This window comes from Azospirillum aestuarii, assembly GCF_016632405.1.
GTDB classification, from domain to species: Bacteria; Pseudomonadota; Alphaproteobacteria; order Azospirillales; family Azospirillaceae; genus Azospirillum; species Azospirillum aestuarii.
In genome coordinates this window covers 1-57671 of the sequence record NZ_JAEPIV010000024.1, presented here as the reverse complement: position 1 = coordinate 57671, position 57671 = coordinate 1, and the positions used below count along the sequence as shown (strand labels likewise).

At 71.2% G+C, this 57671-nt stretch carries 30 protein-coding genes (1 of these 30 running past the window's edge); 17 read left to right on the top strand and 13 right to left on the bottom strand.

Translation table 11 applies throughout. The features are described from left to right. On the top strand, window positions 1-242 hold the 3' portion of the coding sequence (locus JJL56_RS26390; protein ID WP_247891271.1) for an OmpA family protein. The gene continues 232 nt to the left of window position 1, outside the view; the window shows 242 of its 474 coding nt (coding positions 233-474); the start codon falls outside the window, past its left edge; it ends in the stop codon at window positions 240-242. 5 nt (window positions 243-247) lie between these two features. Here the strand turns inward: JJL56_RS26390 and JJL56_RS26385 are convergent, their stop codons facing one another. Genes JJL56_RS26385 through JJL56_RS26370 form a run of 4 tightly spaced genes read right to left on the bottom strand, consistent with a single transcriptional unit; the run spans window position 248 to window position 2937 of the window. Then, window positions 248-1564: a type IV secretion system protein gene (locus tag JJL56_RS26385; RefSeq protein ID WP_200486895.1), complete on the bottom strand. Its 1317-nt coding sequence runs from the start codon at window positions 1562-1564 to the stop codon at window positions 248-250. After that, window positions 1561-1809, bottom strand: coding sequence for a hypothetical protein (locus tag JJL56_RS26380; protein ID WP_137118969.1), 249 nt, complete (start codon window positions 1807-1809; stop codon window positions 1561-1563). Before JJL56_RS26380 ends, JJL56_RS26385 begins: the two co-directional genes overlap by 4 nt. 7 nt (window positions 1810-1816) lie before the next feature. Beyond that, entirely contained in the window at window positions 1817-2389 is a 573-nt protein-coding gene (locus tag JJL56_RS26375; RefSeq protein WP_162801211.1) for a hypothetical protein, read from the bottom strand. After that, window positions 2368-2937 carry a hypothetical protein gene (locus JJL56_RS26370; RefSeq protein WP_200486894.1) on the bottom strand — a complete coding sequence of 190 codons (570 nt, stop codon included), beginning with the start codon at window positions 2935-2937 and terminating at the stop codon, window positions 2368-2370. Before JJL56_RS26370 ends, JJL56_RS26375 begins: the two co-directional genes overlap by 22 nt. 872 nt (window positions 2938-3809) lie before the next feature. Between JJL56_RS26370 and JJL56_RS26365 the strand changes: the two genes are divergently transcribed. From JJL56_RS26365 to JJL56_RS26310, 12 genes are all read left to right on the top strand, one after another. Continuing rightward, window positions 3810-5690: a MobA/MobL family protein gene (locus JJL56_RS26365; RefSeq protein WP_200486893.1), complete on the top strand. Its 1881-nt coding sequence runs from the start codon at window positions 3810-3812 to the stop codon at window positions 5688-5690. Between the two features lie 94 nt (window positions 5691-5784). Continuing rightward, the gene (locus JJL56_RS26360; protein WP_247877194.1) at window positions 5785-6138 is read left to right on the top strand and encodes a hypothetical protein; all 354 of its coding nucleotides are present in this window, start codon (window positions 5785-5787) and stop codon (window positions 6136-6138) included. A 5-nt stretch (window positions 6139-6143) separates the two neighbouring features. Continuing rightward, on the top strand, window positions 6144-6479 hold the full coding sequence (locus tag JJL56_RS26355; protein WP_114859513.1) for a hypothetical protein: 336 nt from the start codon (window positions 6144-6146) through the stop codon (window positions 6477-6479). Next, entirely contained in the window at window positions 6476-9001 is a 2526-nt protein-coding gene (locus JJL56_RS26350; protein ID WP_200486892.1) for a VirB4 family type IV secretion system protein, read from the top strand. Before JJL56_RS26355 ends, JJL56_RS26350 begins: the two co-directional genes overlap by 4 nt. Further along, complete coding sequence (locus tag JJL56_RS26345; protein WP_200486891.1) at window positions 8998-9903, top strand: hypothetical protein; 906 nt, start codon at window positions 8998-9000, stop codon at window positions 9901-9903. Before JJL56_RS26350 ends, JJL56_RS26345 begins: the two co-directional genes overlap by 4 nt. Then, a complete protein-coding gene (locus tag JJL56_RS26340; RefSeq protein ID WP_200486890.1) occupies window positions 9904-10092 on the top strand; it encodes a hypothetical protein in 189 nt (62 codons plus the stop codon). Window positions 10093-10106: 14 nt separating this feature from the next. After that, window positions 10107-10829: a VirB8/TrbF family protein gene (locus JJL56_RS26335; protein ID WP_211111982.1), complete on the top strand. Its 723-nt coding sequence runs from the start codon at window positions 10107-10109 to the stop codon at window positions 10827-10829. A gap of 7 nt (window positions 10830-10836) precedes the next feature. Further along, window positions 10837-12159: a TrbG/VirB9 family P-type conjugative transfer protein gene (locus tag JJL56_RS26330; protein ID WP_247891270.1), complete on the top strand. Its 1323-nt coding sequence runs from the start codon at window positions 10837-10839 to the stop codon at window positions 12157-12159. Beyond that, a complete protein-coding gene (locus tag JJL56_RS33390; RefSeq protein ID WP_247891269.1) occupies window positions 12156-13601 on the top strand; it encodes a TraB/TrbI/VirB10 family type IV secretion system protein in 1446 nt (481 codons plus the stop codon). Before JJL56_RS26330 ends, JJL56_RS33390 begins: the two co-directional genes overlap by 4 nt. 10 nt (window positions 13602-13611) lie before the next feature. After that, entirely contained in the window at window positions 13612-14748 is a 1137-nt protein-coding gene (locus JJL56_RS33385; RefSeq protein WP_247891268.1) for a hypothetical protein, read from the top strand. Further along, window positions 14745-15758 carry an ATPase, T2SS/T4P/T4SS family gene (locus JJL56_RS26315; protein ID WP_200486888.1) on the top strand — a complete coding sequence of 338 codons (1014 nt, stop codon included), beginning with the start codon at window positions 14745-14747 and terminating at the stop codon, window positions 15756-15758. Before JJL56_RS33385 ends, JJL56_RS26315 begins: the two co-directional genes overlap by 4 nt. A gap of 50 nt (window positions 15759-15808) precedes the next feature. Continuing rightward, window positions 15809-16462 (top strand): class I SAM-dependent methyltransferase, encoded by a 654-nt coding sequence (locus JJL56_RS26310; RefSeq protein ID WP_200486887.1) that lies wholly within the window; start codon window positions 15809-15811, stop codon window positions 16460-16462. A 75-nt stretch (window positions 16463-16537) separates the two neighbouring features. Here the strand turns inward: JJL56_RS26310 and JJL56_RS26305 are convergent, their stop codons facing one another. Next, on the bottom strand, window positions 16538-17866 hold the full coding sequence (locus JJL56_RS26305; protein WP_200486886.1) for a replication initiation protein: 1329 nt from the start codon (window positions 17864-17866) through the stop codon (window positions 16538-16540). A 1223-nt stretch (window positions 17867-19089) separates the two neighbouring features. Here JJL56_RS26305 and JJL56_RS26300 point away from each other — a divergent pair. From JJL56_RS26300 to JJL56_RS26290, 3 genes are all read left to right on the top strand, one after another. Next, complete coding sequence (locus JJL56_RS26300; protein ID WP_425599150.1) at window positions 19090-19476, top strand: HU family DNA-binding protein; 387 nt, start codon at window positions 19090-19092, stop codon at window positions 19474-19476. Between the two features lie 179 nt (window positions 19477-19655). Then, window positions 19656-20531 (top strand): Ntn hydrolase family protein, encoded by an 876-nt coding sequence (locus tag JJL56_RS26295; protein ID WP_200486885.1) that lies wholly within the window; start codon window positions 19656-19658, stop codon window positions 20529-20531. A 373-nt stretch (window positions 20532-20904) separates the two neighbouring features. Further along, window positions 20905-21225 (top strand): hypothetical protein, encoded by a 321-nt coding sequence (locus JJL56_RS26290; protein ID WP_247891267.1) that lies wholly within the window; start codon window positions 20905-20907, stop codon window positions 21223-21225. A 139-nt stretch (window positions 21226-21364) separates the two neighbouring features. Here JJL56_RS26290 and JJL56_RS26285 read toward each other — a convergent pair whose 3' ends face one another. The 7 genes from JJL56_RS26285 to JJL56_RS26255 all read right to left on the bottom strand — a co-directional run bounded on the left by JJL56_RS26285 (window position 21365) and on the right by JJL56_RS26255 (window position 55628). Next, entirely contained in the window at window positions 21365-21598 is a 234-nt protein-coding gene (locus JJL56_RS26285; RefSeq protein ID WP_137118929.1) for a hypothetical protein, read from the bottom strand. A gap of 144 nt (window positions 21599-21742) precedes the next feature. Next, window positions 21743-23023, bottom strand: coding sequence for a hypothetical protein (locus JJL56_RS26280; protein WP_200486884.1), 1281 nt, complete (start codon window positions 23021-23023; stop codon window positions 21743-21745). Window positions 23024-23078: 55 nt separating this feature from the next. After that, complete coding sequence (locus JJL56_RS26275) at window positions 23079-25589, bottom strand: type IV secretory system conjugative DNA transfer family protein (RefSeq protein WP_200486883.1); 2511 nt, start codon at window positions 25587-25589, stop codon at window positions 23079-23081. 48 nt (window positions 25590-25637) lie between these two features. Continuing rightward, on the bottom strand, window positions 25638-26120 hold the full coding sequence (locus tag JJL56_RS26270; protein WP_114858943.1) for a hypothetical protein: 483 nt from the start codon (window positions 26118-26120) through the stop codon (window positions 25638-25640). Between the two features lie 6 nt (window positions 26121-26126). Beyond that, on the bottom strand, window positions 26127-31907 hold the full coding sequence (locus tag JJL56_RS33380; protein ID WP_247891266.1) for a hypothetical protein: 5781 nt from the start codon (window positions 31905-31907) through the stop codon (window positions 26127-26129). A gap of 1 nt (window position 31908) precedes the next feature. Beyond that, window positions 31909-55368 carry an AAA family ATPase gene (locus tag JJL56_RS26260; protein WP_200486882.1) on the bottom strand — a complete coding sequence of 7820 codons (23460 nt, stop codon included), beginning with the start codon at window positions 55366-55368 and terminating at the stop codon, window positions 31909-31911. Continuing rightward, a complete protein-coding gene (locus tag JJL56_RS26255) occupies window positions 55365-55628 on the bottom strand; it encodes a hypothetical protein (protein ID WP_247891265.1) in 264 nt (87 codons plus the stop codon). Before JJL56_RS26255 ends, JJL56_RS26260 begins: the two co-directional genes overlap by 4 nt. A gap of 80 nt (window positions 55629-55708) precedes the next feature. Between JJL56_RS26255 and JJL56_RS26250 the strand changes: the two genes are divergently transcribed. After that, window positions 55709-56143: a hypothetical protein gene (locus tag JJL56_RS26250; RefSeq protein ID WP_114858941.1), complete on the top strand. Its 435-nt coding sequence runs from the start codon at window positions 55709-55711 to the stop codon at window positions 56141-56143. 5 nt (window positions 56144-56148) lie between these two features. On the opposite strand, the gene JJL56_RS26245 is transcribed toward JJL56_RS26250, so the two are convergent. Then, window positions 56149-57671, bottom strand: a 1523-nt coding sequence (locus JJL56_RS26245; RefSeq protein WP_247891264.1) for a DNA topoisomerase, incomplete at its 5' end; no start/stop codon positions are given.

The following is a 57671-nucleotide window of genomic DNA, read 5'->3' as shown; positions in this document are numbered from 1 at the left end:
ACGCCGTGCACGGAACGACGCTCGATCTCGTCGTGCAGGCCTGGGCCATACCCGTCCCGGACGCTCCGGAATACGCCGCCGGCCTCGCCGCTTCGCGGGCCGACGCGGTGAGGCGGTGGCTCACCAGCCACCGCGTGCCTCCGGCGCGCGTGACGGTCCGCGGGGAGGTCGGCGGCGTTCACCTCGCGCAGATCCGTTTGCGGCTGCCCGATCTGGACCGTGGGCGCCCCGGCCGCCGTTAGTTCTTTCATGCTCCCGGCGCTCCATTCCCGCGGGTGCCGTGGTACGCCGCTCTGAGACCCGCCGCGATTCCGCGCGCACCGGCCGCCGCGCCGGCGCCGGCCAGCCCGACGAGACCACGCTGCGCGACGACGTCGGCCATCTGCTGACCGCCTTTGGGCAGAGCGTTCAGAATGGCGCCGCTCAAACCGCCCGTCGCGACATTGCCGGCGCTGTCGAAAATCGAATTGCGCGCGCCGCCGCCGAACAATTTCCCGTGGGCCATCCCCCCCGCTTTCGCCGCACCGGCCTGTCCCGCGGCGGTCACCATGGCGGCGCTGGTGGCGGAGTCCGTAACGCCCGCGATGTTGCTCGCGATGCGCGGAGCCGCGAGGTGCAGCAGGACGGACACCAGCCCGACGATGAAGGTGTACCAATATTCCGGATTGGTGACGTCGAGCAGCTTCTGCAACGCCTCGGGCGAAGGATCGCCGAGCGACACATTTTGAAACTGCGACTGCAGCATGGCCGATGTCGTGCCCATGGCCACCGCGGCGAACACGAGCGTAAAGCCGCCGCCCAACATGAACTTCAACGCTCCCCAAAGGTAGGACCGCGTTGTTCCCCAGGGAAGCCCGACGACGAGCAGCGGTCCGATCGCCGTCACGGCGGCCGTGTAGAAGATGACCTGCACCATGAAGGCCATGAAGATGCCGAGGACGAAGCCGAACGGCGCGACGATCAGAAGCGTGAGGATGAGCCGAGGAAGTGCCGCGATGTCGTACCAGGCGCCCGGAGCCCCCGCCCGTATCAGCTTCAGCACGAGCGGAAAGACCGTGCCCTCGACCTCGCGCCACAGAGCCGTGTACCAGGCGCTGTCACCAACCGGCGGCACGCTCGCCGTTCCGCCGAAGGCCGACTGCGCGGTGCCCAGCACGTAGGCGGCCACACCCATGAAGGTCTGCTCACCCGCCGTCACGATGTTGTCGAGTATCCACTGCGGCGCCGAGAGGATGCCGACCATCGCCAGCAGCCAGCCGACGCGGCCGAGAAAAGTTTCCAGGAAGCGCGGGATCTGGCTCGGCTGGAGAAAGATCTGAACGGCGAACAGGTAAATCCACAGGAGGCCGAGCATGCGTCCGAAGCTGGACGCCGGGCCGACGAGGTTCTTGAAGCTCGCCTCACGGAACGTCCGGCTTGCCTTTTCGATGCGCTCGGTCAGGCCGCAGGCCATGCAGGACACGTCGGAACTCTGCGCCTGCGCGGTGTCGGGAAGCAGGATCACCAGCGCCACGAAAAAGGAGCAGGCGATGGCTGTGGCGAGGACCCGGTCATCGCTTTTCATGTCTGGCTTCCTTCGTCCGGCGGAGACGGGCGTGGATCGCGAATGCGGCGCACGGGCCGAATGATCCAGCGTTCGATGAAGGGCACGCGCAGCATGCCGCGGTCGACCGCGATGACGATGATGGTCAGCACCAGCAGCACGGCGAGCGTGATCGACACCACGTCGAAGATCCACTGCGCCATCCGGGTCAGACGGAGAAAACCGTCGGCGGGATCGAAAGGCCGGGGAATGGTGGTCGCGTCCATGGCGCCGTCATCCCACCAGTTGCCGGGTGAGATCCGCCACCAGCTGCGCATCGCCGGCCCTTTTGGCCGCCGCGAGGCGGAGCAGCAGATCCGCGCTGATCCCGACATCCTCGCAGAGGGCCGCGGCCTGCAGGCGATGCGCGTCGCGCCGGCGGTCACGTTCGGCCTGCAGCTCGTCCATGGCCTTGCGCTGATCGTCGCGGGCCTGGCGCAACGTGTCGCGGAACTGCGCCAGCTCATCCGCGAGTTTCCGAACGCGGCGGCTGGTGCGGTAAACGGCACGCTCGCGCCCGTCGGCCGGTTCGTCGCCGTCGAGATCGATTCCCATCACCTCCTTGTCTGCGTCTTCCTCACGGTTCTTCGGTGGCCGGCCACGCCCCTGACGCGGCCGGTCCATGAGCGTGCCGCCGCTCGGACGATCGTCCTCCTGGCCCGTCTCGTCGCCGTTGTTCCGGATGTCCATATCGCGGATGTCTCCTTGGTGCTGACCGATGCCCGGCCAGCCTACGGAGGTGTGCCCGGTGTTTTCGAGCACCGGCGGAACGCTGCGGCGGCGCATCATCGGTTGGCGTTGATCCATGCGCTCATTTCCGCCCGGTCGAGACCATCCGGCACGGACAGGCCGCGACGCTCTGCAATCCTGCGCGCAAAGTTCATCTGATCGGTGCTGGGCGGCTGCCCCGCCGCCGCCCCTTCCACCGAACCGCGCCGCCGCTCAACCGCGCCCCTTCGCTCCATCGCGTCGCCTTCATGCCGGCCCTCGGTGTGACGCCCGTTGCGCAGGGATTCCCCGCCATCGCCGCCGTCCAACGGTGTTGCCGAAAACCTCGCGGGAACTCCGGCGTGATCGGCACGAGTGTTCTCGTCCCCGAAGCCGGCGCCCAGCATGCGGCGCAGGCGGTCACGAAGCTCATGATCGTCCGGAGCGTTGCGCAGGCGCCCGATCAGATCCGCAAGCAAGGCTCGATCGTCCGGCCAAACCGCTCCTTCAAAACGCACAAGCCCTCCGGCTTTCGACCGTGCACGGTACCGCCGAACACGCGCGGCGTTCTTGGACAGAAACCGGTCGCCCATCACGCATCCCCGTTCCGCCAAGTACGCCACCACTGCATACCACTCCTCGGCCATCTCAAGATCCCGGCCTGCGCGTCGCGATCCCCGTCCATCGTCGGTGCCGATAGACTCGCCGCCGCCGCTTCCCCTCGGCCGGCTTCACCGGCGCAATCGCTTTCGTTTCCGAAGCCGGCGCCCAGCATGCGGCGCAGGCGGTCACGAAACTCATGATCGTCCGGAGCGTTGCGCAGGCGCCCGATCAGATCCGCAAGCAAGGCTCGATCGTCCGGCCAAACCGCTCCTTCAAAACGCACAAGCCCTCCGGCTTTCATCCGTGTGCGGCATCGCTCGATGCGTGCGGCGTTCTTGGTCCGCGGCCGGTCGCCCATTACGCACCATGCCGGTCGGTTTTAGGCCGACACGGTCCGCGGACCGCGCCTTTCCGGGGCGTCCACCGCACTACGGCAGTCATCGGCGCCGACCGTGTATTACATGTCATACGGAAGCAAAATGGTGGCATGGGTGTCCTCCACGGTGAAACTTGGCCAGCCTACGGACATGCGACCTCCGTATTCGAGCACCGGCGGTTTCGAACCGCATGCCGTATGTCGACGCCAAACCTGTGGTCACACCCGACGCCCGGCGGAACACGCCGTGATTTGCCTGTCATGACAGAGCCCAAAGCATTACCGGTAATGACATGATCGCCCCTTGAAGGGCCGTCATGTGTAATGTCAGGGAAGAGGTGTTTGCGCAATTAGCCATTGTCATACAAAGGCGCATTACCGGTAATGGCTTATCACATTACCGGTAACATTACCGGTGATGGTTGGAAAGTTCGTGGGCGCCCACTTGGCTTCTGTTAGGCGCCCAACTCGTTTTTAGTGCCGTGGGCGGCGTGTCGAGCAGCCACGGCACCAAGATGGCGAAGGGTAAGGACGACAGGCATGGTGACGTTCGCGAAGGCGTTGGCATTGATCGGCGAAGCCGAATGGGACGACCGGCACCGGTCCGGGCGGCTGGACGAAGGCGACGCGGTGGAGCGCGGGCTGGCGACGGGACGCTACTTCAAAGTCGGTCTGCGATCCCTCCTGCTGCCGGCTCCCCGCGGCCGGAGCGGACCGCCACCGCGCGTCGAACCGCTCCACATCCGGGTGTCGTCGGTGTCGAAGCGGCCGCCGTCGGGAAGCGGTGGCCTCTCGCCGAAGGAGACGGAGGCACGCCGCGGACGGGTCTATGTGAAGGCGAAGCGCGGACGGGTCCGTGACCTGCAGGCGGCGGGCGGCGCCTACGACCGCAAGGCGCGGAGCTGGTACGTTCCCGAGGCCCAGTTCGCCGCGGCGGCGCGGGCGCTGGGCCCGGCGATCCAGCGCAAGAGCGGCGGAGCGGCGCGAACCAGCCGCGGTCGGGTGCGCGCCGGAGCGGCGGCGTCGTTCCAGCGCTACGTCGAGCGCGCCGACCTGCCGCAAGATGAGCGTGTTGCGGAATTGATGGCCGACGGCGACGGCGTGCTGATCAGCTTCGGCACCATCGGCGACGACGCCGACGAACGCGCCGCCTTCTGGGACGCGGTGGAGGCGCGGGAGCGCGTGGACGGCTGCGTTCAGAACCGCGCCATCATCGCCTTGCCCCACGAGCTGGACGGCGACGAGCTGGCGGCGCTCGCCCGCGACCTGATGCGGCCCCTCGCCGAGCGGGGGCTGCCCCATCACGCCGCGGTTCACCGTCCGGACGCCGAGGCCGGGTCCGATCCGCGCAACATTCATCTGCACGCGCTGTGGAGCGAACGCCCGGCGGAACGCACAGCCTCCCACGCCTGGACCTTCGCCGCGCGCAAGGACCGGACGGCGCGCGGACCGTCCTGGGTCCGCGAATTGCGCGAGCGGTCGGCGGCGACGATCAACCGCCATCTCGACGCCGCCGACGAGCGGCGGCGGGCGGACGGCCGGCCGCTTGTCGGCCGGCGGTTCGACGCCCGCTCCTACGCCGAGCGCGGCGAGGCGACCCTGCCCGGCGTGCATCTCGGACCGGGACGCTCGGCCCTGGAGCGGGCCGGCGTGCCGACGGCGGCCGGCGTGGTCAACGCGCTGCGCGCCGCGGTGAACGAGCGTGTCGAGACGGCGAGCCGCGCCAACGGGCGGCGCGGCCGGGCGGCGATCCTGTCCGGGTCCCCCGGCGTGCCGGCGGAGGCGGCGGAACGTCTCGTCCGTGCCCTCGACCGTCTGGACGAGATCGAACGCCGCCCCGATCCGGCGCTTCGCGCGCGGCGGCGCGCGGCGTGGGCGCGCGCTGCCGCCACGCTCGCCGACGGCCGCCAGGAGCTGGCCGCTTCCGCATTTTCCGAAGCGTCGCGGTTGCTCGGCCTTCTCGGGGACGACGCCCGCGTGCCCGACGCGGCGGAAGCTGCCGCGGCGGTGAGGGCCGCGGGCTGGGCAGCGGCGCGCGCGGCAGCCGACCATGCCCGCCGGCGGGTCGAAGCGCACCACAACGAACGCGCCGCCGACGCGGATGCCCTTCGCGCCGGGCGGATGTCGCCGGCCGAGGCCATCGCCCGCGAAGGCGAGCGGCGCGGCGACGAGCGGGAGGCGGCGCGGGGGCGCGTGATGCTGTTGGAGATGATGGAGCCGGACGCCGACACCGCCCGCCGCCGGCGCGCGCGGCGCGATCTCGATCGGGCGGAGGAGCGGTGTGCCGTGGTGGCGCGGATCTCCGGGCCGGCACCGCTTGAGCCCGCTGCCGTGCTGCGGGAGCTTGGCGCAACCCCTGCCGGTCCGGATGCGATGCCGGAACCGATCCGGCGCCGTCGGTCCCGCGACGTGGAGCGATGAGCGGAAAAAAACGCATCGCCGGTGCTCGAAACCCGGCGACGCACCTCCGTAGGCTCTGGGGCACCTTCCATTCTTCTGCACAGGTGTCCCTCTCATGAACGAGCGTTTTCCCGATCGCCATGCGTCCATGGCCGCTCTGGTGATCCTGATCACCGTGGCTTTGCCGTCCGCGGCGTTCGCAGTGACCGCGGACCCGTTCGCACCGACGGTCAGCGCGGGCAATGCGGTCACAAACTTCGCGATCTGGGTGGTGCGGATGCTCGGGTTCGGCGGGCTCGTGGTCGCCGCGGTGAAGGCCTACTTCAAGAAATTCGACTTCGTTTTCCTGGCAAGCGTGGTGGCCGGAATCATGCTGGTCGCGTCGGCTCCGCTGCTGATCAACTATGTCTTCGGATTGGGCGGCTTGTCCGACGCGTCGTCGGTCGGCACCTACACGCCGATCAAGTAAGCGCGATGGCCGCGGCCCGGCGCCTGACGACCCCGGTGTACACGGCGGTCGCCTATCCGCTCCACATGCTCTGGGTGCCCCTCCAGCTGTGGTGCCTGAACATCGTCGCCGGCACGGTCGCCGGGGTTGCCGTCGGCCTGGCCGACGGCACGCTGGTGCGGACCGAGCTGACGGCGGTGCTGTGCATCGGCATGCACCTCTATTTCGCGCGCTGCTTCCGACGCGACCGCCACATCGTCGCGGTGTGGCGCGCCCGCTTCGATCCCCGCGCGCCGATGTCTCCGGCCTCGCGCCCCCGCATGATCCTGATGCGGCGCGGACTCATAGGAGCCGATCCATGAGCGTCTCGCTGGCCGCCCTGGACGACCTGCTCCGCGGAGGGAGTTCCTGGTGGGAAGTAGCGGCGACCTGGGTGTCGGTCGTCGGCATCGCCGTCGGGTTGGGCATCGCCCTGGTGCCGCCTCTCGGGCGGCTGGCCGTGCCGCCGCTCCGGCGGACGAAGCTCAGCGAGTATGTGCTGTTCGACAAGATCCTGTCCGACGGCCGGACGCTGCGCAGCCGCAACGGCACGCTCAGCGTCGCGATCGAGCTCGCCGGCCTCGACTATTCCGGCGCCAACGAAGAGGTCCGCTACGAGCGGCGCGACCGGCGCCGGCAGATGTTCCAGCTCCTGTCCGAGATCGACGTGCATGTCCGCGTCTTCGACCTGCGGCAGCGCGTCCCGGCATCGCCGCCGCAGCGTAGGCCCGCCCGCGGCAATGCGGCGGGGCTGGCTCTGCGCAGCCGGGTGGTTGGGCGGTGGGAGGCGCAGTTCAAACGCGCCTACCGCAACCGCCACGTCGTCGTGCTCAGCGTGCGCGGCAACGGCGACGACGCGCGCGCCCGGCTCGAGCGCGCGCGGGCCCAAGTGTGGAAGGCGCTGGAGGATTTCCAGCCCATGGATCTGGGCGAGGTGGGCCTGGAGGAGGGAAGCCATCCGGCCAGCACCCTGCTCGAATTCTGGGGGCATCTGGTCAGCCGGGTGACGCGGCCGTCCCCGGTCGGGCGCCTGGACGTGGCGCGGCTGGTCGCGGTGGATTCGGTCGACCTGAATCCCGACAGCGGCCTGATGATCCATTCCCATGGCCAGAGCAAGGCTTACGCGCAGGTGATCACCCTCAGCAGCTGGGGCGGGGCGACGCCCGAGGAGCTGGTCGCTCGGCTGCAGGCGTTGGACGGCGAGCTGCTGGTGCTCAACGCCGCCTATGTGCATTCGGAGATGGGCGGGACGTTCACGCTGGACCAGCTCGAACGCGGCGCCGCCTCGACCTGGGTGTCCCAGCAGGCGGCGGCCGAGTTCCTGGAGGTCAAGGAAATGATCGCGCCGAATTCCCGGGAACGGGAGCGGCTGGTCCGCCATGCCCTGACCGTTTTCGCCTTCGGCGACAGCCCGGACGAGGCGGCCCGCGTCCAGAAGCAGGTTGAGGCGGTGTTCCAGACCTTCCATGCGGAAACCGTGGTCGAGCGGGACCTCGCCGGTGTGCTGTGGTGGTCGATGCTGCCCGGATGGGAAGACTGGAGCTTCATCCGCGAGGTTCGCGCCGTTTGCCAGAACGTCGCCGACCTCGTGGTCTTCGAAACGCCGAAGGCCGGGCTTCCCCGCTCGGGGTGGGGGAGCGGCGCCGGCGACAGCTGGATCTTGCGCGCTCTGACCGCGTCCGGAACGCCCTATTACGTCAACCTTCACGAGACGGCCAAGCGCGACGCGCTTGCCCACACCATCATCTTCGGGCGCACGGGGTCGGGCAAGACGACGGTGGCCGATCTTCTGGTGATCGGCGCCCTGGAGCACTTCCCGGGACTGATCGCCACCCTGTTCGATTCGCGGTTCGGCCAGTATGTCGCCACGACGATGTGCGGCGGGCGCTACGTCAGCTTGCTGTCGGATCGCCCGGGCGGGGAAACGGACGCGCAGCTTCAGCCGCTGCAGCGTCCGCCGACCACCGCGGTGCGCGCCCATCTGGCGAAGCTGTTCCGGCTGCTCACCGGCCTGTCGGACCCCGACAGCGAGCGGATGTACCAGAAGGCGGTCAACGCGCTCGTGCGCATGGAAAGCGCCGGCACGCCGATGGACGAACGGACTCTGGCCACGGTGGTGGAGGCGGGGTTCGATCCCGGCTCGCCGGCCTTCACCCAGATGCAGCGTTGGCTTCCCGGCGGGACCTACGGATCGGTGTTCTCGGGCACCGAGCGCGTGCCGATCGGTGAGAGCGACCTGCTCGCCTTCGACTTCACCACTGTCCTGAAGGACCCGGTGCTGGCGCCCCCGCTGGTCGAGGATGTGGCCTATCTGGTGACGGAGCGCGTGCGCCGGGAAGGCCGCGGCGGAATCATCCTGATCGACGAGACCGCGGCGCTGTGGAGCAGCGACGAATTCCTGAAGAACGGCATCGACTGGATGCAGCAGGTGCGAAAGGACTTCATCGCGGTGATGACGCTCTGGCAGCGGCCGTCGTCCCTGTCGGAGATCCACCCCAACCTGCCGAAGATCATGCGGTCGCAGACGGCAACGTGGATCTTCCATCCCGACCGCGGGGCGAAGTACGCGGACTACGAGGAGTGGCTGACGCCGGAGGAGTTCGCCTTCGTGGACGGGTCGGACCGCAGCTACGACCACATGGAGCACCCGGTCCTTCTCAAGAAACCGAACGCCGGGGAGTCGGCGGTGCTCGAATTCTCGACGGCCGCTCTGGGAGACTTGGCCTGCTGCTTCGCCTCCGACGTCGGGTGCGTCGAGCGGGCGCGGCATCTGATGGACTGGGACCCGGTCGATTGGCGCGACGCGTATCTGGACGAATTCGGAACGGAGAGGGCGGCCTCATGACGGCGTGGTGGCGTAGAGCGGTCGGCGGCGCGGGCCGCCTGTTGATGCGGGCGGCCGGCGAGCCGCGGGACGAGGTGGCGAAAGACCATCCCGGCGGGCCGCCCCAAGGCGGCATGGCAGGGGTCGGTCGGCGGGCCGTGCCGGCTCTGCTGCTCGGCGTCGGGGCAACGGCGCTTTTTGCGAAGCCGGCGCAGGCGGTGTGCTGCCCGCCGACCGTCTACGACCCGATGGTCGATGCGTCGGTCCAGGGCGTCAACGCGACGTTGAAGGGCGTGCTCGACAAGCTGGCGGAAACCCGCGCCCTGCAGTCGCAGATGCTTGATGGCCAGGGGCGCGGCTCCAGCGTCGCCGACCTCGCGCCCGAGGTTCAGAGCATGTTGAAGAGCGTCCTGGGCGGGGCGGGCGCGGTGAGCCTGGGCGCGTTGGGTGGAACGGCGCGGACCGCGTCGGGCGCATCGATGCCGCTCAACCTGCAGCGTGGGCTGACGGCGTTTCAAGGCGAGCCTTCCACCGTCTTCAAGACTCCGGCGGATGGAGCCGTCCGCTCCCGCCAATGCTTCGCCCCGCCCGCCGGCTCCGACTTGGCTGGAATCGAACGGGTGCAGCGCCGACGGGTGGCCGAAGGGAGAAACGCGGCGTTCGACGGTCTGGGCACCGCCTATCACGGCATCGCCAGCAGTCAGGCTGGAAACGAGCGCCTGGCCCAGCTCAGCGACGGGATGAACAACGCGGCGAGCGAACGGGCGCAGAACGCGGCCATCGGAGCGGCGCTGATCGGGCTGGTGGAGGAAACCCAGGCGACGAACCGCCTGCTGGCGGCCCTGCTGCGGGTCCACGCGGCAGAGGCTCTGCGCCGGGAGGACATCGGGCCGGGCTACAAGCCCCTGCTGGAGGATGCGTGAATGCGACGCGCGCTGCTGGCGCTGTGCGCCCTGATCCTGGCGGGCTGCTCGTCCGGCGGGTCCGTCGACCTTCCCCGCCAGAGGATCGGCGGCGGCATGGACGACCGGCAACGCAGCCCCTGCGCCTGCGCCGAACTGCCATTGTCGCGGTCGCCGGCCGGGCTCCTGCCCCCGGCTTCCGCCGTCTGACGTCTGGGGTTCTCATGTTCGGCGCCGGTTCACGAAGCACCGAAAGCAACCTCGTCGCGGTCGAGCGGGTGTGGGACAAGCACGACAGCGGCGACGGGATCGGCGTGGTCGGCTGGGTCGCCCGCCTTCTCGGCATCCTGCTGTGCCTGTCGATGGCCCTGAACATCACGCTCGGCCAGGCGCTTGTCCGGCTCACGCCGCTGAAGGAGAAGATCCCCTACGCGATCACCGTCGCCCCGGCGATGGATGCGGTGGTCGAGGCGGCGCCCCTGCGGCGGCAGACCACCAGCTTCGCGGTCACCGAACGGGCGTGGGTCGCCCAGTATGTCCGCATCCGCGAGGGCGTGGTGGCCGACGAGGGGCTGATGAAGGTGCGGATGCGGCCGACGGACGGCTGGGTCGCCCGGCGGTCGACGACGGAGGTCTACGAGGGCTTCCGGGCGCGCAACCAGAAACTGGTGATCCAGGCCTTGGCGCGCGGGGCCGAACGCGCCGTCAAGATCGAGTCCATCAACCTGGCGTCTCCGGGGCTGTACTACGTCGACTTCACGGTGCGCGACACCGAGAAGGGCATGGAGCTGGGCACGCAGTCCCTGCGGGTGCTGCTCCGGATCGGCTATCCGGAGCTGGTGGAGCTGGACGGGACCATCGTGGAAGGCGAGGGGCTTCTGCCACAGGACAGCGACCTCGCCTTCGGATTTCGGGTGATTCAATATGACCTTTCGCGCCGTTCCTGACCGAGGGATGCCGGCAAGGCTCCGGCATGGCTTCGCCGCCGTCCTGCTGGCCACCTGCGCGCTTGCACGCTTGGCCAACGCGCAGGCGGTGCCGCCGGGACTGGCCACGCCGGACGGGGCGCCGCTTCCCGGGTTGATCGACAGCGTCGCGGAGCCGGGAATAGCGCTGCCCAAGCCGAAGGCCGAACCCGCCGGATCGCCGGACGGCGGTCTCACCCTGCCGCGGCCCGCCGAACGCTCCGGAGGGGGTGCGACGGCGGCGGTGGCCCCCTCGACACGGCAGCCGCGCGGCCTCGACGCCGACGCGCAGAACCGGGGCGACTATCCGGTGCTGCAGCGGTCGGGCGAGGCCGGAGCGGCGCCCGAGGGCACCGGGCCTTACCAGGAGGCGATCCTGCGGGGTATCTCGCTCGGCCGCATCCAGCCGGCCTGGGACGACGCGGTGCCGGCACCGGGGCAGATCGAGCCGGGCACCGTCCGCTTCGCTCACCGGGTCAACCGGGTCATGCCGCTGCGCCTGCGGCTGGGCATGACGACCTCCGTGGTGCTCCCGCCGTGCGAAACGATCAGCCGTGTCTCCCTTGCCGACGAGGAGAGCTTCCCGTGGGAGATCCCGGACGGGCATCCGAACCTGCTCCTCGTCCGGCCCGATCGGGCCGGCGTGGACACCGCGATGCAGGTGATCGCCCGCAGCGGCCGGCTCTACACCTTCTACCTGCGGTCGGAGACCGTGAAGGCCGCGCAGGTCACCGACCTGACGGCCTTCATCGACGACGACGTCTACTGCGCCCGCTCGGGCCGCACGGCGCGCAGCCCGCTGAGCGTCGAGGTCGGACTCAACGGTGCAATGGGGGGAGGCTCCGTCCCGTCGCGCGGCGGCTACGACCGCGCCAGCCTGCGGCGGGAGGAGCGGGTCGAGGAGGGCGCTCCCGACGGCGGGGCCGGCGGGGGCGACTTCGCCACGGTGCATCCGTTCCGGGTCGAGGATCTGTCCTTCGACGACATCCGGGTGTTCGCTCCGGACGAGGCCTCGCGCGTGCTGGGTCCGCTGCGCGCCTTCCACGACGGTCGGCGGACCTTCCTCGACTACGGCGAGCGCCTGGGATCGACCCGCCTGCCGGCCGCCTTCCTGCTGGTCGGCGGCGTCGACCAGCCGGTGGCCGTGCGCTGGGGCGGTTCGAAAGGCCAGATCCTGATCATCGACGCGGTCGGCGACCTGACGCTGAAATCCGGCGACCTCTATCTGTGCGTCCGCAACCGCTTCAAGCCGGCGGCGTCGCCCGCCGCCACCGTGGACGCGGCCCTCGGCCGCGGGGGGAGCGCGCCATGAACGCCCCGGCGCCGTCCTGGCGCGCCCTCCTGGCCAGAACCTCCCCGCGGCGGCTCGGGCTGGCCGCCGGGTTGCTCGGGGCCCTGGCGGCCCTTGCCCTGTCGCTGGGCGGCGAGGGCGAGAAGCCCGCTCCGCCACCACCGCCGACGCCGCCACGGGCGGCGCCCGAACCGCTCGAGCTGTCCGCTCCGCCGGTCGCAGCCGCTCCGGCACCTCCGCCGGCGCAGGAACCGGCGCCCGCACCGGGGCGTCTGGTCTCCATCCCGTCGTCGGTCGAGGCGATGCCGGGAATGGCCGCACCCATCGTCGTGCGCAACGTCGGCGGGACCGCGGTGGTGCTCGGCGAACTCGTCGTGACCGGCGGCGTGGCGGCGGCGTCGGGATGCGGCGGCGCGCTCGAGCCCGGGGCCTCCTGCCGGATCGAGCTGGCCGCGACGGCCGCCGGCGCCGGCGAGGTGATCGGGGTGGGCGGTTCCGGCGTCGTGCTGCGCGTGCCCTACCGGGTCGCGGCCCCGCCGGCCGAAGCGGCGCCGCCGCGCGACCGCTACGCCGAGCTGGTGGAAGCGGCGCGCGCCGACCATCTCGCCGGGCTGGGGCGGAGCCGCATCGTGGACACGGCGGCGCCTCGGAGCGACGGCCGTCTGTCGCGCGGTCCGTCCATGTCGACCTCCGGGAAACCCGCAGGTGCGGCGTCGGAGGCGGCAAACTACGGGGAGGACTATCCACGGGTGGTGTCCAGCCAACCGGTGGACCTCTCCCGGACGGTGCTCCAGGACACCCCGATCCCGCTCGTCCTCACACGGTCGGTGAATTCCCAGATCGGCGGGCCGGTCACCGCCATGGTCGAGCGCGACGTCTACGGCGCCGACGGAAAGACCGTGGTCATTCCCGCCGGCAGCACGATGCACGGGCGCTACGAGGGCATGCGTCGGGGCGAGACGCGGCTGCGCACGGAGTTCACCCGGCTGGTGCGGGCAGTCGACCACGCGCAGTTCGACCTGCGCGCCAGCCCGGGCGTCGGCGCCGACCTGATGGGCCGGGCCGGCCTCGTGGACGATCTCAACCAGCGCGTCGCCGAGCGGTACGGCGGGGCCGTGATCGCCGGGGCGATCGAGATCGCCGGCAGCGTCATCGAGCAGCGGTTGGCACGCCAGGGCGAGGGCACGGCCGACGGCCAGACGGTGGTGGTGGCGGGTGGCCAGGCCAACCGGAACGCCCAGTCGATCGCCCGCCTGCTGCTGGAGCGGAATCTCGACCTGACCGACGTCCACATCGTTCATGGGGGCTATCAGTTCCTGGTGTCGCCGTCGGTCGATCTGTGGCTGGCCCGCCCCGGCGAACGGTCGGCGGACCAGGCTGTGCGCACCGCCGGGGCGGGAACCGCGACGGGCGCGGGCGCCGCTGCGACGACCAGGCCGGTCGCGCTGCCGCCGCCCCAGTGAGGAGAAGATCATGTCACAGCTCGTCCTGTTGCTCGCCGCCGTCACCGCCGCCACGCTCGTCCCATCCGCCTCCCAGGCCCAACAGCGGACGTGGTTCGGGTGCGGTGACCAGATCGTCTACGAGAGCGGCGTGGCGCTCGGGCAGTCGCGGATCGTCGAGGCCGGGGCCGGCCACACGGTGTGGAGGACGGCGTGCCAGGCCGACGGCCGACGGTTCGAGATCCGCCGGACGAAGGCGGGCTGTTCCTGGGTTCCCGACCCGGCGCAGGGCGTCGCCCGGCGCGAGGAGCGCGAGGTGTACCGCGACGCCGCCGGCGAGGAGATCGAGGTGAAGCCCTGTTCGTTGCGTGACGGGGCCGAGACGGTGCCGCTGCGGCTCACGGTGTCCGGTTGCCGGATGCGCAACGACTTCGAAGCCGGCGTCACCATGGGGGAATCGCGGGCGGTCTTCAGCCCTCCGGAGGACGGCGGCGGCGCGGTCCCCCGTCTGGCGCAGGCCTGCGCCGAACGTCGCGACGCCCCGCTGCTCTGGAAGCACCGTATGGAGACGTGCACCCCGCCGAAGGAGAGTGTCGTGGCCGGCGCTCCGGCGCAGAGCTGGACGCAGGTGACCGTCGAGTCCGATCCGCCGCGGGTCATCCGGTCCTGCCAGCCGCAGGGCGGCGGAACGCTGCGCACCACGACGGAGGGATGCGCGGGGGTGTATGTTCACGATCTGGCGAGCGCCACCTCCTACGGCACCCGCCGCTGGTATCAGGTGACGGTGTCCGGGGAGGCCGGGGAATCCTTCGCCGGTTGGGTCACCCGCTGCGTCCAGAATCCGGACGAGGCCTACCAGCACCTGACCGTCAACACCGGCTGGCGCCATGACGACGCCGCGCGCACCAGCCTGCAGCTGTCGGACACGGTCGTCGACACCCCGACCGGCCGGACCGTGCTGGAGACGGGCGTGGCGCGGGAGCGGGCCCGTCCTTACGCGCTTGAGGAGGACCCGGCGCCGCGGGCGGCAGGGGCGCCGGTGGCGATCGGCTGCGAGCGGTGGCAGGCGTGGCGCCGCATCGGCCTGGTCACCCGCGGCGACGGTTCGCGGATCGAGATCGACCGCGGGCCGTTGCCGGCCACCCGCGTCGCGGCCTGCGCCCCATGAGCGCCGTCCCGCCGATGAACGCCGCCCTGCGGGCCACGCTGGACCCGCTGGTGCCGTTGATCTACGGTCGCGACGACGTGGTGGAGGTCTCGCTGAACGGCCCCGGCGACCTCTGGGTCGAGATCGCCGGGCGCGGCTACGAGAAGATGGATGGAGCCGGCCTGGATCTCTCCTGGAGCCGCGACCTCTGCGATCAGCTCAAGAACCTGTTCAAGCGGCCCTACGACCCGAACCGCTTCCCTCTGCTGGCTTCACCGCTTCCCGGCGGGCACCGCCTGCAGGCCGTGCTGGGGGCGAACACGCGCAGCGGCATGGTGCTGAGCATCCGCGTTCAGCGCCACAAGAGTTTCGATTTCAGCGACTTCGGTTTGCTGCCGGGCCGACTGGTGGAGGGCGGGGCCGCCTACCGGGCGGCGCGGTTCGACAGCGGTCATCCGATCGGGACCGTCGAGGATCTGGAGGCGGTGGTGGCGGCCGAACTGCCCGTGCTGGTGTCGGGTGGAACGAACAGCGGCAAGACCAACTTCCTGAAGCGACTGCTGCGGTGCGTCCGCTCCGACCGGCGCGTGGTGACGGTGGAGGATGTGGAGGAGCTGGTGGTGGCGCAGCCGAACCAAGCCGGGCTCCTGGCGGAGGAGTCGCAGACCGGGACCGCCGTCGAGCCGATGCATCTCCTGAAGGCGGTGCTCCGCCTCAACCCCAGTGTGGCGGTGCCCGGCGAACAGCAGCTCGAGAACACGCTGCCGAGCTACCGGCTGCTCAACACCGGCCACAGCGGCTGGATGTCGACCATCCACGCCGACAGCCCGCTGGACGCGCTGGAAGCGTGGCGCACGAACATGACCATGGCTCTGAAGTCGGCCGCCGCCGCCGATGCCGCGCTTCCCGTCCTGGTGCGCAAGATCGCCCGCATCGTACAGCTTTCGGAGCAACGCAAGGTGGTCGAGATCGTCCGGCCCGCCGATCTGCCCTGGCGGGAGCTGATCGGAAGAACCGGAGGAGCGGGATGAACTGCTGTACGCCTTCTTACATCCTGTCGGACAAGTAATGGAACAAGCAAATGGCAATATATGAAAAATCATACATTTCGATCGATGAATCGATTGCCCAACAAGTAGGTTACCCGTATCCCACCCCAAAGCTCACGTTCGACTTCCCGCCACACCTCATCGAAACCTGCATGGTCCACGGTCGCCCTTGGGTACATAGGGGTGAAACGCTGGCTCGCTTCGCGAATGAGTTTGATCTTCGCGTCATTGTGGAGCTTGGTGTGTGGCGGGGGGAAACCTTCGAACGTCTCTTGGAGCAATGCCCGGCGGCCAAGGTTTATGGTATCGACCGCTGGGCACCCGCGCCGGAAGCAGCGGCCGGCGCGCCTGAGGATTGGGCCGAATGGCCGCACGAAGATCACTTGGCCAAGGTGCAAGCCATTGCGTCCGGTCACCCCGGCCGAGCGCATGTGTTTCGCATGGAAACGGTCACCGCCGCCGCACTCTTCAACACCTGCAGTGTGGACATGGTGTTCGTCGATGCCGACCACAGCTATAACGGAGTAATCTCGGATATAGACGCTTGGCTACCAAAGATCAGATCTGGCGGGTGGATTTTCGGACACGACATCGACTGGACCACGGTTAGGGCGGCCGTACACGATCGACTTGGTTACGATCTCGAGTACGGCATGGATGCCCTGTGGGCGTGGAAAGTACCTTAATTTTAAGCCCATGTCTCTTGGAAACAGGAAAACGTGTGCGGCAAGTCTTCGGCGCCCTGACAGCATCCCCGATCCTTACTTGCCGCGGCGTGCCGCTGCCTCGAACGCCACATCCGCAATCAGCCCCATCGTCAAGGATGACAGGGCCGATTTGATGGTCGGCCAGTGATTCATGCCCGCCGCGTCTGCCGTCGCGGCAGTGCGCGTCTGGAGGACCAGACGGCGGACGCCATGCGCGACGTCCTCAACCCGCAACGGCGTCAGCTCGTTGAGCAGCGGCGCCGGCACCTTTCCCTTCAGCGCGTGCAGGGCGGCGGCCCACAAGGCGTTCACATCGTCCGCATCGGGGAGCGGCCCCGGCTCGATCGTTGCCGGGATGGCCAGACGTTCGACGGTTCCACTTCGGCGGGCGCGCCGACCGGCGCTGTGCCGCTCACGCTCCAGGAAGGTTTCCACCACCTCCTCTTCGTCCTTGGCGGCAAAGTCCAACGTCACGGCTTCGATTTTTCGCCCGCGCCGTTTGATCTTGTCCTCGGGCATGCTGACCCGGAAGGGAGCGAGATGGTCGACCTCCGCGATGGCGCGGTCGATGGTGCGTGTACGCAGAATGCCAAAATCTTTGTAGGCGCCGTCCGGTACGTTCAGAAGTTTACGCAGAGTGTCGATGTCCAACTCCAGCGACGGGTAGTCCATCTGGTAGCGCTGCATTCCGATTTCGTAGAGCTTCAGCGCATAGGTGCTGGTCACCTTGACCATCGCCGGACCGGACAACTTGGCCCACAGTTGCGAGGTGCGCTGGATCTCCAGGAAGGCGTCGGTGAATTGAAAATGGATGTCAGCGGCGTCGGTGTCGTCCTCCTCTTCCGGACGGACGTAGCTGCTCAGTATCCGCAACTCCGCACGGGATCGGCGCCCACGAAATGGACCGATGACAACAAGGCTTGAGTCGAAAATTTCCTTCAACGCATCGAAGATCCGCTCATTGCCCTTGTGGTTGCCACGGACCACCCGTTTGGGCAGTCGGTACAGTCTGTTCGCGAAATTCTGGCTTCCTGCCAGATGAATCATGAAGTTCAGCATCTTCTGCGCCGGCAGCGACAATCGCGCGCCGTTTGCGGGATAGCTGTAAACGGCTTCCGCCGCCTTGATCAGATGCTTGTAGCCATCGCGCTCGAAGGTGGCGCTTGCGACACGCGCCGTCAGTCCCACCTCGGTCGGAACAGACGCTTCGCCCGAAACGGCAAGAGCGGAATGTGCGGAGCCGGACCCAGGCTCGGGGATTGCATCGATGATCGTTTTGCCGTCAAGGCTGCCAGGTTCGACGATCAACATGGACGGACCGCCGGACTCCGTCCGAGGGGCTTCCGGCGTGTGCAGGTCCTTGGTGCGTCGCGCTTTCGGCATGCCCGTCCTTCCTGTCGGTCGGGCAATGGTAGGTCAATCCTTACGTCGATAACAAGTAAGGAAAGGATTTCCGGATCAAGAATTCGCCATCCTTACGTCTTGGGGGCATTCCCTTACGCCCCGGGGGGTGTGGCAACCGCCCCCGCCAAGTAAGCGATGTGCCCCCGATCCGTAAGGATCACAGCGCGCGACTCGCCAGAATCCGTGGGGTTTCAGGGTTACGAATCTCTTTTGAATCCGAACAGATCAAAAATGACGTTTGTCGAGACGGGATGTGGGAGGTGCTCCGACATCATTCTGAGGCTCTGATCGGCACACAGGCCTTACCGACAGCGACTCAGCCCCAAGATCCTTACCAGCTGGGGGACCATGGCCTGCCGTGCTTCTTTGGCCGGATGGTTCTACCCTTACGTCTTGGGGGCCGTATGACAAAGCAATGCCCCCAAGACGTAAGGATGGCGCTTTAAGCGCCTCGTCGGAAGCCCAAGTCCTGACAGGTCAATGCGCGCCGCGCAGCCCCTCGCCCCCAAGCGGTAAGGATCGCGTCGACCTGGCTGGCCCTTTGCCCCCCCGAGCGGTAAGGATAGGAGAGGCTGGCCCCCAAGCGGTAAGGATCAAAGCGCCTCCCAGCGGGAGCTGCTTTGGGAAACCAGCCCATTGCTTGTTCTATTTCTGTTCCCATTGTAGCCTTGCGAACCCAGGTCGAGCGCGGGGCGGAGGAGCAGGATGGGTTTGATACCGTTTCCGACCATGCGGATTCGCGACACGTTGCGGATCACGGCCTCTGTCGACCTTTTCTGCCTATCCTGCGACTGGAGCGGGCCGCTGGACGTCGTCGCGCTCATGTGCCGATACGGCCCGAACTGTTCCGTCATGCGGGCCATGGCGGAAAGCGCCTGTCCGCTGCATGGCGCTGAGAGCATCCGCTACCGGACCATCGGAGCGCCTCCTGCGCCTTATTACCACCTTCACCTCGGTGCCGTTGGCGAACCGGCATGCACCGTCGTCGCCCACTGCCGGGCTTGTCACCGGCAGCGTGCGATCGACGTCGTGGAATTGTGCCGGCGCGGGCTTGCCGGGCCGGACGATCCGCTGACCACCCTGCCAGACCGCATGCGTTGTCAAGGTTGCGGTCAGTCGGGGTGGGGGCAGATCAGGCTCGGTCGGTAGCGGCGGACCAAGCCTCCACAGCCCAAGCCGGCTGAAAGCAGCCACGCGGCCCTGTGATAGGTCCCTGTTGCGCGGACGGTGCCGGTCGCGTTAACTCATTTTCGAAAAGCCGGAGGGGATCACACCGGCTTCTTTCGCACATTAAGGGGCAAGAAATGACGAAGGCCGACCTCATCGACGCGATCGCCGGCAAGCTGGGCGGCACGAAGGCCGACGCCGGCAAGGCGCTGGACGCGGTTCTGGAGAGCCTGCAGGACGCGCTGGTCAAGGGGGAGACGGTCAAGCTGCCGGGCTTCGGCCAGTTCGAGATCGCCGAGCGCGGCGAGCGCACGGGCCGCAACCCGCAGACCGGTGCGGAGATCAAGATCGCCGCTTCCAAGGCACCGAAGTTCTCCGCCGGCAAAGCCCTCAAGGACGCCGTCAACGCCGAAGCTGTCTGATCCTGGGACGCTACTTCTTCACTCCGCCTTGACAAAGTTCCGGTAGCTCTCACGTAGGCAGCATAAACGTTATACAAGGCCGTGAACGTATCTACTATGGGCTGCCCCAGCATAATGTGCGCAAAATTGAAGAATCACTGACGCTAATATCAGTGTGAATATTTTTCTAGGAGGTCAAAATGACGGTAGTTTGCCTTTGGATGAGAGATGACTTAACGGATGGCGAAGATCGGGGGGCAGATGGATTGCATTTGTGCGTTGCCTCCGACTCACGGATAACGAGTGGGGAAAAGGTTTCAACTGACCAAGCCCCAAAAATTTTACCTCTACACGTAGTGTGCTGGCACCGCCGCCCAGACGGCACCCCTCCGACTTCCTATTTTTTCCATACATTTGGTTATGCTTTTGCTGGTCATGTGAATATTTGCTACGCTGTCTACTCGCGGCTATCAGCTATGCTGTATCAGCTGCATGCCACTACCCAAGCCTTACCAAGTCTCGATGGTATAGCGGAAATCGCTCTGAAATTCATGAAGGCTTATTTCGAAGACTACTTAAAAGTTGATAACGATCCTGGACAGACAAGTATCATTTTGTTTGGTTACGACCGCGGCACTGAGCGCAAGCATGTCTTTGAACTGCAGTGCTGGTTCGATCAGCCTTACGGTCCTGCGTCAGTTAAAACGGTAAAGTCAAAACGCATAGAGCACTTGTTCGATGTTCCAAAGAAAATTGTCGTCATCGGTTCTGGGAAAGATAGCTTTTTAAATAAACTGAAAAGCGCGACAAACGACAGTAATAATGAGAATGATTATTATGGAATTGTTCCGAGTCATATTATGGATAATGAGCTGAATCCTTTTGGCAGCGATGATCCAGCCGTGGGTGGTGAGCTTCAGGTCGGCTACTGTGGGAATGGGCCCTTCCGAGTCTGCAGCGTGGCTAGTTCTGATCCTAAAAAGGCGTTCGCTTATCTCGGCCTTAGCAATATTACTCATGGCCGGATTAATGCGCTACAAGTTGCAATGGAGGCGATGGTTGTGCGGCTTTATTAGAAATAAGGCCGACAACCCCCATATGTAGGTTTTATATGGCGACCAAGGGGTGCTTTGAGCACCTTGCTTTGTCGAAAGCCTCGCGGTCTGACGGTGTGATGCCCAAATGATGGACATCATCCCTCGTGGCGGCGACAGGGCACCTTTTGAGCCCAGTCGGGAGAAACTGCCATGTACCAGATCCATCCAATGCCCACATCGCACCCGCCGTGCGCGTCGCCATCGCTGCCGTTTGCCGGCCTTTATGGGTGCTCACGGCCACCGCGACGAAGCCGGGCCCGCCGGTGCGCGAAATCGGTTCCAGCCTTCCCGTAGAATGATCGGAGTGAAGCCGCGCTGCAGCGCGCAGCCAGACCGGAGCGGAGACAGGCCAATGCATGGACGCGTGAGTTCCCGGCTTCCCGAAGGGCTGGCGGCATTCGTGCGCGTCGCTCCCATAGACTGTTGGACGCTGGAAGCCGTCAGGCTGCTGAACATGAACGATCATGATCGGCATCACGCGATCTCATGCTGGAGCATACCGTATCGCGGCGTGTTCACGACCGAGCTGGAACGGATGGCCAAGGCGTTGCCACAGGATGGACTGGCAATGGCGACCTTGCGCACACTGCGGAACTCCATTCGGTCGGCAACCCCGGCGGATGGCTCTCCTGGTTTGCTGTGCGATTCCGGCTCGGGAAGCGGTTGGTGCTGAACCTTCCTCCAGACCATAGCAATTAGTCCGGCGCTGGAGAACTCCTCGCGGCGTCGGACACACGACTGCGGGCTTGGCGTCCTCAGCAGGCTAACCGTCGGCTCCGATCGTTCAAGGTCGGCGGCGGCAGGAAGTTTGCCTACGGCTGGGGCTTCTGAAGCTTATCAGGCCCGAAGAAACGATGCGTGACGTCCACCGGCTTGAAGTTCCGCACCATCTCCGGCGTCACCTTTACAATCTTCGCCACATTGATGGATGGCCGTCTCCTCGGCTCGGCCATGCGGGCAAGGGGCGTATCGGCCGCGGCCGTGCCGTTGTCGAACGGGGGTGCCGACGAAGCTTCGGTCTCAGAATTCCCGGCGATCGGCTGCATGGTATCCTACTCCCTGAAGTATGCGCTTTGAGCGACAACGGGCAAACCAGACTGCGGAGGCCATCACCAAACAGCGATACCTGGTGCATCGCAACGGAAATCGAACCGAGCCGGCGACGAACATTCGATCGGCCGAAGCTATGGTCAGAGTTCGAGGCCGCCGGTTCGAAGACCTGGCCCCATCCGCTGGACATTGTCACGCGACGCGGGAGGGAGAACAGGGACATCGAGGCCACGGCCGCGGGCAACCTGGCGCAGTATGTCCAACCCGCCGTCGAGTGCGGCGATCTGATCGATGGGCCGGGCGTTTCCGGACATCAACTCTCGGCGGGTCGCCTGCGTGACAAGCGCTCGCTGGGTCAGCACGGCGTCCGAACTGACGCTGAGTTCGGCGGCAAGACGACGGCGCTCGTCCGCCGATGCGGCGGCGACCGGAAGGCGGGCGACCTCGGGCAACCCTATCCCGGGAAGCTCGGTGTAGCTGCGTGAAGGCTGGGGCGGTGCGGGTGTGTACGACTCTGGGACGGGCCCGCCGCCGATTGGGCTGCGGCCGCCGGAAGGCTGGGCATAGTTGGTCTGCGGTGTGAAGCTGACCGACGTGACGCCGACGGGGGCATCGTTCATGGATTGCGCGCCGATCGCCGCGCAACGGGTTTGGGCGCCTTCCCACTGAACGCGCGCGAACTCGGAATAAGCTCCGCTGAAATGCGGGTCGGCAGCGATGCGGTCGGCCGTCACTTCGCGCGCCCTCTCCGGATCGCGACTCCTGGCCATCTCCGTCTTGTAGGTATCGACCGCTTCAGCCCACAGCGGACGGGAACCGTCCGCGCCGTTCCGGACCAGACCGGCGAGAGGGGCGGGGCGGCCACGCTCGGCCAGCTCGACGAGCAGAGCAACCTGGCGGGCGTGCACCTGAGACTCCTCGCGGACCATTTCCGCGGCGAAACGCTCGCGAGGCATGCCGACGACGACGCGATCTTCTGTCGGGAACGCCGCCAACCGTGGGTCGGTTGCCGGCCCACGGCGGCGCGCGTGATCGAATTCATGGCCGAGATAATGCACCGCGTCGTCCGGCGGGGTCTGGGGGTCCAGCAGCACCGCGTTTACCGACGGTACATAGGCGGCTGCGACACCAGCGGCTTTGAGCATGGCAAAGCGATCGATGTAGACGGCGGTCCCTGTACGGTCGGCGCCGGCCACGACCTCGGCTCCGGACGGCAATTGCGCAAGGCGCCTCTTGATGTGGGTGGTGCTCGCCCGGTCGGCGTCGCTCTGTGAAGCATCGAGCATGTCACGCGTGAGCGCTTGGCCTGGCGGCACGCAGAGTTGCCCTCCGGCGACGCGGATGAGCTGGGGGCGAGGCGGCGCTTCGGCGTGGTAGGCGGGGACGGGAGGGGGAACCGTCACAGGGGGCATCAGCAGCATGGGAGGTCCTCAGGTGGCGTGCCGGCGTGACGCCGGCGTTGTGGGATGAGCAGGGTCACGCGGCCTTGCTCTGATCGTCGCCGGCGACGAAGTCGGCGCCGCTCGCGGGTTGGAAGGTCGAGCCTTGGGAGGGGGGCGCGGCGCCGGCCGGAGCCTGGCCCAGGACGGCGTTCTGGTTGGCCACCTTCTGCTCCTGGGCGGCCACCGCGGCCGCGATCGCGGCGGCGGCGGCGCGCTCGAACTCGTCGTCGGTGCGCGCGGCGCCGACCAGCGGGGCCGGAGAGGCGGTGCGCGGCAGCATAGCCGCGACGAACCGGCCGAACCGGGCGAGGCCGCCGGGCCGCTCGCCGGTAAGCCGCTCGGTCATCACCGGGTCGTTGAACCACGCCGGTGACGAACATTCGATCGGCCGGCTCATCATGCCCTGATAGAGGACGTACTGCTCTTCCAGCTTGCGCATGGTGAGCAGCCGCTGCGCGGGCAGGAGCGGAAGCCCGGTGGCCGACCGCGAGGTGTTCCACTGGAACATCTTGACCTCCTTGCCGGCGCCCTCCGTCTGGCTGACGTTGGCGGTGATCGCCGTGTAGTTGCCGACCGCCTTGCTGACGGCTTCCGCGGTCTCGCTGTCGTTCTGCTGCAGGAGGATCTGCGCGCCGACCGCCGATTTGAGGATGCCGACGGCCTCCTTGTTGATCTTGAGCGCGATCTGGCCGTAGCTCTGGCCGACCAGCAGGAGCTGCACCCACTGGCCGCGACCGAGCGCCGGGATCTGCAGGAAGCTCTCCATACCGGTGGGCAGGGTCCAGAACTCGTCGGCGAGGTAGATGATCGGGCGACCCTTGGTTTTGATGTCCTTCTCGTCCTGACTGATGAAACGCGCAGCACTGCTCTCGAAGAACATGCCGGTGATCTTGCCGAGCGCCACGGCGTCTTCCAGCGGCGTCACGATGAACAGAGCCACGGGCTTCTTGGAGAAGCGCAGCTCGTCCAGCCCGAAATCGGAGGCCGACGTGCGGCTGCGCACGGTGGCCACCTTGAAGATGTCGATGCCGCCTTCCATGGTCGACAGAACGGACCCGCGCTCCTTCGACGGCGTGCGGGACAGCGAGGCCAGCTCGGTGATGACGCGCGCCGGGTAGCCCCGCTGCTCGGCCTCGGCGATCCAGGCCTGGAGCATGGAGGCGACCGCGTCCTGGTCCTCGCCGGCGGTGGGATCGGGTTGGAAGTTCTTCGTCGCCTCCGTCATGAAGTCGATGAGGCGACCGAAGGACGGCTCGCCGAGCTGGGGATCGGCCTCGCAGCGGTAAATGGTGAACAGCGAGAAGCCCTGGAGGGCCGCCCGGCCCTTGTCGCGCCAATGCGGCTCGATCTTCTCGTCGATGGCCATGGTCGCCAGACGCTTGACGTACTGCTCGCGCTGCGCCTGCCAGGTGAACAGCTTCATGATGTCGCCCAGCACGTCCTTCAGAGTGGCGCGGGCCGGCGACGTCCAGGTGGCAAGGGCGTTGGCTTCGAGCGCGATCACCTCATCGCGGATCACCAGGCGGCCGCCGAGCGTCGGGTCGGCTCCCAGAGCGGCGACCCAGTCCGTCCGGTCGCGGACCTCGACCATCAGGATCTCCAGGGCGCGGATGGGATCGGCGTAGACCCGCCCCAGGGCGTCGAGGATGCGGGTGCGGGTCCGCGGCACCTCGCGGCCGCCGGGAAGGCTGTCGAACCCCAGCGGGTTCCAGCGGTCGCCGTCCATCGATCCGAGGCTCAGCTTGATGACCTTGTAGCCGGCCTTGATCAGCCATTTGAGGGACTTGGCGTACAGTTCCCCCTTAGGATCGTTGACCACGAAGGTGGGCTTCGGGCAGTAGGTCTTGCGCCCCAGCGCCCAGCCGAAGGTCTCGAAGCCCAGGATCGGCTGGTATTCGGGCCAGTCGGCCAGCAGGTTGGGGAGGATGATGCCGGCGGATTTTCCGGAGCCGGGCGGCGCGATGAGGATCGCCGACAGCGTCTCCGGCATCCGCAGCAGGCGGCCGTTTGGTGCCCGTCCCAGCACGATGCCCGTCGGCGAGTAGAGCCCGCGCTTCTTGACGTAGCGGTCCTTGGCATCCCAGGCGGCCTTCCGGATGTCGCGGTCGGTGGCGAAACGGGCGCTGCCGTGACTCTTGCGCTGCAGCTCGTAAGGGCAACGCTCCGCCACGCGCAGCGCCACGAGGAGCCCAGCGGCCAGGGACACCATCACGCTCCAGTGCGGCATGCCCCAGACCTCCAGGGGCGCCTGCACGAGCAGCACCCACAGGGGCTTGGCCCAGAGGGTCGGGTATTGCCAGAGCCCGATGGCGTAGTAGGCCCCGGTGTCGCGCAGCCAGCGGAGAGAGAAACCGGGCCGCCAGCCCGGATCGTGCAGCGCACCCAGCGCCGGCCAGGTCGCTGTCGACCGGGAGAAGTCGAGCCCGTTGAACAGCTTGTAGAGCGGGAAGGCGCAGGTCAGGAGCGCCGCCGCGGCCAGAAGGCCGATCAGGGCGCTCATGACGAACCAGGCGATCGCTTTCTGACGTTCGATTTCTTCGACCATGCCGCCAGTGTGACGGCGGCATGGTCGGGAAATCGAGCACCGGCGTCCTCAGCGCTCGGCGCCGCCGCGCGCCGAGCGCCTCTGCCGCGCCGCCGGCGCCGCCCCCTGAACAGGGGTTTCGCGCCGGTTGGCCTCCTCGAGCATCGTCATGTGGACACGCTTCAGGTTGATCTCCGCCGCCCGGAACAGCTTGCCCTCGTCGATGTAGGCCTGGGAGCCTTTGGGAAGGCGCGCCATGGCATCGACGTGGGCGCGCATCGCGTCGACGGTGTCGGCGTATTGCTCCAGCGGCGTGGGGTCCTGGCGGCCGCCCTTCGGGCGGATCTTGCCTTCCTCCTCCAACTGGCGCACATGCGCCGCGAGGCGTTCGCGGACCGGATAGGGGTCCTCGCCGCGGTTGCGGATGGCGGTGTAGGCGTGGATGAGCCCGGACCCGTAGGTGAAGGGAGCCTCGAGGCGCATCCGCTCCAGCAGCGCGTTCGCGTCGACCGCAGGCGGCGGGCCGCCGCCGGATCGCTGGTCAGGTCGCATGACGCATCATCTTTCCATCCCCCCACGCCTCGTCGGCTTCCTGGTGATGTCCTGAGGCCGGTCGAGAGCGGCCCGGCGCGACGTTTCGCCTTCAAGGACCGCCACGCCGCGCTCCAGCGAGCCGCGCACACCGGCCGAGCCTCCCGCCTCCGACGGTTTGGCGGCCAGCATGGCCTTGGTCATGGCCAGCCGGTACGCCAGATCGGGAGCCGGGATTCGGCTGGCGCGCAGAACCGCTTCGTTGCGGCCGGCCTCGCCCTCGGCGACGAAGAAGGGCTGGATCGCCTGAAGCCCCGCCTCGCGGCGCCGGACCTCTTCCTCAAGCACCGCCTTGCCGGCGCGCAGCGCCTCCAGCGTCGCCGGGTTGGCAGCCGGGTCGGCCTCGCGGCGGACCAGCAGGGCCGCGGTCACGGCGGCCCGGTTCGCAAGGTCGTCCGACGGGATGCCCTGCGCGCGGACGCGGGCCTCGGCAAGGCCTTGCTCGTCGTTGCGGGCGTAGAAGGGCTGGATCGCCGCGGGTGCCGGGGTGGAGGCGGACGACTTCCCGGCACCGGTCGAGAACTGCAGACCGCCGATGCTGTCCGCCACGGCGCGCGCGGCGTCGAGGGCGCCCTCGTACCAGCCCGTCCCACCGTTGCCGGGCTCGAGCGCGCTTCGGATCGTCTCGGTGGCCCTGGCGTCCACTTCGGCGATCACTCCGGCCAGGAGTGGGCCGGTTTCCACCGGTGCGGACTCGGGCACTTCCTGGACGGGAGCGGCGATCCCGGCCCGCACTGCGTCGATTCGGGCCAGTATGTCCGCGACGGTCTGCGGTTCAGCAGGGTCGGCCGGAGTCAGCAACGCGCCGACGCTGCCATCCCGGATCGCGGCTTCGGCCTCGCTGACCCTGGCCAGGTCAGACGGATCGACCTTGGGCGATTCGGCCGTGACGGCGGGCAGGCCGACCGCAGCGGATGGCGCGGTGCCGGCCAACGCCTCCTCGATCATCCGGCGGGTTTCGGCGAGGGACGCGCCGACGTCGGCCGCGTTCCGGGTCAGCCGTTCGGCGATCTGGCCGGCATCGGCGAGCGCGGCTTCGGCCAGCTCGCGCGCGTTCCGGATCGGTTCATCGACGGCTTCGGCCGCGGCGAGCGGCGCCGGAACATTGTCGCGGCCGGCGAGGTGGACGGCTCCGGCCGCGGCCGCCACTCCAACGGCGGCACCGGCGCCGGCAAGCGCGGCGCGCGACCAGTTCCGCGACTCCGCGGTGGCGGTCAGATCGGCCTCGACGATCGGGACCGCGCTGAACCCGCGCAGGACGGGCAGGGCAGAGACCGGGACGGCGACGCCTTCGGGCCCATGATCGGCCAGGGGAAGGTTGGCGATCCGCGCAAGGGCGCGCAGTTCGTCCGCCGCGACCCCGGCGGCGAACAATGCGACGTCGTCGCCCTGCGCGAAACGGGCGACGGTCAGCGCTCCTTCATCGCCATCAGCCGCCGTCTGGGCCGCGTCGGCGTAGGCGGCGCGCAGGGCCGGATCGGAGAGGGGAAAGCTCTTGCCGGACAAGGGCTCGGGCAAAAGCGAGGGTTCCGCGACGGTGGCGGCGGTCAGTGTGGACATCCGATGAGTCTCCAAGGCAAGTCCGGCGCCCGTGTCTCGGTCCCGGACAGACAGCAATTTACCACAGGCCTCATCCTGCCGGATAGCACGCACCGGACCGCTTTGCGCGTCCATAGCATCCGATCTCATAGCATATTGACGAAGTCCCGCAGCAGGAATGTCGGCAGATGGGGCATAGCCCAGGATGCCGTTCCGCTTCTCGATAGCGGCGGTTTCCTTGTCCTGAACTTGGACCAGGATGGTCTGCGCCTTGATCACGACGGCCTGGGCCTGCCGCACGGCTTTGCGGGCCTGCCCGACGGCAAGGATCGCCGCACCGGCCTCGCCCCAGCGGTCGGCGGCGGCGCGGTAGGCGGGACTGCGCAGCAGATCGGGCAGGCGGCCGAAGGTGACCTCCGGCCAGGGCCAGCCCGTCCCGATGGCGTCCACGACCCTCCGGCATTCGTTCTTCGTCGGAACGGCGTGAGCGGCCGTGACGAGGGGCAGGCCGGTCGGCAAATGGGACACCACCCAGCCGCGGCCCGACGTCCGCGTCTCGGTCAGCGGCGCCGCGCGGCCGCCGAGCGCCGCCGCGAGGTCGGCGCGCGGCATCGCACCGCGCGCGCGGGCGATCTCCCGGGCGGCGGCGGACCGATAAGCCGTTCCCCCATCCATGTCCGCGGCGATGCGGTCCAGGGCCTCGGCGAGCGCGGTGGCCTCGTAGCGGCGCATGGCGCCGTCCACCGCATCCGACCGTCCGCGGGCGGCCGCGGCAGCGTTCCGCAAGGCGGCGGCGTCCAGGTCCGGTCCGCCGGCCAGGCTCCAACCGACGATGCGGAGGTCGACGGGGCGATGGACCGCGAAGGGGCCCCGGGCCTCGACCGTCAGGGTCACCTTCTCCCATCCGTCCGGACCGGACACCGCCAGGACCGCGGGCCGGGCCGTCCAGTCCTCACCGGGCTCCGGCTCGTTGACCGGCCGCGCGCGGTCGTCCGGGGCCACCACGCGCGCCGCGGCGTCCATCTGCACGAGCACCGGGTGCCCGGCGAGCACGCGGTCCGGAACCGGCTCGCCCCGGGCGACGGCGTCGAACACGGCGGCGGCGTGGCGGCGGGCGAGCGGCTTGACCAACCGCGGGTCGATGGCCTGGAGATCGAGATCCGCCAAGTCCGGCAACCGGCGGGCGACGTACTCGCCCCTGGACAGCTGCCAGGGCGGAACGTTGCCGAGCGCGTCTCCTTCATCGAGGACGCGGACCGGCGGCATCGCAGCACCGCCGGCGAAGGATGCGGCGGCGGCCACGGCTTTCTCCATGGCCGGATGCGCGGGTTGTTTGCCGGGCTCGCCCTGCTCGAGACGGCCGGCCGGCGCGGTCCAGGGCAGAGCCTCCGCCGCGTAGGCGCCGTCCGGTGTGGGCCGGAGCCGCACTTCGCCGACCGCGGCGCTGTAGGTTTTATCGGTGAAGATGCGGCGGCCGCGGGGGGCGGCGCCGGGGAGGGCGAAACCCCACGACAGGCCGGCACCTGAGAGATGACGAGAGAGCGCCTGGAGGGCGTCGCGGTCGGCGGGGGACAGGGGCGCGTCCCGGCCGCCGGCAACGCTGTATTGCCTGAGGGCAGGCGGTGGTCCGATCACCTCATCGGCACGGAGAATCGCCGGGTCGGCCGCACCCCCGCGCTGTCCCATCTCGCGCAGCCAGAGATCCCGGACCTCCGGAACCGCCGGGCGGGCACCGACGGTCCCGTCGGCCAGGGCCTGGAGAACGGCGGAAGTTCGGTCCGGAAGAGCGAGATCCGCTACAAGGTGATCACGTAGGGCAGCTCCCCGGACACCACGGACGTCGTCACCCGCGGACCGCCAGGCAACGGGGGTGCGGCCAGCGGGCCCTGCTGCGGCTTCAGCATGCGCGTGTGCGGCAAGTTCCTCAGCGAATCTTCGAACGGGGTATCCGGCGAATCCGAATCGCTCCGCTCCAAGTCGGCAAGATTCGGGATCGCAGAACGGAAGGAATTCGTCGGCGGAGAGGCGGCCTTCCCGGAGGTTGACATGGACGGACTCATGAAAGAGGGCGTTTGCGGGGTTGGCGTCCGTCATCGCGACGAACGCGTGATGATGGACCGAACCGTCGCCGGATCGCAACGGCGCGGTGAGCCCGGAAAGCGGCTCGATCGGCCCGCCGGCACCGCCGACCTTGGCAACGATCGCCCCGGCCACATGGACACGCCCTTCGGCAAGATCGGTCGGTAGGCAGGATGACGCTAACGGACGCAGCGCGGTGGCCAGGAGATTTTGCTGCGCCTGGTACGCCGCGTCGGGATTGACCCATGATCCGACGGCCGCTCCTGGCGTCACCGCACGGTAAAGCCACTTCCGGCCGGCTCCCTCGACGAAAACAATCTCACCAGGAACGGGGATGCGATCTGGAATGGGCGGTTCGGGTTGGCGGCGGTAGGAGAGGAGTTGGGGCGGAAGGCGTGGAACGACACCCAGACTGAATGCGACTGACGGCCCGGAGATCCGCGCACTCCTCCATCCGAGACTGTACTGGGGGTCATCCGTCCCGCCGTCCTGCCGCCGTTCTGGACGGCGCTTCGCGATCACCGGGCGCAGGGCCTCGACGGCACGGTTCACCCGGTCCGGGTCCGGGTAGGCGGGCATCTCCGGATGGAAGAGCGCGCGGATCTCCGGCCTCTCCGCGAGCGGCGGTCGCCTTGCGACGGTGCGGGCGGCGGCTCCGCGCGCTTCCTCCAGCCGCGTGTCGGCGATCCCCGCCGCGTCGATGCGCTTCTGCATACGCCCGGCCGCCTTGGCGAGATCGGCGCCGGCGGACGTCTCCCCGCCCCAGAAGCCGGCGAGGCTGACCGCCTCGTTGCGCAGTTCCAGGACGGTCCGGGCGCCGAGGGCGCGGGACAGAGCCCGCGCAAAGGCGCTGCGCGACCCCGCCGCCTTGTCGATGCGCTTCAGCACCCTCTGCGACCGCCTCCAGCGCTCGTCGAGCACGTCCTGGGCGCGGGCGCGGGCGACCTCGGCCAGCCGCGCCAGCGGGTCGGGGTGGTAGCGGATGCCGGAGGACAGCCGGCGGAACTCCGTGCCGCGTTCGAAGGGCCGGCCGTCGGGCCGTTCGAGGCGCAGCTCGTCGAGCGGCGAACACAGGCGGGCCGCCGGCGGCGGATCGGAACTGGCGATGCGGGCGATCAATTCCTGCGGCCGGCCACCGATGGTGACCGTGATCGGGAAGCGCAGCGGCGCGCTCAGCGCGGCCTGCGCCGCGTCGCGCCCGGTCTCCGGCCGGTCGGGCACCGCGAGGCCGCCGACGGTCCAATCGTCGCGGCGGCAGTCCGGGGCCAGCGGGTCGCAGAGGGGGGAGGGCCGGTCGGGATCGGCCTGCAGGGTCACCGTGCGGTGCTCGGCATCCAGGACGGCGGTCAGCCGGTTCCCGGCGACATCGATAACGGCGCGCCGCTCGGCGGGGAAGACTGGGGTCAGGTCGCCGTGACTCCAGCGCAGGCGCCGCACCGCTGCCCCGCTGTTGCGGAGGGCGGCGTAGGCCGCCGCCGCGCCGAACCGGTCCATGACCAGCGCCGGAACCCGGTCGCCGCCGAGAAAGGCGAGGTCCCCATGGCGGCCGGCGAGCCACACCCCGCGCCCGCCGCCGTCCGGTAGGCCGAGAGCCCGGTCGAGCCGCTCGACGTCGCGGCCGACCAGGAGCCAGCGGGGGCCGGGAATCTCCACGAGCCTCGCCCATGGGGCGTCCTCATCCACAGGGGGGAGAGCGGCGGCGAACTCCAGAGCTTCCCGCAGCTCCTGCTGGTCCGCGTCGAAGGCGGCGAGGTCGCCGGCCGCGACGGCGACGGACAGGCGGGCCAGCAGACGGTCGAGCGGCTGCCCGTCGCGGGCCAGCCACAGGCGGTCGGGCGGGCTGTCCGGCAGCGACGTCCAGTCGGCCAGCGGAGCCGCGCGCTCCGCGAAGAGGCGGGCGGCCTGCCGGGTCTTCTGCCGGCCGACGACGCGTCCCCCGGCCGTCACCATCCAGGGATCGAGGGGGACGCCGTTGCGCTTCAGCCCGGCCCGTCGGGCGACGGCCAGGGGGGTGCCCTCCATCACCATGCCGGCGGCCTCCTCGGTGCGCCCCTCCGGCGTGGTGAAGCGGACCGCCGCCGCCGGCCGCCACCGCGCCGCCGCGGCGCCCGGCGCCGTCCTGGTCTCCATGTCAGCCCATCCCCTGGCCGAGCGCCCGCCCACGGGTGGCCCGTTCGCGCCGTGCCGTTTCGGCGGTCAGGACGTCGAGACCGGCGCGCAGTTCGGCGCGTTGCCGGGCGCGGCCCGGATCGCCGGCGCCGCCCGGCCCGCCGGGCAGGGCCAGTAGCATCGCCTCGTTGACGGCGATGCGCGCCGCGAGCTGATCCGCCGGCAGGCCACGCGCCCGCTGGATCGCCTTGGTCCGCGCCTCCTGGTCCGGCCCGTCCGGCGCCGGGGCGTAGAAGGGCTGGGCGGCGGCGCGGACCGGCGCCGGAGCCGGCGGTGGGGGTGGAGCCGCCGCGGCCGATGCCGGGGTCGCCCCCACGGTCGCCTGGTTCTCCCGCAGCGCGTCGGCCACCGCCCGGGCCTGTCCCTCGTCCGCGGCGTGGATCGTCACGGTGGACCGGGTCGGGTCGGTCGTGACGACGGATGCGACCGGCACCCCGACCGCTTCGGCCTGCGACACGAAATCGGCGGTCGGGCGGCTCGACGGCAGGCCGTCCGACCCCGCCGCCGCGACCTTGACCGGGTCGAACCGCACCTCGACCACGGCGCGGTCCTGCAAAGCCGGGGCTCCCCCCGTTTCCGCGGACGCCGGCTCGCGGCGCGGCGCCCCGCGTCGCGGTTCCGTCCGCTCCTCTTCCCGGCGCCCGAGGGAATAGAGGACCGCGCCGCGGCGCTCGTCCAGAGCCTGGGCGGCCGCCGCGGAGTCCAGGCGTCCGGTGGCCGGGAAGCGCCGCTCCAGCCGCTCGATCGCCCGCTCATCCAGGCGTGGGTCGACGTACCAGCCGTTCACCACGGGATCGTGGAGCGCGCCGGCGGCTCGCGCCTCGCGGGCCTCGTGCGGCGGCACGGCCAGCCATTGCCGGCGGGCGAGCGCTTCCTCGTACAGATCGAACCGCGCGTGAAGCATGGCGGCCCGGTCGGAGGACAGGTCCTGGGGCACGTAGACCATGCCGGTGCGGGGGTCGATACGGCCGCCCATCGTCACCGCCTGTTGCCGCTGTCCCGCCTCGACGTCGAGAAAGGCGCGGGGCTGGACCGCCGCCTGGGCGTTGGCGATGCGCTGCATCAGGGCATCGGGCGGCTGACCCTGGTTCCGCCGGTCCGCACCGCTCAGGGGGGTGGAGCGCGGGTCGAGCGGCGGCATGGCCTGGACCCTCGGCGCGGCGTCGCGCTCGATGACGGCGACCGCCGGCGCCGGGCCGTGCGGTGTCGGGCTGTGCGGCGCCGGGGCCGCGTAGGACGGGCGGTCCGCCGTCGGCCTGTCCGCGGGCCGCCACAGCGGATCGGCTTCGGGTGTCGACGCCGCCAGGGAGCGGCCGTCCGGCGTGCGTGCAGCCACGCGGTCGCCGCCGGGGCGCCGGGCCGCGCCGGGCACCGCCGGACTGTAGGGCTCCGGAGCGCCGAGGCGGGAGGCCGTGTCGATGGCCGCGTCCGCCGCGGCGAGCGCCCGCGGCAACAGGTCCGGGTGCGCCTCGGCGACGCGGGGCGGAACGGCATGGCCGGCGTCCAGGGCCTGGCGGAGCACCTGGTGGTGCAGCACCCGCGCCGCGGCGCCCGCGTCGCCACGCACCGCGGTGTCGTCAACCCGGACCTCCCATTGCGGCGCGTCCGCCGGCCAGCCGAACACCTCGATCTGGTTCTGGTACCCATGACGGTTGGTGTCGGCACGGGCGTAGCGGGCGAGCGGTTCGCTCGCGCAGAACTCGACGAGGGTCTTTTCCCAGGCCGGGCGCTCCCCGGTCCGCCCGCCGACACCGAGGCGCACCGGTCCGTCGGCGCCGCGTGCCACCGCCGGCTGTGTGCCTTCGACGGCCACCGGCGTGGCCTGGGAGGCGGTGGTCAGATCCGCCTGGAGCTGGCGGTCGCGGTCGACGAGCAACCCGGTGAGGCGGGCGCCGTCGCGGATGGAGTGATACCCCGCGCCTTCCACCGCCGCGCGGATGTCACGGTCCGAGGCGTAGCGCCGCAGAGCCCGGTAGAGCTGTTCGCCGGTCAGCGGCGGGCCATCGTCCCGCGCCTCCTTGCGCCGGCGGCCGAGCACCGTGTTCATCGCTGAACGGGCGGCGTTCGCGAGGCCGTTCTGCCAGCGGCCGGTGAAGGTCGCGTAGGCCTCGTAGGTATCGGCCAGCTTCTCCAGCCCGGCGCTGCGGGCGATCTTCGCCGCCTCGCGGACGGGGATCTTCGCCGTCACGTCGAAGACGCGCGCCCGCTCGGCGACGCGGCCCTCCACGGTCCGCTGGTAGATGTCCTCCCAGCTCTGGAAGCCGTTGCCCTCGAAGGCGTTGCGCATGCGGTCGGCGAAGCGGGCAAGCCCGCTCATGCCGGCGGGCGGCTTCTGGCCGGCCTTGCCGGCGAAGTACCGTTTGGCCGCCCATTTGGCGAAGGCCTCGGCCGCCCGGTCGTTGTAGCCGTGCTCCTGCGGGCGACCGAAGGCGGCCTCGACCACCCGCTTCTCCTCCGGCTTCAGCAGACCTTCGATGGAATGGTAGATCTCGTGGTAGCCGGTCTCGACGGGGTCGCCGAGCCGGATGTCCTGGCTGATGGCGCAGACCTTGTGGGTCTCAAACCACAGGCCGAGGAGGGGCCGCCGTCCGGCGTCGGCGATGCCCCCGATCGACACGTCGTCGGAGCCGTACAGCCGGTCGACGACGCGGATTTCCGCGTGCGGGTTGACCTGCCGGGCGATCTGCACCAGCTCCGCCCGGACCTGGCGCAGGGCGGCGGGGAAGGTTTCGTCCATGCCGCGGACGTGCTCGCCGGTGTAGTCGGCGAGCAGATCGAGGGCGGAGGGCGGAACGATGCCGGCCAGTGCCCCGTCCGGCCCCGCGGTCTGGAGGAAGTTGGCGATCGGCGCGCCGCGGTAGCGGCCGTCCAGAGTCGGGTCGCGGTAGAGGACGTAGCCGTTCTGCAGCGGCACCACGGTGCCGAAGGAGGACCCCAGCTCCAAAGCCAGATGTTCGTTGAGCATGCCCGCCTGACGGGTCTCGGTGCGGGCGACCTCGGCGTCTCCGGGGGCCGTGTTGATGCGCGCGAGCAGCGACTGGACTTCTTCCCGGATCATGTGCGCGTCCGTCTGTGGCGGGGTGGGGGGCGGCGGGGCGGACGGCCGGACCGGTCCGCGGTCGGGACGGACGACGGCCGGCGCCGGCGGGGCCGCGGCGGGGCTGCGCGCCGCGGAAGGCGCGCCCGGCGTGATGACGACCGGCGCCGGACCGGGCGCCGCCGGTGGGGTCGGGCGTGCGGGCGCCGCGGCCGTGACCGGGCGGGCGGCGGCCACGCCGCTCTCCGGCGTCCGGACAAGCGGATCGGAACGGCGCTGAAGCGCCTCCAGCCGCTCCGGGGTGGGCGGCATGGCCTGAAGGGCGATGAGCCGGTCGACCCGCGGCGTCACCCCGGTCATCCGGGCCACGGACGCCGCCGGTTCCCCGACGGCCTGGAGGGCGGCCCCGAGATCGCCGGCGAGCCGGCTCCGCGCGGTGGCCAGGGTGTGGGCCGACAGCACCGAGGCGCCGCCATGGCCGCGGGCGATGCGGGCAAGGTCGGCGACGGCCAGCAGACCGTGCTCGTCGGCGACATCGTTCCACGGGGCCCCGGCGTGCCGGAGTCCGGCGGCCAGGTCGACCGCGGCCGCCTCGTGCCGGCGGCTGACGGCGTCCGGCCCCTGCTGGACCAGCGGCGCCAGATCGCGCAGGGCGGCGTCGCGCGGCCGTCCGCGCAGATCGGTCTCCACGAGCAGGAGATCGTCGAGCAGGCGGCGAATCTCCGGATGGGTTCCGGCCGGCCAATCGAGGGGCGCCGCCGCTGCGGCGGCGTGGTTCCGCTCGACCGGGCGCGCGGGCTGCGGCGGGTCCAGCGGGAGGGACGTCTGGGCGGGATCGGCGGCGAGAAGGCCATGCCGGCGCAACGCCGCCGCGACGTCCGGCACGGCGCCGGCCACCGACGCGGCGTCGGCCCGCGTGAACCAGGTCTCGACGCGCCCGCTCGGGCCTTCGCCGAGGCGGGGGCGCAGCCAGTCCACGGCGTCGGCGGCCCGTTCGGCCAGACGGCCGTAGAGCACGATCTGCTCGCCGTCCACCTCCAGGTCGGCGGCCGGCTGGGGCGCGGCCTGCGGAGCGGCGGGAGCCCTGGAGCCCGGCGCCGCAGCGGAGGCGGGCGCCGCCGGCACGGGACGGCTTTCCACCGCCTGGTCGGCTGCCCGGCCGGCCGGCGGCGCCGCGCCGTCCACGGCGACGAAGCGCCATTGCCGGCGGTCCGGGGTCTCGGCGAGAGCGAGACGGGTCTGCGCGGCGGCGAGGTCGCGGGCGACGGCGGGGCCTTCCTCCGCCGCGAAGGTCACCGTCGCCGAAACGCCGGTTCCGACCAGCCGCTCGGCCAGCAGCGGCGAGGCGGCGGCGGCGCGTTCGGCGTTGGTCCCGGCGATGACGTAGCCGCCGGCTTCGGCCAGGGCGGGCATCTCGCCGCGCCGCGCGCCCATGGCGACCGCCCGGTAGAGGTCGGCGACGGGGCGCGGCGGCGCCGCGGATGGCGCGGCGGCCGGCGTTCCGGCCTCCGGACCGAACAGCTCGTCGGCGGTCATCGAGGCGTACAGAACATGCACCGCGCCGGTGCCGACGCGGTCCCAACCGCGCAGCTGGATGTCGGTGGCGTTCTCCTCCAGCGTGGCGACGACGACCGGAACGCCGGCCGCCGTCAACGAACGGGCGGCGGCGAGAGCCTCCTTCAGCTCCAAGGTCATTTCCGCGAAGGAACTGCCGTTCTGCTCCATTTCGGAGAAGCCGGGCAGCGACGGCACCGCGTCGTGCGCCCGCCGCGCGTCGTCGTCGAAGGCCCGCAGGATCGTCGCCGGCGCCGCTCCGGGAGCGACGAAGCCCGCCGACGGGATCTGCCAGAAGATGACGGCGTCCCCGCCGAGCCAACGTTGCACGCCGGCCACCACCTCCTCCGCACGGTCGAGAGGGCTGTTCAGCGGCGGAACGTCCGGCTGCTCCAGGCGGATGCCCAGACGATCGTCGAGCTGGGGCGTGACGGCGTCGGCGACCTCGCCGCGGAAGCCGAGGCCGCGCCGCGGCTCCGTCCCGGCGAGGGCGGCCAGCCCGAGGTCGACGCCCGCCTCGTGGGCGCGCTTGGCGAGGCCGAGCGACAGTGTGCCGTTGGCGTCGGTGGCGAGGGCCTGGCCCACCGCATCCCGTCCGAAACTGCGCCGGTGGGGCCCGACGCCGTCCGGCCGGTCCCAGGCGACGCGCAGCGCCTTGGCCGCGTTGTCCTGGGCGAAGCGCACCACGACGGTGCCCGCTTCGGGACGGTCGTGCATGACGACGCTGTCGAAGCCGGCGTGCTGCAGGCCGTCCAGGAAGCGGTCGGCGAGGTCGCGGCCGTCGGGGATGCGGTGCCAGGACCCGTCGCGGGCGGCGGTCACCAGGGCCTGGAGGTCCGCGACGCCCCGCGCGCGCAGAAGGTCGCCGTTGGTCGGGTGGTTCGACGGGTTCGGCGACATCGGCCGGGCGTCGAGCCAGACCGAGACGGCCTCGCGAAGATCCTGCGGCCATTCGGTGGCGGTGAGATCGGCCCGGCGACCGGCGTCGAGGTAGACGGCGACCGGTGCGGTCAACCCGTCGGCGGCGCCCGGCGCGAAGGCCAGGCAGTCGGCGCGCTCGGTGTAGAGGGTGATGCGCCGGTCGCCGTCGGCGAGGTCGCGCAGCTCGGGCAGGTCGGGGTTGGGCACGGCGACCCACAGCGGGCGGGCGACGTCGAAGCCCTGGCGGCGCAGCTCGGTGACGTTGAAGGCGGCGATCTCGGCGTCGCGCCGGGCGGTCAGCTCGGCCACCTCGGCCTGCGAGCGGGCGGCGAACCACGCCTGCTCGCGCTCCGCCGCCTCCTGGGCGCCGTACAGCGCCTGCTCTATGGTCTCCGGAAGCTGGTCCGGCGCGAAGGCGAGATTGCCCGGGTCGAACACCGCCAGCATGGTCGGGTTGTCGCGCCAGTAGCAGTCGGTGTAGATGACGCCGCCGAAGCCGGCCGCCTCGAACGATCCGACGACGCTGTCGACCGCGTCGCCGGAGTATTCGTGGTGCATGTCCACCCATTCGCCTTCGGCGACCATGTGCAGAAACTGGTCGAACTCGAAGCCATGGGCGTAGGCGTTGAACAGTGCTTCGTATTTCTGATCGTCCGTCAGTTCCCCGAACGGACCCCAGGTCGCCTCGAGCGTCTGCCGGTCCTCGCCCGGCAGACGCTCAAACAGGTCGTCGTAGTCGTTGTCCTCCAGATGACGAGAGGCGATGGCGTCGGCGACGATCGGGCCGTTGTGCGCAAACCACTCGCGCAGGACGGCCCGGACCTCCGGCTCGCTCCGCATGCGCGACCAATCGGTGAGATCGGCGAAGGGGCGCGTCTGGCGGACATAGACCGGGGCGACGTCCTCCTGGCTCTGCTCAGCGGCGTCCTCCTTGTTGTCGTAGAGGAAGACCGGGCGCCGGTGCAGGTCGATCTCCGGCCGTTCGCCGTCGGAAACGCCCACCCACCAGGTGTCGGCGGTGTCGAAACCGCGGGCATGAAGCGCATCGAGCGCCGATCCGGTGAACGCCGGATCGTTCGGAGACACGCGCTCGCGCCAGGCGGCGGCGTCCTCCTTCTGCGCCGCCTCCAAATGCGGGCGCACCTCCTTCATGATGCGGTGGCGCACCAGGGCGTCGTTGCTGAAGGAGCCGTCGGCGTCCAGCCGCAGCCAGTCGGTGACGACGGCGATGGCGTCCGCCGCCCGCGCCGCGGACTCGGGCAGGCGGAAGTCGCCCGACAGGCTGCCCGACCGCAGGCTGATCGCCGATCCCTTGGACTCGTGGACGAGGCCCCAGGTCATGTCCTCGGGGCCGAAGGGCGGCAGCCCTTCCACCGGCGCCACCGTGGCCATGCCGGTGATGCCCTCCGGCGGAACGGTCAGGCTGCAGTAGGGGATGACGGCGATGCCGAGGCCGGGCTTGACGAAGCCGGGCAGGCGCATGTTGCCGTAGCTCGTCGCGATGCCGACGTCGCCGCGCTGGAAGCCGCGGTTCCACATGTGGCCGGCGACGATGTCGCAGGCTTCGGCGTACAGGGCATAGTCGGGGTCGGCGGGCAGGGCGGCCAGGGCTTCGGCGTGCTGCTGCCAGGCGTCCTGGTAGGCCTGCCGGGCTTCCGCGCCGGCGAGCGCGCCGGTGCGCACGCGCTCCATAGCGCCGCCTCCCAGGGAGAATTGCGCCGCGCCGCGCGCCGCCGGTTCGGGAGCCACGGCGGGGACGGCGCGCAGCGCCTCCTCGCGGGACACCGGCAGCGCCAGCCCGCCGTCGATCCGCAGGAAGCCGGATTCCCGGCCCGACCGCCCGAAATGCCGGTATTCGTAGACGCCGTCCTCGCCGAGCGCGAAGCGGGCGCGGTCCGGCGTGACCGGCTCCCGCGCGACGAACCGGCGCTGCGGCGAACCGTCGGGACGCATCCCCTCGATCCGGGCCAGCCATGGGCGGCGGCCCTCGGCGCGCATCGGCGTCGAGGCGGCCCGCGCCGACACGGCGGCGCCGTCGATGGTCAGGGAGGGGGCGATCCAATCGAAACGCTGGTCCTCCTGGACGCGGTCGAGAAGGGCCTTGAGGGCGGCGCCGTCCGGAAGCTCGAGCAGCAGCTCGGCGCTGGGAAGCCGCTCACCGCTTTCCGTGCGGTCCGGGTCGCGCCGCCGAAGGACGCGCGCGCCCCGGCCCACCGCCATCTCGGCCACGCCGTCGAGGGCGGCGGCCTCCGCCGCGCCGAGCGCCAGGCGCGGCGGGGCGACGCGATACTGGACGGGCTCGGGCGGGGCGACCAACTCGGCGACCTGCGCCGCCGTCGCCGACGGCGTCAGGGCCAGTTCACGCCGGGCGCTCCGGAGCAGATCGAGATCCGCGCCGAGCGAGGCGAGCACGGCGGCGGGCACGGCGCCTCCGGCGTCCCGGCGGGCGGCAACGGAGTGGAGATGGATCTGGGCGGCCGCGCGGGCGGGGTCGGCCGGATCGAGGCCGACGGACAGCCGGCCGTCGGCGGCGTAGAGCACGCCGCCCCTGGGAGCGTCGGCGAAGGCGGCGAGATCACCGATGGCCGCCTCGGCGCCAAACTCGGCGGCGCGCCGGCCGGCTTCCTGGACGAAATCGTCACGGGTCAGACGCCAGGGCGCGCTTTCGGCAAGCCAAGCGGGCGATGCGAAGGGCAGACGGCCGGTCCATTGGGCGAGCGCGTCGCCGATGCTGAACTGAGGGCGCTCGGTCGTGCCGTCGCGCGGAACGTCTTCCCCGCCCTCGGCGAGCCACAGCGTCGCGCCCACCCCTGCCGGACCCGACAGCGCCGCGGCCGAGGCGGGGTCGAGCTGCGGCAGCAGCGGTCCGACCAAGGCGGCGACATGCTCCGCCGCCCGCGCCCGGCGGGCCGCCGGTTGCGCGTCGAGGCGGCCGCGGGTGTCCGAGAGCCAGCCCGGCTCGCCGGCGGCACGGAGCAGCATCTCCGCGGCGGACAGCCCGTGGACCGCGAGATCGCCGGCCAGATCCGGGCGCCCCCGCTCGGCGGCGTCGACCGCCGCGGCCCAGGCGTCCAGCAGACGCGCGAGGTCGGCGATCAGCGCCGCTTCCGCAGCCATCCTTTGGACGTCGCCGCCGAAGGGCACGGACTCATGGGACGCCGGCCGGCCGGTGGAGAACTGCACGGTCTGGGCGATGCGGCCGGCCGTGTCGGCCAGCGACGCCGGATCGATTCCGGCCTGCTGGAGCAGGTCGGCGCCCCGCTCGACGGCCTGACGGCCGAAATCGGCAAGGTCATGGCCGAACGCGGCGAGGCGGGCGAACAGACCGCTCGCCGTCTCCCCGGCGGCCCCCGCCTCCAGCCACGCCCGCGCCCCCTGCAGCAGGGTCTCTCCCTCGCGCATCAGGCCGTCGGCCTTGGCGCCCAGCTGTTCCAGCAGGCCGGGACGCAGGGCGTCCGCCGCGGCGCCCAGGGCGTCGGACAGGGTCTGGCGGGCCTGGAGGGAGACATCAACGATGGAATTCGCGGCCTGTCCGACCGGGTCGCCGGAGAGCCAATGGTGGAGACCGCGAAGGTCGGCTGCGGTGTAGTCCGCCGGCGATGGCCGGATTCCGTCGGCGATGGACTCGAGAAGGTCGGCGCCGGTCGACCGGGCTCCGTGCACGAACTCGGAGCCGGCAGTCATGGCGCCGTCGAGGTCGACGCTTGGAACGGTGGCGGCCACGGCGTCGAACCCGTCGCGCAGGATGCCGCCGGCTTCGGCGGCCAGACGGTCGAAGTCGGCGGCGTGGGAGGTCCCGCGCGCCCGGTCGATGCTGGCCAGTCCCTCGCGCAGCCGGTCCGCCAACGGCAGATCGGCGACGTTCAGGAAGGTGCGGGCGAACAGGCGCAGATCGTCGGCGCCGGTCCCGGGCAGCAGATTGCCGAGAACCGTGTGAAGGTCGGCGGCCAGCTCCTCGGGCGAACGGTCGGACCGTTCCATCGCGGTGCGGAGCGCGCCGGCCGCCTCGTGGGCCATCGCGGCGGCGGCGTCGATGCCCGCATCGACATGGGGGGAGACCAGAACGACGCCGTCATGGACCAGCTTCCCCGCCTGCACGAGCATCGACACGAGGCCGATCGCGCGCAGCGTCGGCATCGCCCGGTCCAGCAGACCGGCTTCAGGAAGGGGCTGGGGGTCGGCGCCGTCAGCACCGAGGGCGAACTGAGTGCGGGCGGCGTCACGGGACCGCGACGGTGAGCGCTGTCGTTCGGACATGGGGGCCTCGAACAGGTTCAGGCGGACGATGGGCTGTCCCGCGGCCGGGACGGTGTAAGGCCGGCGTGACGCCGCTGCGGCCTCGGCCGGCGCCGGCCGGCTCTCCGCGGCGACGGGTTCGGCCGCGCCGCGGTCGAGGCTCGCCGAGCGGACCCGCTGGGCGATGTGGCGCCACAGCGTGCCGAGCGGCGTCGCCGGGTCCTGGACCTCCGCGTCGGTGATGCGGTCGCCGCCGATCGATGACCACAGGCCCGACACGGCGTCGACGGGCAAGGGCCGACCGTCGGTCAGCAGCGCCCGGCGCTGTGCGTCGCCGGCGGCCGCGCTGATCACCGCCCAGGCGTAGAGTTCGTAGGCCTCCTTCGACCGGGCGCCGGCGACGATGGCCGGGCGCATGGCCAGGGCGATTTCCGCCGGCGTGGCCGCCGGCCCCGGTTCGCCGCCGGCGGCGCGCTCGGCCATGATCCGCTCGATCCGCTCGGCGGTGATCATCGCCTTGAGAGCCGTCGCGTCCGGGGACTTCAGCTCCGCGTTGGTCCAGCCGCAATCATGGACGGCGATCGGGCCGGTGAGCCAAGCCCGGTGGGCGGGGTGAAGCGGGCCGTGTTCCGGCGAAGCGAGCGCGATCAGGTCGGCGACGGCGGCGCGGTCCATGCCCATGTCGGCCAGCAGGATCAGGCGGGCCATGGTCGGCGGCTCGCCGGTGCCGGTGTCGGCGGTTCCGAGGCTGTATTGGACGCGGGCCCGGGCCGCCCGGCGCCCCTCGTCCGCATCGAGAACCCGCATGGCGGCGTCGATGCCCTCGGCCTCCAGGACCTGCATGAGATCCCGATGCCGCTCCAGGTCGGCCTCCTCCCGCCGGGCGCGTTCGACCGCTCGGTCGATCACCGCCTTGGTCCGGCCGGCGCGCAGGTCGGCGAGGTCGGCGTCCACCGACGCGGTGTTTCCGCCGGCACCCAGAATGCCGTCGCGCATCGCCGTCAGGCGTTCCGTCAGCAGGTCATGGGCGACGAGGGCTCGGCCCAGCTCCCAGCGCTGCCGCACCATCGCCTGGGGATCGCCCGCGCGGTTGAGGGCGCCGAGCGCGATGGGGGCGTGCATCGCCGTCTCCACCTCGGGATGGGCGATGAGCTGGAGGGCGTGGCTGAGGCCGGGTCGGTAGGGGTGGCGGAGCGCGTCGTCGAGGCTGTCGGGCTCCGGGGCATTGAGGCCGAAGGACTGGAGATGGACCAGTTCCGGGGACGCGTGCAGCGCCTCCGTCGCCACGGCGAGCTGGTGGAGGAGGAGGCGCCCCCGGCCCTGCTCGCCGTGCGGCAGGCCGGCGGCCAGGGCGTCGAGGTCGCGGGCGAGGCAACCGGCGTCGCCGGCGTAGAAGGAGGGAAGCTGCCGCAGCGCGCGGGAGGCGCGGCGCGGGTTGGCGGCGTTGTCGGGCTCCGACGCGATGGCGTGGGCCGCCCGGTAGGCGGCGGCCACGCCGCTGTGCTGGCGCGGATCGCCGAGCGCGAGCCCGAAGGGCAGGACACCGTCCCGCGCCGCCTCGCCGATCAGCCGCTCGGCGAGCTTGGCGCCCTCCTCGATGACGCCGGGCGGCGCCAGTTCGGAGACGGCCTTCAGCGGCGCCGGTGTGACGTAGGCGGAGAGGTCGGCCATTCCGTCCTCCGCAGCGGACAGGATCATGCGGTCGAGGTGCGTGGGTCCTCCCAGGCTGTATTGCCGGCGGACCCTGCCGTCCGCACGCCGCGCCTCGGCTTCGGCCGCCTGGGGTTGAGCGCGGGAGGCGGCGTCCCGGTCCTGCCCGGCTCCGATCACCAGTCCGAGGTTGCGGGCGAAGCGTGCCTGCGCCTGGGCGCGCAGGACCTCCGGCGCCTCGGGCGACAGGCGGAACAGGCCGGGGACCCGTGTGGTGACCGCGGTCATCGCCCGCTCGCGGACCTCCCCGGTCAGCGCGTTGCCGTGCGTTACCGTGGCCGGGACGCCGGCGCCCGCCATCTGCAGGTAGGTTGCGTGGTAGAGGGTGGGGTCCTCCACCGTGGCGTCGACGTAAAGGTGCTGATGGGCGTCGATGCCCAGCTCGCGCAGCCGTTCGGCAACGGCGAGCGCGCCGGCACCGGCGCCGGCCGACGGATCGGCGACGGCGACGTAGCCCTTGTCGTCGATGATCCTCTGCACGGTTCCGGCATCCGGAAACATCATCCGGGCCATGAACTCCGCCATCGGCGGCGGCGTGAGCGCTTCTTGCACCACGCCGCGTTCCGCCAGGATAGGGGTAAGGAAGTCTCGTCCCGTCGCCTGGACCCCGGCGAGGGTTTCGGCGACCATCTGCGCAACGGCGATGCGGTCCTCGGGCCGTCGGTAGCGGCCCAGCGTCTTCAGATAGCGCTCTTCCGACCGCCGCCAGGCGTCGCTCGGGCCGAAATAGACGCCATTGCGCATCGCGTCATAGCCCATCGACAGCATGTCGCCCAGCACCTCCCGGTCGGAAAAGCCGGTGCTCTCCGACACGAGGTCGAGGCGCCTCTCGAAGCTGCGGCGCAAGGCGGCGCCGCCGTCGGTAAGGCTGACGATCGGGGCCGGCGGGGCGCCGGCGCTGCGATCGACGGACTCGTGCGCGGCCTGCAGCTGCTCCGGGGTCAGCGGCTCCAGCCCGGACAGGCGCTGGGTGTCCTCGGGGAGGAGCTGAACGATCCGCGACCGGCCGTCGTCTCCGTTGCCAAGCAGCGTATCGAGATCGATGCGCGCCGTTCCGTCGCCGACGCTGAACTGCGGCCCTTCGACGGCAGCGGCAAGCCTGACCTCTTCGGCAACCCGGTTGGGATCTCGCGCCAGGAGGCCCGCTTCCATCGCGCGCAGCACACCGACCGCCTCCGCCAGGCCGACGGCCTGATGCACAGCGGGAAGCAGAACCTCGGGCTCCACGAGATGGGCATAAGTGAAGTCCCGGCGGAGCACGACGTAGCGCGGCAATTCGTCGGACATCTCGTCGTACAGGGGTTCACCGGCGGAAACGCCGATCAGGAAGGCGGGGGCGTCCGGTGGACCGTAGGCGCCGTCGATTGCGAATCCGGACGGAGGAGCGATCCACCCCGCCCTGGCGGCGTAATCCGCAAGGCGATCTTCCAGGGGACGGACCCAGGCGTCGAGTCCCCCTCCTTTACCGTTGCTCTGCACGCCGACGCTGAACTGTGCGGCCGGCGACAGGTGAGCGTCGCGGAAGCCGGCGCTTGCCTTGCGCAGGCGCAGGCGCGCCCAAGTCACCGCGCGGTTCAGGAAGCCCTCCGGCGTTGCGGCCGCATCGGCCGCGGCGCGGACCGCTTCGTCGACGAGCGCCCGGGCGGCCTGCTCGGCCTCGCGCTTGCTGTCCGGCGACAGGGAGGCGAAGCGGCCGACCGGCCAGGCGGCCGGCGCGACCGACGGGGCGTGGCCCCATTCCAGCACCGCCTTCAGGGCGAGCTGCGTCGCCGCCTGCCGGTCCTCGGCGCCGCCGGACGCCAGGACGGCGATGCGCTCCAGCGTGGCGGCCCGGTCGGGCAGCGCCGTGGCGGCGCCGAACCCCTGGCGGGCGAGCGCGGTGGCGAAGTCGTCCATGGTCACCACGCGGGCCTGCCGGCGGGCGGCGGCGAGGGCAGCCTCGTTGACCAGCACGTCGAGGTCGGCGCCGGAGGCCCCGGCAGTCGCCTCGGCCAGCCGGACCACATCGATGTCGTGGCCGGCGATGCGGGCGGTGTGACCGGCCAGAATGTCCCGGCGGTCGTCCTTGGTGGGCAGTTCCAGGCGGACCGTGCGGTCGAAGCGCCCGGCCCGGCGGATGGCCGGATCGATGTCGTGCTCGCGGTTGGTGGCGGCGAGCGTGAGGATGCCCGGCGCCGCGTCGAAGCCGTCCATGGCGTCGAGCAGAGCGTTCACCCGCTCGGTCACCGTCTGGGTGTTCGGCCCCTCCGCAGTCTCGCGGTTGCCCAGCGCGTCGATCTCGTCGATGAAGAGGATCGCCGCCCCGTGCTCGCCGGCCTTGTGGCCGACGGTCTCGTAGAGGCGCTTGATGTTCTTCGCGCTTTCGCTGATGTAGCTGCTCATCAGGTCGGTCGCGGTGACGGCGAAGAACGGCACCTGCGCTTCGCCGGCCAGGGCGCGGGCGGACAGGGTCTTGCCGACTCCGGGGGGGCCGACCAGCAGGATGCCCTTCGGCGGCTTGGCGCCGAGCGCGGTGTAGCGGCCGGGGTCGCGCAGAAAGTCGACGACCTCCAGCAGCTCCGACCGCAGCGCGTCGGAGCCGCGCACGTCGGCGATGCGCTCGGCGATGGCCGACGGGTCGATGGGCCGCGGCCCGGTGTCGCCGGCACCGGCGAAGGTCCGGCCCTCCTTTCCAGCGCCACTTTTTGCGGCAGCATCGCGTTCGGCGGCCGCGTCGGGCCGCGGCACGGCCGGCGTGGTCGGGAAGACGTTCGGCGGGGGCGCCCAAGGCGAGGGTGGGGCGGCCGGCGCCGCCGAGGCTGCCGGCGGCTGGTTTTGCCAGGGCATCGGCCGTTGCGGCGCCACGGCGAACTGGGGCTGGTGGAGGACGGCGGCGAGCCGCTCCCGGCCGGCGGGCGTCAGGCGGACGCCGGCCCCCGCCCCGGCATGGCGCGCGCCGTCGTTGACGATCAGTCCGTTCGTGTAGGCGCTGCGGACGACGCGCGGGTCATGGGCGGTGAGCGTCGCCGGGGGGGCGACGCCGAACGGTGCGGAGGCGGTCGCGACGTCGTGCAGCATCCGCTCCAGGGGGCCGATGTCGATGTCCCCGACGCTGAATTGCGGGCCGTCGATCACCGAGGCCATCGGAACCTCGGTCACGGCCGCGGCCAGGGCCTTCGGGGTGCCCTGCATGCCGCGGAGCGCGCCGACCGCGTGCCCCAGGTCGGTGGTGTGCAGAACGGCGACGCCGAGGTCGCCGTCCGGGTCGGCGACGAAGCGCGTCACGGTGTAGCGGGGCAGCAGCCTGCTCTCGCGCATCGGTGCCGGGTCGCCGGGCAGCGGATCGCCGGCGTCCGTGGAGATGGCCAGGTCCGCGCAGTCGGGGGGCGCGAAGTGACGGCCCGCTCCGTAGTTGCGTTGCCGGCCGGCGTCGGTCCATCCAGCCTCATCGACGAAGGCGGCGAGCCGGTCGCCGAGCGGGCGCACCCATCCCTGAACCGTCGGGTCCGAGGACAGGCTGTACTGGGGGCCGTCGATGCTGTTGGCGAGCAGCATCTCGCGGGCGTGGCGCTCGCCGCCCTGACGGGCGAGGACCATCGGGTCGGGATGGAACCCGTACTGCGCGAAGGCGCTTCCGGTCAGGGCCTGCACGACGCCGACGGCGCGGACGAGGCTGGTGGTTTCGAGAACGACGTGATCCCGGAGGTAGCCGAGGTCGTCGATGACCGTCTCCACGACGGTGTAGCGGGGCAATGCACGCGAGTCCTCCCCGTCCCCGTCCCCGGAAATCGGAACGCCGTCGCGGACCGTCACGTTGAAGCGGCCCGCCTTGTCGGGAGCGTAGCCGGTGAGGGGGTCGGGGCCGATCTCGACCCCGTTGGTCATCCAGCCGGCGCTCTCCGCGAACCGCGCCAGTCGGTCCTCCAGTGGCTCGATCCAGGCGCTCAAGGCGTCGAACCGCCCGAGCGAGAACTGCGCCTCGGCGTGGGCCTGAAGCACCGCGGGCTCGCCCAACGCGGCGGGACCAGCGGAGAACTGGGCGTCGTCGTTCTGCATGGGGGTTGCCTCGTTCGCGGCACCGGTGGAGGGGAGGGGCGCGCGGTTGCTGGGAAGGGATTCGCCGTCGAACAGGCCGAGGCGGCGTGCGGCGGCCGTGCCCGCCACCGGCGCCTCGTAACGGCGCCCGGCCGCCGCGGTCGCGGCCGCCGACCGGCGGAGTGCCTCGGCGATGTCCTCCGCCGTCTGGGCGTCGGACAGCGCGCGATGAAGCGCGCCTGCGACCTCCCGGATCGGACGCCCGTCGTCGAGGCGTTCATCGGCGGGGAGCGTGTCGCGGACATCCTCCCATCGGTAGGGCAGCGCCATCAGGCCGTCCGCCCAGGCCCGGGCGGCCTCGACGGTCGGCAGCGGAAGGTTGGCCCGCAGGCCGGACGGCAGGTGCGAGACCGACCAGGACAGGCGCTCGGGCCGGGGGTCCTCCTCGGGAGCCCAGGTTTCATGCACGGCGAAGCTGCCGCGCACCTCGCCGGACAGGGTACGGCTGTCCACCTGGTGCGGGAAGCCGATCAGGATGCGCACCGTCCCGGCGCGCCACGCGTCGGACGGGGCCGGGTCGTTGAACGGGGCGCCATCGTCCGGAACGCGGTCGCCGGCCTTGAAGGCCACCGCCGCGCCGGCGGCCGGCGTCACCGCTTCGGGCGCCGCGCGCCCGGTGGCGGTCTTCCACACCGCCGCCGGAACCCGCTCCGCGACGGCGCCGAGGACGTCGTCGACCGGACCGAAGCGGGCCTCGAACTCCTTGACCGCCGCGGCCCAATCGCGGCGCCGGTCGGCGTCCGGCAGGCCGGACCGCGCTCCGTTGACGATCCGTTCCGCGAGCCAGCCGCGCCGGACGGTGTTCGGCCCGACGGCGGGCTCCCAGCGCAGGGCGACCCGCGACCAGGCGTCCCCGCCGAGGATCTCGCCGAGCGCGGATTCCTCCCCGGACAGGCGGTCGCGGTAAAGCGCGCCGCGGCCGGTGGGCCAGCCCAGCGCGTCCGCCCAGCCATCGCCGCGGCGGTCGATCTCGGCGGCGACGGCGTCCACCGGGATGTCGGCGCGGTGGCCGACGCGGGCGAGATCGAGTAGCTGGCCGGCAACCGCTTGGTCGGGGGAGGGGTACGGCCCTTCGGCGCCGGCCGGTTCCGGCCGGACCATCGTCGGGACATCCGCGTCCGATCCCGCTTCGGCGCCGTCGGACACGGGCGGCGGCAGGGCATGGCCGACCGGCAGCAGCACCGGCGCGGGCCGGACCTGCTCCGGGTCGAGGCGGCGGACCGCGGCGGCCCAGGCGGCGGCTTCCCGCCGGGTGGCCGGGTCGTTTTCCGCCCCGACCAGGGCGAGGTCGAGCCGGCGCGCGGCCTCGGCGTGATCCAGCATGCGGTTGGCCAGGATCGCGTCGACGCGCTGCGGGTCGGGATCGGGGAGCTGGAGGATCTGTTCGATCTTGCGCAGCTCGGCCTTCATGGCTTCGATGGCCGATGCGTCGCCGAGGCTGCGCAACGGAACGGCGCGCAACTGCGCGATCTCGGCCGCCGCCGCCGCCCGCATCCGCTCCAGCCCTTCCGCCCTCTCCACGACGCCGCGCAAGGCGGCTTCGAGCGACCCCGCGGCCCCAAGGGGCGTGCGGAGATTCAAACGGATGTCCGTGGCCCCGTCCGGCGTCGCCAGCACCATCAGCGGGGTCTGGCGGTGACGCAGCTCCGGATCGGCGGGGAGCAGGATCGGCCAGGGGCCGGCGGCGCCGACGGTGCGTTCGCCCGCCGGAGGCACGGAGACGTCGGCGCGGAACGCCTGCTGCCGGTCGGCCTCCGCCTTGAGCAGGGCGGTGAGCGCCTCGCCGAGCGCGCGGCGGTCGGCCGGCTCGGCGCCGTCGACGGTGATGGGCAGCCGGCCGTCGAGCACCCCGCACGCCGTCTCGGCGGCGTCGCGGGCGCCGGGCAGACGGGCGTCGAGGTCGGCGACGGTGCGGCCGAGGCGGGCGATCTCGCGGTCGAACCGGTCGCGCTCTCGCTCGACGGCCCGCCGCGCGGCCTCCGTCTCGACGATCTCCGCCTCGAGCTGGGCGCGCCTCAGCAGCAGAGGGTTGCCGGAGGCGATGGCCATGATGTGGGCGGGCGACAGCTCCGCCGGGTCCTCGTCGCGCATCGACCGCAGCCCCAGCGTGCCGCGCAGGAACTCGCGGATGAAACGGTCCTTAACCGTCAGGAGCTGCCAGCCGAAGGCGTCGAAGGTTCCCTCGGTCACGTAGCGCAGGCTGTGGACCTCGGGCAGGGGGTTGCCCTGGCGCTCGGCCCTGCGGTCGCGCTGGTTGACGTGGGCCGGCAGCCAGGGGCAATCGAGCTGGTGGACGGCGATGAGGCGGTCCTGGACGTTCACGCCGGTGCCCAGGCGTTCGCTGCTGCCGATGCCGACGCGCATCGTGCCGCGCTTCAGCGCGTCCTTCAGCCGTTCGCGCTCGCGCCCTTCGGCCTCCCAGAAGTCGGCGATCTGCCCAGCGGGCACGCCCGCCTCGACCAGCAGGTCCTTGAAGAGCTGGCGGAGCGTGAAATCGCCGCTGGTCTTCGTCGGGTGGATGCCGACGTCGAAGAAGGCGAGCTGGGTGGTTCCCGGGTTGTCGCGCGCGATGCGGGCGACGTTGTCGGCGGCCTGGTGGATCTTCGACTGGGCGAACTCGCGGCCGGCGGGATCGGCCAGCCGCATGTCGAGCGCGGCGAGCCGGCCCTCGGTGGCGATCTTCAGCCTGTTGTCGTCGCGCGGATCGGCGGACTTCAGGTTCGCCGCGCGCGTGCCCAGGCGGGCGATGAAGTCGCGCTGCGCCTGGCTCGGCGGGGCCGAGACCACCTGCACCAGCTTGCGCGGCCGCTTCACCCCGGGGATGTCCTCGACGAAGACGACGTCCATCACCCGGTCGGACAGGCGGCGCAGCTCGAGGAGGTTGTCGTAGCCGGCCAGGCGCGTCACCGGGCGCAGGCGGCCGACCACGTCGATCTCGAGCGTGGTGTCGATGTCGGCGAAGGTGTGGGCCCAGGCGTCGAAATGCTCGATGCCGGCCCGCGCCAGATCCTCGTACTGGAGGAACCGCTGCAGCGTGTACAGCTCCGCCACGCTGTTGCTCAGCGGCGTGCCGGTGCCGAGGAGGACCCGGTTGCCGTGGTCCTGGAGCCAGCGGCAGCGCGCGAACATCCGGGCGGCCCGCTGGCTGGCCTGCGAGGGCAGGCCGCGGATCTCGCCCAGCGAGGTCGGCACGTAGAGGTTCTTGTAGCGGTGGGCCTCGTCGACCGCGATGTGGTCCACGCCAAGATCGTCGAAATACACGGCGTCGTCGCGGCGCCCCTCCTTCAGCAGGCCTTCGATGCGCGCCTCGATCTCGGCGATGCGCGTTTCCATGTGCTTGACGGTGCGCTCCGACTCGTCCGGGTCGAGCCCGTGCAGAGCCTCGCGGTACGCCGCCTTCTCCTCGTGGAGGAAGCGTTCCTCCAGGGCCGGGGAGAGCGGGATCATGTCGAAGGGATCGTGGGGGACCACCACGAGATCCCAGTCGCCGGTGGCGACGCGCCCCCAGAAGCGGCGGCGCTCCTCGGGCGTCACGGTCTGCTTGTCCGGCCAGGCGAGGATCTTGGCCGCGGGATACATCGCGCGGGCCGTCTCGACGACGCTGTCCGGCCCGTAGAGCGTGGTGGCCTGCACGGCGAGCAGGGGCTTGCGGTGCAGCCCCATGCGCTTGCCCTCGACGCAGGCCGCCACCAGGGCGAAGGTCTTGCCGGCCCCGGCCTCCCAGCCGAGCAGCGTGGAGCCCTGCAGGGCGCGCCAGACGCCGTTCTTCTGGATGGCGCGCGCCCGGGCGGCCCATTCCGGCGCCATGGTCGGAAAGGTCAGATGACCGCCGTCGTAGACCCGCGCGACCGACCGGTTGAAGCGTTCGTTGTAGACGCCGGCCAGCTCGGCGCGCCGCTCGGGGTCGCGCCAGATCCAGTCGCGGAACGCCCCCTGGATCTCGCGCACCTTCATCCGCGCCGCCAGGGTCTCCTCGGCGTTGATGACGTGACCGCCGTCCTTCGTCTTGTCCTTGATCACCGGCGGCCGCCCCGAGAGGGCCGCCAGCATCAGCTCGGCGCCGTCGGCGCGGTCGGTCGCCCAGGTGGTGGCGACGCCGGGCGCCGTCCGGTGGCCGCCGGTGACGCGGAACTCCCAGCGCCCGTCCACCGGCGAGTAGCCGACCTCGACCGCCTCCGGCGGGATCTGGAAAAGCTCGGCGGCGAAGCGGCGGATGTGGGCGGGGGCCACCCAGGGCGCCCCGAGGCGGGCGGCGATCTGGTAGAAGGGGATGGGGTCGGGCTGCACCGCCTCCAGCGCCTGGACGTTGCGGGCGAAGCGCTCCTCCGTCTGGGCGGCGAGACGCGCCACCTCAAGGCGGGACCGCACGTCGCCGGTCAGGTAGTCGTCCCGCGTCACCAGCCGGCGGGTCGCCGGGTCCTCGAAGGCCAGACCGGTGTCGACCAGGCGACTCTCGACCTCCGCCGGCGCGGTGCCGAGCAGAGCGGCCATGCGGGCGCTGTCGATCGCTCCGGACTCGTTGAGGACGATGGCCAGGGCGTCGTCCAGCGTGGCCGCGCGGTTGGGCGGCGTCACGGCGGCCAGCACGTCGCGCTCGAACACGTCCGCCCGGTGGATGGCGCCGTCCGGAGCCACCTGCTCGAGGGCGAACAGCATCGGCCCGTCGGGGTCGGCCGCCAGCAGGCGGACCGCCCGGCGGCCGCGCATGGCGCCGTGCGCGGCGACGAACGCCTCGTAGGCTTCGCGCAGCGCGGCGCGCCCGGCGTCGCGTTCGCCCTGCGGGCGACCCTCCCGCTGAGCGGCGAACACGCGGCGCAGCGCGTCGCGGACCGCCAGCCCGTCGCGGACGAGCCGCTCCTCGGCGGCGGTGAAGGGGCGATCGCCGATCGCCGGAACGGCGAGGGCGCCGTCGACGACGACGCGCAGCGCGCCCGCGGAGTCGAGCAGGTAGGAGCCTTCGCGGGCGGTGGCCGGCGCCGTCTCCACGGCCTGGACCGGAGAGCGCTCCACGGGCTTCCACAGGTCGGTGGGGAGTGCCGCGAGACGGTCCCGCAATTCGGCGGCGGCGCGCTCCGGCACGTTGGACGGCTTCAACCGCGGAAGGCGGGCGGTGACGTCGGGATGCTCGCCGGCGTAGTTGGTGCCCGAGCGCTCCAGGCGTCCGATCACCCGGTCGGGATGGTCGGCGAACCAGCGGTTCACCTTCATCTCCGGGCCGCCGAGCGGGTCGCGCACGCTCTGGACCGCGATCCAGTCCGGCTCGGCGGCGATCACCGCGTCGCGCTCGGCGGCGCGCAGGGACGACAGCGGTTCGGCGCGCTTGCGCAGGACCAGCAGATCCGCGGCGACCTCGGTGCCGGCGGATTGCCCGGCCCAGTTGGCCGGCAGCCGCACGGCGGTGACCAGCTCCGCCTTGTCGCGCAGGGCCTCGCGGACGCCCGTGTCGGCGGCGTCGAGGGTGAAGGTGCTGGTGATCAGCGCCGCGACGCCGCCGGGCCGCAGCAGATCCACGCTCTTCAACAGGAAATGGTTGTGGACGGTGGGCTTCAGATCGGCGTAGCGCGCGTCGAACAGGTGGTACTTCCCGAAGGGGACGTTGCCGACGGCCAGGTCGAACCAGTCGTCGGGAATCGCGGTCCGGGCGAAGTTTTCCAGCCGGATGTCGGCGCCGGGATAGAGCAGGCGGGCGATGCGGCCGCTGACGCTGTCGAGCTCGATCCCGGTGACGGCGGCGTCGCGCAGGGCCTCCGGCATCAGGCCGATGAACCAGCCGGGACCGCAGCCCGGCTCGAGCACCCGCACCGGGTGATCCGGGCTGGCCGTGACGCCGGCGGCCGCGAGCGCGTCCCACATGGCCGTGGCGACGCGGCCATCGGTGTAGTGGGCGTTCTTCACGCTTTCGCGGAGCGCCGCGTATTCGTCCGGGTCGAGCAGCGCCTGCAGCGCGTCGGCGTAGGGCTGCCAGCCCTGCTCGGCGGCCCGCCACGGTTCGAAGACCTGGGGCACGCCGCCGAACCCCGAATAGGCGGCGAGAAGCCGGCGCTCGTCGTCGGTCGGCAGCCGCCCGTCGGCCTCGACGAGAAGCAGCGTCTCGATGGCGGCGATGTTGTCGGCGGCGCGGCGCTTGGGGCTGCGGGTGCCGAGCCGGGCGGGGTCGGCGATGACGTGGTTGCGCGGCGCCGCCGGGGCGTCCGACAGCACGCCGGTGCTGTACTGGAGACGCGGGCGGAGACGCGGGGACGGAGCAAGCTCCGCGCTGCGGGCGACCATCTCGGCCGGCCAGGCGGGGGTGTCCGGCATGGCGACGCGCGCGCGTCCGCCCGGATGCTCCATTCCGGCCAGGGCGGCCGGACGCCAGGGCATGATCCCCCAGCGCGGCTCGAGCGGCCACGGCACGGCGTCGTCGCGCAGGTGGAGGCGGACCGGCACGCGCTCGATCCCCATCTCGCGGGCGAGGTGGACGATGCCGATGGCACGGCACCCGATGACCTCGGCGGTGCCCGCCGGGGCGTCCCCGGGCCGGCTGAAGCGCCCGGGGGCGGCGGAGAAGCCCTGCGCGCGGGCTTCCGCATCGGGCATGCGCAGGGTCAGTTCGGGAAGCGCTTCGGCGCCGCCGTCGGCGATCTCGCCGCGCAGGCGCTCGAGGTCCGGCGGCGGACGATCCAGGCCCGGCCGCGGGTCCTCGGTGAGGGCGAGCAGCGCCGAGGGGGCCATGTGCACCAGCGTGTCGCGGCACAGCGGGTCGGCCGCCTGGCGGCGGGCGGCGTCGAGCGCGGCGGCGGCGACGAGGCGGTCGCCGTCGGCCGCCGCCGCCGCCAGACGGGCCTCGGCGGCCCGCCAACGCGGGTCGTCGGAGCCGAAGCGGTCGGGGGGCTGCCAAGGCGCCGCGCCGAGGCTGTACTGGCGGGGGTCGGTGGCGTCGCCGATCAGCGGCCGCTGCGTCCGCAAGGCCTTCGGGTCGCGCCGGGCGAGCTTGGCGGCCCGGCGCCCGTAATCGCCCTCGTAGGCCCGCTCGAACAGGTCTTCGGCCGTCTGGAAGCCGCGGGAGTCCAGCCAGTTGGCCAGCCGCCCGCAGAAGCGTCCGACGCGCTCGAACACCCGCTGGGCACGCGGGCCGCTGCGGTCGCGCCGCGCCGCCCAGGCGCCGAAGGCGTAGGCGACCCGTTCGCGGTGCGACAGCTGCTCGGTGCCCGGGAACTCCTCGGCCAGCACCTGCTGGTCCTTCTCGCTGAGCAGCGCCTCCAGGCTGTGCCAGCCCTCGTGGTAGACGGTGTCGAGCGGGTCGAACCGGGCGACGTCCATGGAGATGGACGCCAGCCCCTTCGCGCGCTCGAACATGCCGGCCACGCGGATGCGGCCGTCGCTCGCCGCACCGCTGGCCACCAGGGCGGCGCCTTCTCCCCACAGCTCCTGGACCGCCGTGACGCCGATGGTCGGGTTGAGGCGCCGCGCCGCCTGCAGCAGTTGCCGGCGGAAGGCGGCGATGTCGCGCGCCGCCTCCTCGGGCACGCGGACGCCGAGATCGCCGAGACGGGCCACGGCGTGCGTCGCCTCGACGCTCGCCGCCCGGTAGAGGTGCGCGGCGTCATCGAAGGCGGCGACGGCGTCGTGGGGCACGCCGGCGCGCGCCAGCACCCTCTGGGCGCGGCGGCGCGCCTTGGGAAGGCCGCCCTCCGCGAGGACGGCGAGCGCGGCCTCGACCGCCTTCCCGCGGCCCCGCTTCGCCGCCCGCCACACGGCGCGCCGGGCATCCTCGGCGCGCGCCCAGGCCGAAGATTCCGACGTCATGGACAGCGCGTAATCCTCCGCCGGCGTGCGGTGCGGCGGGCGGCGAAGCGCGAACGTGGTGTCCTCCGAGTCGCCGGAAACGGTCATCGAAACGTCGCTCATCGGTCTTCTCCCGCCGCGAAGGCGTTCGTGGGGTCGTCGGAATGGGGGGCATCGCCGGGCGTCGGTCCGGCGGCTTCGAAGGCGGCGCGCTCCAGCGCCGCAGCGGGATCGGCCCCGGCGGCCAGGGCGGCGGCGAGGCTGTCGGCGTAAGCGTCGGCCGCCGCGTCGAGGGCGTCCTCGGGCAGGCCGAGACGGCGCAGACGGTGGAGGAGCGGATCGACGGGCGCCGGCTCGCGACGGGAACCCCCGGAAGCGTGCATCCGGCTTGCGTCCTCAACGCGTATCATGCTTTTGCTCATGCCGTTCGGCCCCGCCTGGCCGAGAGACGTGTCAAGGACCTATGCTCAGTTACCTGCCCACCGAGTCCGAGCGCCCGCCGGCCGATCCCCCGCGCCCCTGCCTGCTGCTCATGCCGGCGGAGATGGCGCTGCTGCTGGAGGACCGGCCCGGCCCCCGCGCCCGGCCGGTGGTCACCGAGCGCGCGACGCCGGGCGGACCGCGGCGCTGCTTCCTCGGCTTGGCCGTCAGCGCCCAGACGGCGTGGGAGGTGGCCGCCCATGGACGGATCGATCCCGGCCTCAATCCCGGCCGCCGCAGCGAAAGCGGCCTCGCCCCGCGGACGCTTCAGCCCGCCGCGGACATCCGGCTCGACTGGTGCCGGATCGCGAGCATTCTTCAGCCGGCCCGGGAAATCGCGGCGCTGTCCTGGATCTGCGTGATCGACGAGGACGAGCCGGACGCGACGCTCCGCTCCGGCATTCGCGGCACCCGCTGAAGCGCTCACGGCCGGCGGGTCCCGGAGGACCGCCGCCGCCCGCCGGACGGTTCGTCCCGCCGCTGCCCGCCGCGAGCCGGCCCCGTGCTGCGGGACGAGCGCGAACGCCCGTTCCCACCCCGGCCGGCGCCGCCCGTCCGCCCGCCGCATTCCTCGAAGCGCGCCTTGTGCTCGTCGATGAAGGCGGAGGCCTCGCCCGCGCTCATCGCTGCGAGCCGCTCCGGGGACAGCGTTAGGCCGAGACGCTCCGCGATGGCGGCGACGAACGCCCGCTGACCGGGCGCGGCGGGACGGGACCCCGATGGTTCGGGTGGACGGCCGTTGGCGCGGATCGCCTCGAACTGGCGCAGGATGCGCTCGCGGGCGTCCTCCAGCACCTGTTCGGCCAGCCGGTCGGCGCCGCGGGAGTCGCGCGCCCGCTCGATGCGGTCGAGATCCATCTCGAGAAGCGCCGTCGTCTCGGGCTGCACCAGCTCGGGGACGATGGGCAAGAGGGCCTCCACGAGCATGATGCCCTGGCCGGAGAGGTCAATGGGCGGCGTTCCCTTGCCGCGGGCCCGGCCGCGCTCGACCAGCTGGGACGCGATCAGCTCCTTGATCACCGTCTCGCGCGTCGCCGGGGTGCCGACGCCTTTGGAGCTCTTCAGGATCTCGCGCAGATGCTCCTTGTCGGGCGGGACGAGGCGATGCACCTCCAGCATCGCCTCCAGGATGCTGGTCTCGGTGTAGGGGACGGGCGGCCGGGTCCGCTTGTCCTCAAGCCGGGCGGCCGACACGGTGCCGGTCTCGCCGTCGGCCACCGGCGTCAGGCGGTCGGTCTCGCCGCCCTCCTCCTCCGCCTCGCCGTCGTCGGCTCCGAACAGCACGCGCCAACCCGGCTCCGTCTCGACGGTGCCGGCGGTCCGGAACAGGCGGTCCCGGCAGGGGCCGGACCGCGGAACCATGCTGACCGTCGTGCGCAGCCCCTGCGCCGAGGGCATGAAGGCCGCCACGTAGCGCTGTGCGATCAGCCGGTAGGCCTTCGCCTCGTCCTCCGTCAGGCGCAGGCCGCCCGCCGGAACGTCGGTGGGGATGATGGCGGTGTGGCTGGCCTCCGCCACCTCCCGGTCGTTGACCACGGAGCGCCGCACCGTGAGGCGGCCGTCCAGGCGGTCGATCGCCGAGCGGAAGGGTTCGCCGAGGCCGCGCAGATGCTCCATGATCCGTGGCGCCTTCTCCACGTCGGAGGAGGCGACCACCGTCAGCTCGGCGCGCGGATAGGTGATCAGGCCCTTGTCCTGGTAGAGCCCCTGCAGGATCTCGGCGGACTTGTCGCCCGCCCACCCCCACAGCGCGCCGGCCCTGGTCAGAAAGCTGGTCTTGGAGAACAGCTTGGGCGGCGCGGTCTCGACCGGCTTCTGCTCCACGGCCAGCGGTTCGGCGATGCCCCGGACCGCCTCGGCGAGGGCCAGGGCGGCCGCGCGGTCGGTCAGGCGCTCCTCGGCGGACGGGGCGTGGCGCAACGTGACGGTGCCCGCCCGCACCCGGA

Coding starts and splice junctions, on each gene's coding strand:
- JJL56_RS26385 (WP_200486895.1), bottom strand. CDS start 1,564: ATGAAAAGCGATGACCGGGTCCTCGCCACAGCCATCGCCTGCTCCTTT.
- JJL56_RS26380 (WP_137118969.1), bottom strand. CDS start 1,809: ATGGACGCGACCACCATTCCCCGGCCTTTCGATCCCGCCGACGGTTTT.
- JJL56_RS26375 (WP_162801211.1), bottom strand. CDS start 2,389: ATGGATCAACGCCAACCGATGATGCGCCGCCGCAGCGTTCCGCCGGTG.
- JJL56_RS26370 (WP_200486894.1), bottom strand. CDS start 2,937: ATGGCCGAGGAGTGGTATGCAGTGGTGGCGTACTTGGCGGAACGGGGA.
- JJL56_RS26365 (WP_200486893.1), top strand. CDS start 3,810: ATGGTGACGTTCGCGAAGGCGTTGGCATTGATCGGCGAAGCCGAATGG.
- JJL56_RS26360 (WP_247877194.1), top strand. CDS start 5,785: ATGAACGAGCGTTTTCCCGATCGCCATGCGTCCATGGCCGCTCTGGTG.
- JJL56_RS26355 (WP_114859513.1), top strand. CDS start 6,144: ATGGCCGCGGCCCGGCGCCTGACGACCCCGGTGTACACGGCGGTCGCC.
- JJL56_RS26350 (WP_200486892.1), top strand. CDS start 6,476: ATGAGCGTCTCGCTGGCCGCCCTGGACGACCTGCTCCGCGGAGGGAGT.
- JJL56_RS26345 (WP_200486891.1), top strand. CDS start 8,998: ATGACGGCGTGGTGGCGTAGAGCGGTCGGCGGCGCGGGCCGCCTGTTG.
- JJL56_RS26340 (WP_200486890.1), top strand. CDS start 9,904: ATGCGACGCGCGCTGCTGGCGCTGTGCGCCCTGATCCTGGCGGGCTGC.
- JJL56_RS26335 (WP_211111982.1), top strand. CDS start 10,107: ATGTTCGGCGCCGGTTCACGAAGCACCGAAAGCAACCTCGTCGCGGTC.
- JJL56_RS26330 (WP_247891270.1), top strand. CDS start 10,837: ATGCCGGCAAGGCTCCGGCATGGCTTCGCCGCCGTCCTGCTGGCCACC.
- JJL56_RS33390 (WP_247891269.1), top strand. CDS start 12,156: ATGAACGCCCCGGCGCCGTCCTGGCGCGCCCTCCTGGCCAGAACCTCC.
- JJL56_RS33385 (WP_247891268.1), top strand. CDS start 13,612: ATGTCACAGCTCGTCCTGTTGCTCGCCGCCGTCACCGCCGCCACGCTC.
- JJL56_RS26315 (WP_200486888.1), top strand. CDS start 14,745: ATGAGCGCCGTCCCGCCGATGAACGCCGCCCTGCGGGCCACGCTGGAC.
- JJL56_RS26310 (WP_200486887.1), top strand. CDS start 15,809: ATGGCAATATATGAAAAATCATACATTTCGATCGATGAATCGATTGCC.
- JJL56_RS26305 (WP_200486886.1), bottom strand. CDS start 17,866: ATGCCGAAAGCGCGACGCACCAAGGACCTGCACACGCCGGAAGCCCCT.
- JJL56_RS26295 (WP_200486885.1), top strand. CDS start 19,656: ATGACGGTAGTTTGCCTTTGGATGAGAGATGACTTAACGGATGGCGAA.
- JJL56_RS26290 (WP_247891267.1), top strand. CDS start 20,905: ATGCATGGACGCGTGAGTTCCCGGCTTCCCGAAGGGCTGGCGGCATTC.
- JJL56_RS26285 (WP_137118929.1), bottom strand. CDS start 21,598: ATGCAGCCGATCGCCGGGAATTCTGAGACCGAAGCTTCGTCGGCACCC.
- JJL56_RS26280 (WP_200486884.1), bottom strand. CDS start 23,023: ATGCTGCTGATGCCCCCTGTGACGGTTCCCCCTCCCGTCCCCGCCTAC.
- JJL56_RS26275 (WP_200486883.1), bottom strand. CDS start 25,589: ATGGTCGAAGAAATCGAACGTCAGAAAGCGATCGCCTGGTTCGTCATG.
- JJL56_RS26270 (WP_114858943.1), bottom strand. CDS start 26,120: ATGCGACCTGACCAGCGATCCGGCGGCGGCCCGCCGCCTGCGGTCGAC.
- JJL56_RS33380 (WP_247891266.1), bottom strand. CDS start 31,907: ATGGAGACCAGGACGGCGCCGGGCGCCGCGGCGGCGCGGTGGCGGCCG.
- JJL56_RS26260 (WP_200486882.1), bottom strand. CDS start 55,368: ATGAGCGACGTTTCGATGACCGTTTCCGGCGACTCGGAGGACACCACG.
- JJL56_RS26255 (WP_247891265.1), bottom strand. CDS start 55,628: ATGCACGCTTCCGGGGGTTCCCGTCGCGAGCCGGCGCCCGTCGATCCG.
- JJL56_RS26250 (WP_114858941.1), top strand. CDS start 55,709: ATGCTCAGTTACCTGCCCACCGAGTCCGAGCGCCCGCCGGCCGATCCC.